This is a genomic window from Winogradskyella rapida, from assembly GCF_042675845.1.
Taxonomy (GTDB): Bacteria; Bacteroidota; Bacteroidia; order Flavobacteriales; family Flavobacteriaceae; genus Winogradskyella; species Winogradskyella rapida.
In genome coordinates this window covers 173,014-230,684 of record NZ_JBHTKM010000010.1, presented here as the reverse complement: position 1 = coordinate 230,684, position 57,671 = coordinate 173,014, and the positions used below count along the sequence as shown (strand labels likewise).

48 protein-coding genes (2 of these 48 only partly in view) are annotated in these 57,671 nt (G+C 36.0%); 24 read left to right on the top strand and 24 right to left on the bottom strand.

Going from position 1 to position 57,671, the window contains the following annotated elements; all coding sequences use genetic code 11:
- Window positions 1-1,048, bottom strand: partial view of a 3-dehydroquinate synthase gene (gene aroB, locus ACFQ13_RS02870; RefSeq protein ID WP_386113796.1) — the 5' portion only. 23 nt of this gene lie to the left of the window's left edge; 1,048 of the gene's 1,071 nt are visible here — the first part of the coding sequence; it begins with the start codon at window positions 1,046-1,048; its stop codon lies beyond the left edge, outside the window.
- A 100-nt stretch (window positions 1,049-1,148) separates the two neighbouring features.
- Between aroB and ACFQ13_RS02865 the strand changes: the two genes are divergently transcribed.
- Window positions 1,149-2,330 (top strand): proline dehydrogenase family protein, encoded by a 1,182-nt coding sequence (locus ACFQ13_RS02865; RefSeq protein ID WP_386113794.1) that lies wholly within the window; start codon window positions 1,149-1,151, stop codon window positions 2,328-2,330.
- Window positions 2,331-2,409: 79 nt separating this feature from the next.
- Here the strand turns inward: ACFQ13_RS02865 and ACFQ13_RS02860 are convergent, their stop codons facing one another.
- Genes ACFQ13_RS02860 through ACFQ13_RS02845 form a run of 4 tightly spaced genes read right to left on the bottom strand, consistent with a single transcriptional unit; the run spans window position 2,410 to window position 8,634 of the window.
- Window positions 2,410-4,779, bottom strand: coding sequence for a GumC family protein (locus tag ACFQ13_RS02860; protein ID WP_386113792.1), 2,370 nt, complete (start codon window positions 4,777-4,779; stop codon window positions 2,410-2,412).
- A gap of 25 nt (window positions 4,780-4,804) precedes the next feature.
- On the bottom strand, window positions 4,805-5,581 hold the full coding sequence (locus ACFQ13_RS02855) for a polysaccharide biosynthesis/export family protein (protein WP_386113789.1): 777 nt from the start codon (window positions 5,579-5,581) through the stop codon (window positions 4,805-4,807).
- A gap of 30 nt (window positions 5,582-5,611) precedes the next feature.
- Window positions 5,612-7,513 (bottom strand): polysaccharide biosynthesis protein, encoded by a 1,902-nt coding sequence (locus ACFQ13_RS02850; RefSeq protein ID WP_386113786.1) that lies wholly within the window; start codon window positions 7,511-7,513, stop codon window positions 5,612-5,614.
- Complete coding sequence (locus tag ACFQ13_RS02845; protein ID WP_386113785.1) at window positions 7,510-8,634, bottom strand: DegT/DnrJ/EryC1/StrS family aminotransferase; 1,125 nt, start codon at window positions 8,632-8,634, stop codon at window positions 7,510-7,512. The genes ACFQ13_RS02850 and ACFQ13_RS02845 overlap by 4 nt, the downstream gene beginning before the upstream one ends.
- 313 nt (window positions 8,635-8,947) lie before the next feature.
- On the opposite strand from ACFQ13_RS02845, the gene ACFQ13_RS02840 reads away from it, so the two are divergent.
- Together ACFQ13_RS02840 and ACFQ13_RS02835 are read left to right on the top strand one after the other, a co-directional pair.
- Window positions 8,948-9,928 (top strand): ATP-grasp domain-containing protein, encoded by a 981-nt coding sequence (locus ACFQ13_RS02840; protein WP_386113784.1) that lies wholly within the window; start codon window positions 8,948-8,950, stop codon window positions 9,926-9,928.
- The gene (locus ACFQ13_RS02835) at window positions 9,912-10,568 is read left to right on the top strand and encodes an HAD family hydrolase (protein ID WP_386113782.1); all 657 of its coding nucleotides are present in this window, start codon (window positions 9,912-9,914) and stop codon (window positions 10,566-10,568) included. Before ACFQ13_RS02840 ends, ACFQ13_RS02835 begins: the two co-directional genes overlap by 17 nt.
- 10 nt (window positions 10,569-10,578) lie before the next feature.
- Here ACFQ13_RS02835 and ACFQ13_RS02830 read toward each other — a convergent pair whose 3' ends face one another.
- The 10 genes from ACFQ13_RS02830 to asnB (ACFQ13_RS02785) all read right to left on the bottom strand — a co-directional run bounded on the left by ACFQ13_RS02830 (window position 10,579) and on the right by asnB (ACFQ13_RS02785) (window position 22,827).
- Complete coding sequence (locus tag ACFQ13_RS02830; protein ID WP_386114130.1) at window positions 10,579-11,187, bottom strand: sugar transferase; 609 nt, start codon at window positions 11,185-11,187, stop codon at window positions 10,579-10,581.
- Window positions 11,188-11,197: 10 nt separating this feature from the next.
- A complete protein-coding gene (locus tag ACFQ13_RS02825) occupies window positions 11,198-12,334 on the bottom strand; it encodes a glycosyltransferase family 4 protein (protein WP_386113780.1) in 1,137 nt (378 codons plus the stop codon).
- 6 nt (window positions 12,335-12,340) lie between these two features.
- Entirely contained in the window at window positions 12,341-14,245 is a 1,905-nt protein-coding gene (gene asnB / locus ACFQ13_RS02820; RefSeq protein ID WP_386113778.1) for an asparagine synthase (glutamine-hydrolyzing), read from the bottom strand.
- Window positions 14,246-14,266: 21 nt separating this feature from the next.
- Window positions 14,267-15,427: a glycosyltransferase gene (locus ACFQ13_RS02815; protein ID WP_386113776.1), complete on the bottom strand. Its 1,161-nt coding sequence runs from the start codon at window positions 15,425-15,427 to the stop codon at window positions 14,267-14,269.
- The gene (locus ACFQ13_RS02810) at window positions 15,420-16,496 is read right to left on the bottom strand and encodes a glycosyltransferase (RefSeq protein ID WP_386113773.1); all 1,077 of its coding nucleotides are present in this window, start codon (window positions 16,494-16,496) and stop codon (window positions 15,420-15,422) included. The genes ACFQ13_RS02815 and ACFQ13_RS02810 overlap by 8 nt, the downstream gene beginning before the upstream one ends.
- A 1-nt stretch (window position 16,497) precedes the next feature.
- Window positions 16,498-17,049, bottom strand: a complete 552-nt coding sequence (locus ACFQ13_RS02805; RefSeq protein ID WP_386113771.1) for a serine O-acetyltransferase — start codon at window positions 17,047-17,049, stop codon at window positions 16,498-16,500.
- Between the two features lie 198 nt (window positions 17,050-17,247).
- A complete protein-coding gene (locus ACFQ13_RS02800) occupies window positions 17,248-18,462 on the bottom strand; it encodes an O-antigen ligase family protein (RefSeq protein WP_386113768.1) in 1,215 nt (404 codons plus the stop codon).
- A gap of 7 nt (window positions 18,463-18,469) precedes the next feature.
- Window positions 18,470-20,008: a lipopolysaccharide biosynthesis protein gene (locus ACFQ13_RS02795; protein WP_386113765.1), complete on the bottom strand. Its 1,539-nt coding sequence runs from the start codon at window positions 20,006-20,008 to the stop codon at window positions 18,470-18,472.
- A gap of 6 nt (window positions 20,009-20,014) precedes the next feature.
- Window positions 20,015-20,953, bottom strand: coding sequence for a glycosyltransferase (locus tag ACFQ13_RS02790; RefSeq protein ID WP_386113762.1), 939 nt, complete (start codon window positions 20,951-20,953; stop codon window positions 20,015-20,017).
- Window positions 20,954-21,039: 86 nt separating this feature from the next.
- Window positions 21,040-22,827 (bottom strand): asparagine synthase (glutamine-hydrolyzing), encoded by a 1,788-nt coding sequence (gene asnB, locus ACFQ13_RS02785; RefSeq protein ID WP_386113759.1) that lies wholly within the window; start codon window positions 22,825-22,827, stop codon window positions 21,040-21,042.
- A gap of 340 nt (window positions 22,828-23,167) precedes the next feature.
- Here asnB (ACFQ13_RS02785) and ACFQ13_RS02780 point away from each other — a divergent pair, with 340 nt between their 5' ends.
- Complete coding sequence (locus ACFQ13_RS02780) at window positions 23,168-29,170, top strand: Ig-like domain-containing protein (RefSeq protein ID WP_386113756.1); 6,003 nt, start codon at window positions 23,168-23,170, stop codon at window positions 29,168-29,170.
- A gap of 74 nt (window positions 29,171-29,244) precedes the next feature.
- Here the strand turns inward: ACFQ13_RS02780 and ACFQ13_RS02775 are convergent, their stop codons facing one another.
- The 8 genes from ACFQ13_RS02775 to porX all read right to left on the bottom strand — a co-directional run bounded on the left by ACFQ13_RS02775 (window position 29,245) and on the right by porX (window position 36,701).
- Window positions 29,245-30,624 carry a nucleotide sugar dehydrogenase gene (locus ACFQ13_RS02775; protein ID WP_386113753.1) on the bottom strand — a complete coding sequence of 460 codons (1,380 nt, stop codon included), beginning with the start codon at window positions 30,622-30,624 and terminating at the stop codon, window positions 29,245-29,247.
- A gap of 139 nt (window positions 30,625-30,763) precedes the next feature.
- Window positions 30,764-31,783: an NAD-dependent epimerase gene (locus ACFQ13_RS02770; RefSeq protein WP_386113751.1), complete on the bottom strand. Its 1,020-nt coding sequence runs from the start codon at window positions 31,781-31,783 to the stop codon at window positions 30,764-30,766.
- Between the two features lie 69 nt (window positions 31,784-31,852).
- Entirely contained in the window at window positions 31,853-32,233 is a 381-nt protein-coding gene (locus ACFQ13_RS02765) for a hypothetical protein (protein WP_386113750.1), read from the bottom strand.
- 36 nt (window positions 32,234-32,269) lie between these two features.
- Complete coding sequence (locus ACFQ13_RS02760; protein ID WP_386113748.1) at window positions 32,270-33,469, bottom strand: alanine dehydrogenase; 1,200 nt, start codon at window positions 33,467-33,469, stop codon at window positions 32,270-32,272.
- Between the two features lie 194 nt (window positions 33,470-33,663).
- Window positions 33,664-34,134: a hypothetical protein gene (locus ACFQ13_RS02755; protein ID WP_386113746.1), complete on the bottom strand. Its 471-nt coding sequence runs from the start codon at window positions 34,132-34,134 to the stop codon at window positions 33,664-33,666.
- A gap of 25 nt (window positions 34,135-34,159) precedes the next feature.
- Window positions 34,160-34,306 (bottom strand): hypothetical protein, encoded by a 147-nt coding sequence (locus tag ACFQ13_RS02750; protein ID WP_181858409.1) that lies wholly within the window; start codon window positions 34,304-34,306, stop codon window positions 34,160-34,162.
- A gap of 194 nt (window positions 34,307-34,500) precedes the next feature.
- On the bottom strand, window positions 34,501-34,917 hold the full coding sequence (gene tsaE, locus ACFQ13_RS02745; protein WP_386113744.1) for a tRNA (adenosine(37)-N6)-threonylcarbamoyltransferase complex ATPase subunit type 1 TsaE: 417 nt from the start codon (window positions 34,915-34,917) through the stop codon (window positions 34,501-34,503).
- Window positions 34,918-35,153: 236 nt separating this feature from the next.
- A complete protein-coding gene (gene porX / locus ACFQ13_RS02740) occupies window positions 35,154-36,701 on the bottom strand; it encodes a T9SS response regulator signal transducer PorX (RefSeq protein ID WP_386113743.1) in 1,548 nt (515 codons plus the stop codon).
- 41 nt (window positions 36,702-36,742) lie between these two features.
- On the opposite strand from porX, the gene ACFQ13_RS02735 reads away from it, so the two are divergent.
- From ACFQ13_RS02735 to truA, 19 genes are all read left to right on the top strand, one after another.
- Window positions 36,743-37,972, top strand: coding sequence for an HD domain-containing protein (locus ACFQ13_RS02735; RefSeq protein WP_386114127.1), 1,230 nt, complete (start codon window positions 36,743-36,745; stop codon window positions 37,970-37,972).
- A 51-nt stretch (window positions 37,973-38,023) separates the two neighbouring features.
- A complete protein-coding gene (gene lpxD, locus ACFQ13_RS02730) occupies window positions 38,024-39,052 on the top strand; it encodes a UDP-3-O-(3-hydroxymyristoyl)glucosamine N-acyltransferase (protein WP_386113741.1) in 1,029 nt (342 codons plus the stop codon).
- On the top strand, window positions 39,039-40,445 hold the full coding sequence (locus ACFQ13_RS02725) for a bifunctional UDP-3-O-[3-hydroxymyristoyl] N-acetylglucosamine deacetylase/3-hydroxyacyl-ACP dehydratase (RefSeq protein ID WP_386113739.1): 1,407 nt from the start codon (window positions 39,039-39,041) through the stop codon (window positions 40,443-40,445). Before lpxD ends, ACFQ13_RS02725 begins: the two co-directional genes overlap by 14 nt.
- A 129-nt stretch (window positions 40,446-40,574) precedes the next feature.
- Entirely contained in the window at window positions 40,575-41,360 is a 786-nt protein-coding gene (gene lpxA, locus ACFQ13_RS02720; RefSeq protein WP_114310324.1) for an acyl-ACP--UDP-N-acetylglucosamine O-acyltransferase, read from the top strand.
- A 57-nt stretch (window positions 41,361-41,417) separates the two neighbouring features.
- Entirely contained in the window at window positions 41,418-41,984 is a 567-nt protein-coding gene (efp, locus tag ACFQ13_RS02715; protein WP_114310323.1) for an elongation factor P, read from the top strand.
- Between the two features lie 68 nt (window positions 41,985-42,052).
- Window positions 42,053-42,988 (top strand): UDP-3-O-(3-hydroxymyristoyl)glucosamine N-acyltransferase, encoded by a 936-nt coding sequence (locus ACFQ13_RS02710; RefSeq protein WP_386113737.1) that lies wholly within the window; start codon window positions 42,053-42,055, stop codon window positions 42,986-42,988.
- 240 nt (window positions 42,989-43,228) lie between these two features.
- Window positions 43,229-44,101, top strand: a complete 873-nt coding sequence (gene sucD, locus ACFQ13_RS02705) for a succinate--CoA ligase subunit alpha (protein WP_114310321.1) — start codon at window positions 43,229-43,231, stop codon at window positions 44,099-44,101.
- A 119-nt stretch (window positions 44,102-44,220) separates the two neighbouring features.
- Complete coding sequence (fabG, locus tag ACFQ13_RS02700) at window positions 44,221-44,967, top strand: 3-oxoacyl-[acyl-carrier-protein] reductase (RefSeq protein ID WP_114310320.1); 747 nt, start codon at window positions 44,221-44,223, stop codon at window positions 44,965-44,967.
- Between the two features lie 44 nt (window positions 44,968-45,011).
- Entirely contained in the window at window positions 45,012-47,045 is a 2,034-nt protein-coding gene (locus ACFQ13_RS02695; RefSeq protein ID WP_386113734.1) for a VWA domain-containing protein, read from the top strand.
- Between the two features lie 9 nt (window positions 47,046-47,054).
- On the top strand, window positions 47,055-47,870 hold the full coding sequence (locus tag ACFQ13_RS02690) for a prohibitin family protein (protein ID WP_114310318.1): 816 nt from the start codon (window positions 47,055-47,057) through the stop codon (window positions 47,868-47,870).
- Between the two features lie 270 nt (window positions 47,871-48,140).
- Window positions 48,141-48,998 (top strand): ATP phosphoribosyltransferase, encoded by an 858-nt coding sequence (gene hisG / locus ACFQ13_RS02685; protein WP_386113731.1) that lies wholly within the window; start codon window positions 48,141-48,143, stop codon window positions 48,996-48,998.
- 47 nt (window positions 48,999-49,045) lie between these two features.
- The gene (hisD, locus tag ACFQ13_RS02680) at window positions 49,046-50,332 is read left to right on the top strand and encodes a histidinol dehydrogenase (RefSeq protein ID WP_386113728.1); all 1,287 of its coding nucleotides are present in this window, start codon (window positions 49,046-49,048) and stop codon (window positions 50,330-50,332) included.
- Between the two features lie 58 nt (window positions 50,333-50,390).
- On the top strand, window positions 50,391-51,434 hold the full coding sequence (hisC, locus tag ACFQ13_RS02675; RefSeq protein ID WP_386113725.1) for a histidinol-phosphate transaminase: 1,044 nt from the start codon (window positions 50,391-50,393) through the stop codon (window positions 51,432-51,434).
- A 112-nt stretch (window positions 51,435-51,546) separates the two neighbouring features.
- Complete coding sequence (gene hisB / locus ACFQ13_RS02670; RefSeq protein WP_386113722.1) at window positions 51,547-52,680, top strand: bifunctional histidinol-phosphatase/imidazoleglycerol-phosphate dehydratase HisB; 1,134 nt, start codon at window positions 51,547-51,549, stop codon at window positions 52,678-52,680.
- A 42-nt stretch (window positions 52,681-52,722) separates the two neighbouring features.
- Complete coding sequence (gene hisH, locus ACFQ13_RS02665; protein ID WP_386113719.1) at window positions 52,723-53,304, top strand: imidazole glycerol phosphate synthase subunit HisH; 582 nt, start codon at window positions 52,723-52,725, stop codon at window positions 53,302-53,304.
- A 79-nt stretch (window positions 53,305-53,383) separates the two neighbouring features.
- Window positions 53,384-54,100 carry a 1-(5-phosphoribosyl)-5-[(5-phosphoribosylamino)methylideneamino]imidazole-4-carboxamide isomerase gene (gene hisA, locus ACFQ13_RS02660; protein ID WP_386113717.1) on the top strand — a complete coding sequence of 239 codons (717 nt, stop codon included), beginning with the start codon at window positions 53,384-53,386 and terminating at the stop codon, window positions 54,098-54,100.
- A 146-nt stretch (window positions 54,101-54,246) separates the two neighbouring features.
- Window positions 54,247-55,002, top strand: a complete 756-nt coding sequence (gene hisF, locus ACFQ13_RS02655; protein ID WP_386113716.1) for an imidazole glycerol phosphate synthase subunit HisF — start codon at window positions 54,247-54,249, stop codon at window positions 55,000-55,002.
- Between the two features lie 65 nt (window positions 55,003-55,067).
- Window positions 55,068-55,670, top strand: a complete 603-nt coding sequence (gene hisIE, locus ACFQ13_RS02650) for a bifunctional phosphoribosyl-AMP cyclohydrolase/phosphoribosyl-ATP diphosphatase HisIE (protein WP_386113714.1) — start codon at window positions 55,068-55,070, stop codon at window positions 55,668-55,670.
- A 43-nt stretch (window positions 55,671-55,713) separates the two neighbouring features.
- Entirely contained in the window at window positions 55,714-56,499 is a 786-nt protein-coding gene (gene truA / locus ACFQ13_RS02645) for a tRNA pseudouridine(38-40) synthase TruA (RefSeq protein WP_114310309.1), read from the top strand.
- A gap of 125 nt (window positions 56,500-56,624) precedes the next feature.
- Here truA and ACFQ13_RS02640 read toward each other — a convergent pair whose 3' ends face one another.
- Window positions 56,625-56,846: a hypothetical protein gene (locus ACFQ13_RS02640; protein ID WP_092443056.1), complete on the bottom strand. Its 222-nt coding sequence runs from the start codon at window positions 56,844-56,846 to the stop codon at window positions 56,625-56,627.
- Between the two features lie 295 nt (window positions 56,847-57,141).
- On the opposite strand from ACFQ13_RS02640, the gene ACFQ13_RS02635 reads away from it, so the two are divergent.
- Window positions 57,142-57,671, top strand: the 5' portion of a protein-coding gene (locus ACFQ13_RS02635; protein WP_386113712.1) for a mechanosensitive ion channel family protein. It continues 373 nt past the right edge of the window; the window shows 530 of its 903 coding nt (coding positions 1-530); its start codon is at window positions 57,142-57,144; its stop codon lies off the right edge, out of view.

Below are 57,671 nucleotides of genomic sequence, written 5' to 3'. Positions count from 1 at the left end.
CTTCTAGGATTAACGCATTGCTCACAACGCAGTCTATTTTAGGTTTACCAATAGCTTCTAATAATACAAATTTAACAACGCCATGGCTGTTTTTCTTATCGTGTATAAGGAGTTCTATGATGTGTTCTTGGTCTTGTTTGGTGATCTCTACCTTAGTAAAAGTCTTTAAAATGCCTTCATTGATCTCGTCTAATTCGGAAGGGTTTAAATCGCAAACTTTAGTCGATAAGTAGGATTCTAAGATCATTCCCAACGCAATAGCTTCACCGTGAAGTAACGCTGTTTTTTCAGGATGCTCTAAGAAGTAGCTTTCAATAGCGTGGCCTAAAGTATGCCCGAAATTTAAGATCTTTCTTAAGCCTTGTTCTGTAGGGTCAGAGGTGACTACCTCGTTTTTAATCACAACAGATTCATGTATTAATCGGTCTAAATCTGAAAGGTCTAAGTTTTCTAAATGGGTTAGCGTGTGCCAGTAACTTTGACTGTAAATTAAGCCGTGTTTAAGCATTTCAGCAAAGCCAGAAACCATTTCTTTTTGAGGTAAAGTATCTAAAAAAGAGGTGTCAATCCCTACCATTTCACCTTCATTAATAACGCCAACTTGGTTTTTAAGTGCGCCTAAGTCCACTCCGGTTTTTCCGCCAACAGAGGCATCAACCATCGCTAATAAGGACGTTGGGATGTTAATATAGCTTATACCACGCATGTAGGTACTTGCAACAAATCCGCCTAAATCGGTAACCACACCACCGCCTAAATTAATTAAAAGGCTTTTTCGGTCAGCATGATATTCAGATAAAGCGCCCCAAACTCCAGAGCAGATGTCTATGGTTTTGTGTTCTTCGCCATCAGGCATTTCCATAACCTCAACTGTTATATCGCCATTTTCTAGGCGTTCTAGGAATTTTGGCAAGCAATAATCGTGTGTGTTGCTGTCTACTAACACAAAGATAATTGAAGGTTGCGTGTCTTTTATATAGCCATTTAATGCTGAATAAACATCAGAATTAAAATGAACAACGGCGTTTTGAGTGGTAATTGAATCCATGGTAAAAATTATAATCAGAAATAGGATGTGAAAATACTTCCTTTTTAGAAAAAAAAGTAAAACTATAATAAATATATTTGCAGCAACATAATTTAAGCTAATGATAGATCGTTCACTTTTTGAGAACACAGGGACAGCTTTTACTCTAAAATCAGATTCTGAATTAGAGCGTGCCTACTTTTTATTTAAAATGATTTCTTCTGAGCCTTTGGTTCGTATTGGCACTGTAGCCACAAATTTTGCTTTAAAGGCGCACCTGCCGGTAGAGAAGCTTATAAGAGCAACTGTTTTCGATCATTTTTGCGGTGGCGTGAGTGAGGAAGATTGTTTGCCGGTTATAGATCGCTTGTATACGGAAGGGGTAAGTTCGGTGTTAGATTATTCTGTAGAAGGAAAAGCGGAAGAAAATCAGTTTGATAATGCTTTAGAGAAAATTCTAAAAATTATCAATTTCTGTGATGAACGTGAAGCCATGCCTATTGTGGTTTTTAAACCGACTGGATTTGGACGTTTCTTTCTGTATCAGAAAAAGACAGAAGGTGTAGCGTTTACTGCTGAAGAACAAGCGGAATGGGAGCGTATTGTAGACCGTTTTGATCAGGTTTGTAAATTAGCAAAAGCTAAGGATGTCGAGGTTTTAATTGATGGAGAGGAAAGTTGGATGCAAGATGCTGCAGACGACCTGGTTGAAGAAATGATGCGTCGTTATAATAAAGATGTAACTATCGTTTATAATACACTACAGTTGTATCGTTGGGATCGCTTTGATTACCTTAAAGGATTGCATGAACGTGCTAAGAAAGAAGGTTTCAAAATTGGAATGAAGGTGGTACGTGGTGCTTATATGGAAAAGGAGCGTGAACGTGCGCTTGAAAAAGGTTACGATTCTCCAATCTGTGAAAACAAAAAGGTTACCGATGATAATTTTAACGGTACTCTTAATTATATTTTTAACCACCTCAATGATATTTCAGTCTTTATTGGAACTCATAATGAAGCGAGTTGTTATTTGGCGATGGAGCTTATGGAGAGTTTAAAGATCTCTAAGCAAGATAATAATGTTTGGTTTGGGCAATTGTATGGTATGAGTGATCATATCAGTTTTAATCTTGCTGCTCAGGGTTATAATGTTGCAAAGTATATTCCATTTGGTCCTGTAAAAGATGTGATGCCTTATTTAATACGTCGTGCAGAGGAAAATACCTCCGTTTCAGGACAAACGAGCAGAGAACTGAATTTATTAAAAACAGAGAAGCGAAGACGAAAAGCGACTCAGAACTGAGATTAAAGTTAAATCATAATAATAAAAAGCCACTAGTATATGAGTGGCTTTTTTAGTTTTTAGTATGGGGTTCTAAGGATTAAGCCTTACCAAATTGATACCATTTTTTATTTTTGTGCGGGTTGTTTCCGTAGCCATAACCATAACCGTAGCCTTTCTTATGGAAATTAGTACCGTTTAAAAGCATGGTCATTTTAGGGAGTCTCTTGTCTTCATAGAGCGGTTTAGCCACAGCAACAAGTTGGCGTTTGTCTACATTATCAGCACCAACCACATAGACAAACAGATCGGCATAATTAGAGATAAGTAAGGTGTCGCTCACTAAGCCTACAGCCGAAGTATCTACAAGGATATAATCGTATTTATCGTCAAAATAATCGAACAGGTCTTTAACACGTTCGCTCATTAAAAGTTCCGAAGGGTTAGGAGGGATGGTTCCTGAAGGAATCACATCTAAGTACGAATTGTCTTTTATAGGGTTTATAATTTGTGAGGGCTTAATGGTAGGATCTGCAATATAGTCTGATAATCCAATTTTTGAAGTTGGTTTTTCATTGAGATACTGCATAATTTTAGGCACTCTGATGTCCATTTCTATGAGGAGCACACGTTTGTCTGAAAAAGAAATTGATTTCGCTAAGTTAGTGCTCGTGTGCGATTTCCCTTCTTGAGCCTTGGTCGAGGTAATGAATATTTTTTTAGCGCCGGTTTTAGATTCGCTCAGTAAGAAATCAATATTCGAGCGAATAATTCTAAAGGCCTCTGCTTTGGGAGAGTAATCGACTTTAGAGATTAATTTACGTTTTTTACTTGTTTTCGGAATGTCACCAAGATACGGAACGTCTAAGATGTTGGTGAGATCATCTTTATCATAGATTTTGGTGTCTAATAAATCTCTAACGTAAATAAACCCAACAGGAATAATGAGTCCAATGATAAACGCGGCCAAATAGGTAAACATTTTATTCGGGTATACCGGAATGTACGTGGAGTAAGCGGTATCCACAATTTTGGCGCTTGGCGTAAACATGCCCAGGGTTATGGCAGACTCTTCTCGTTTTTCTAGTAGATATAAGTAAAGCGATTCTTTAATACTCTGCTGGCGTTCAATGTCTCTAAGTTGTCGTTGTTTTGTTGGTGTGGAGTACAACTGACCACGTATTCTGGCATCTTCACGATTTAGATTGGCAAGCGTAATTTCATTAGAACGTTTCATGTTCTCTAATGAATTCGATAAATTTTCCTTTAAGGTATTAATCTGATTGTTCAAATTAACCACTACTGGATTGCTTTCTGAAGAATTTTTTAAAAGTTTATCGCGCTCAGCCACCAATTCATTATGGCTTCGCGTCACTTGATTTATATTGCCATCAGACAAGCCGATATTAGAAGGTAAAAGATCAGAGTTTTTGTTCTTCTCTTCAAGCTCCTGTTGCATATAATCAATGAGTTGTATGTTGTTGGTGGTGTTGTTAATTTGAGATTCATTTTGTCTCTCACTTTGTAAATAGATATCGGCTTGAGAGCCTAAAGCGGTTAAATTATTACGTTTCTGAAGTTGTTCTGCAGAGAAATCGACTTCCTCGAGTTCTTTAAACACAATTTCTAAACGGTTATTGATAAAATCTGAAGTGACTTTAACCACTTCTTCTTTATCCGTAATAACATCACGGTTATATTCTTTTACCATTTGGTTAAGAATGTCCATGGCTCTTTTAGGGATATTGTCTTCCAAGGTTAGTTTTACAACGCTAGACTCATCACTCGTGCTAACAGTTAAATTAGATTGGTATTTGCTTAAGAGTGACGATACTGATTTAATAGATATTCGGAGGTTGCTCCCTATTTTAGGTTGGTGTTTCCCGGTGTTTGGAATAATAACCATACCGCCAAAACCTGTTTTTATACGGTCTCCAAAAGCGTAAGATTTGCCTAAACTTTCATCACGGTCAATTAAAGAATTCCCGTCGTCTTCAAACATTAAAAATTTAGAAGCCGATTTTATTTTTATATAGAGTGTAGTGTCTACTTGTTGTATAACAGAATCATGTGCGAAAAAATTCAACTTAATAGGAGGGTTGTTGTAGATCTCTTGCTCTTTAATTTTTCCTTGTTCAAAATAAGTGATGTTGAGGTCTAAGTTCTTAACGATGTTAGCGATTAAGGTTCTTGAGGTTAAAACTTCAATTTCATCCTTAAGTTGATTAGAACTCCCGGAGAGTAAGCTGCTACCGCTAAGTTCGGCAAGACTAGGGAGTTTTTGAGATTCTTTATCGCCCTTTATCTTAATGGTTGCCGTCGCTTTATATTTAGACGTTGTATATCTTAAATGCGTGTATGCTAACGCCAAAGCGATAATAACGAAAAAAGAAATAAATTTCCATTTACTGAGATAGAGGTTCAGTATTTTTTTTAATTCTTTTATAGAGGTCATACTGTTTGATTGCATAGCACTTAAAATTTGTAAACAGATTTTATTTAATTAAGAATACGGCGATCACAGTGGTTAAGGTTCCTATGGCGGAGATTAAGACACTGTTGTTTTGGTTGTATGTAGACGATCTAATACGGGCATTGTTAGGTTCTACATAAATAACATCGTTTTGCTGAAGGTAGTAATGTGGCGCATTAACGGCGTTACTCGAGGTTAAATCAATAGTAGAGAATTTTTTTATACCATTAACTTCCCGTATTAGTTTTACATTTTTACGCTTTCCGAATATGGTAAGGTCATTGGCGTAGCCTAGAGCTTCTAAAAGTGTGACTCTTTCGTCTTGCATGGTAAATGTTCCAGGGGAGGCCACCTCGCCAAGTACGGTAATGGTGAAATTGGCAAGTCGGACATTCACAATAGGATCATTGGCCATTTTTTTGATTTCATCTACCAATAAATTTGTTAATTCGGTTCGGGTGAGGCCTTCAACTTTTAAAGTTCCTAGGACAGGGAACTCTATATTTCCGTTATAATCCACCAAATACGATTGCTGTTGAAGGGCGCCTTGTGCGGTGGTGACGTCTAAAGTATTGTTAGACACGACCGGTAAATTAAAAGGACGCACGGTGTTTGGGTCTAAGGCCGAAACGTTAATTGTTAAAATATCATCGGGCTTATAGGTGAGCTCTACAGGCTCTGAAGGCATTTTGAATTCAGTATAAGACTCATCTTGAAAATAGATTAACTTTTTACGCGACCCACAAGAGGAGAGTATAAAGCAAGATAGGATGGCGAGTGTGAGAAAACGTGTTTTCATATTTAGATTTGGTATTAATTAGTAGCGTGATTACTGGTTGTTATGCGGATCTAAAATTTCATAGGCCGAATTATTAGATATATATTCAGGAATAAGTCGCTTTATCGAAGATACAATATCTAGAGGCTGTGTACATGTTTTAATCGCTGAAAGTTGATTAATTTTCGATTCAATGCATTCGATATCAAATTGTTTCGTTTTTGCAATCATTATTTTGTGATGGTAAGTTTTCTTAGTGTGCTCCCCATCGGCTAATAGCTCTTCGTAGATTTTTTCTCCTGGTCTTAAACCTGTAATTTTAATGTCAATATCTTCAGGATAACGTAGGCCGGATAGCGTAATCATATTTGTAGCGAGATTGAAAATCTTGATGGGAGTTCCCATATCAAAAACAAAAATTTCTCCTCCGTCTCCCATTGCTGCAGCTTCTAAAACCAATTGGCAGGCTTCAGGAATGGTCATAAAATAACGGGTAATATCTTTGTGGGTCACGGTTAAGGGACCGCCTTTCTCAATTTGCTTTTTAAATAATGGGATTACAGAGCCGTTAGAGCCTAAAACATTACCAAATCGGGTGGTAATAAATCGGGTTTCGCCTTTGTCTTTTAAGCAACTTACATAAAGTTCAGCAATACGTTTAGTCGCGCCCATAACATTAGTTGGGTTTACAGCTTTGTCCGTAGAGATTAAAACAAATTTTTCAACCTTATGTTTTACAGCAATATCAGCTACATTTTTAGTGCCACCAATATTAACGCTCACGGCTTCAAAAGGTGTGCTTTCCATTAATGGGACGTGTTTGTAAGCGGCCGCATGGAAAATAACATTGGGCTTGTGTTCTAAAAAGATCTGATCAATGCGGTTGCGGTTTCTTACATCGGCAACTATGGCCTTTATGTTTTTTAGTCCCTGCAGTTTAAATTCCTGCTGAATGTCATAAAGTGCAGATTCTGCGTTATCAATTAATATTAAGGTGCTGTAATTGTATAAGCTTATTTTACGACAGATTTCACTTCCTATAGAGCCTGCTGCTCCGGTAATTAGGATGACTTTATTATTGTATTGTGATTCTAAATCTGGATTTTTAATGTTGATCGGATCACGGCCCAATAAGTCTTCAATCTTAACCTCCTTGATTTGCCCTACACTTAAATCGCCATTAATCCAACTCTGAACAGGAGGGACGATCTTTACTTTTAGATCTAAGGCGAAAAGCTTCTCGGTGATTTGAAGCAGGTGCGTAGAATCTATGTTCTGCATGGAAATAATCACATCTTCAACATCTAATCTAGCAACTAGCTTAGGGGTTAAAGATTCTAAGTCGTAGACGTTAAGGAGATTTATTTTTTTTCCAACTTTACGTTCGTCATCGTCAATAAATCCTACAACTTTAAGTCTGCTTTTGGTATCATTTTCTATGGCATCATAGGTAATCATTCCTGAATTTCCAGCGCCATAGATTAAAACGTTAGACCCAGAACGAATATCTTGTGTAATGTTGATGTAGACTGACTTTATAAAGAGTTTGGCGCCCATAAGACAGAGCATATTCAGCAACAAATGAATGTAAATGATGGATCCGGAGATGTTAAAGATACTATCCGATCCAAGGGTTTTTCGACTTAAAAACGTGAAACATATCAATAGGGTTGCTAAGATATTGGTACCAATAATGATGTTTAAAATATCTTTGAAGCCTGTAAAACGGACTACGCCTTTGTAAGAGCCCACCGCTAAAAAGCTAATAGCTGCAACAACAGCGACATACGGAATTTGACTCAACAAGGTGATGACGTCAAAATCGATTTGAAAATTAAAACGTATTAAATAAGCAATGAAAAACGACCCAATGACAATGCAAATGTCAAAACTGAGCACCAGCCATTTAGAGGCGTATTTTTTCGATATCTTATTTAATAGTTTATCAATCATGTTTTAAAATAAGCATGTACCGTGCTTGTAACACGGTTAAGTTCTTCTTCTGTTAAGTTAGAACCACTTGGTAGGCAAAGGCCACGTTGGAATAAAGCATCAGAAACTCCATTTAAATAATGGGGATATGCTTTAAAAACAGGTTGTTGGTGCATCGGTTTCCATAAGGGTCTCGATTCTATGTTTTCATGTTCTAAGGCTTGTCTTAAACCTTCTCTTGTGGTTTCGTTGTCTAAAAGGATACAGGTTAGCCAGCGGTTAGAGGTCATTCCTTCGGGTTCTTTTAAGAATGTTATTTGAGCGTGTGCTTTAAAAGCTTCGCGGTAATGGTTGTAATTAGCACGTCGTTGTTCTACATGCTGATCTAAAACGGTCATTTGTCCGCGACCAATTCCTGCTACGATATTGGACATTCTGTAATTATAGCCAATTTCAGAATGCAAATAATAAGGCGCCTGATCTCGGGCTTGCGTCGCCAAGAAAATAGCTTTTTCTTTTAATGCTGAAGTAGAGACCACCAATGCACCACCTCCAGAAGTGGTTATAATCTTGTTGCCGTTAAAGGATAACACTGAGAAATCCCCTAAAGTACCACAATGCTGTCCTTTGTATAGGCTTCCTAATGCTTCAGCACTGTCTTCAATAACGGGGATGTTGTATTTTGAGGCTATAGTATTAATCTCATCAGCTTTATAAGGCATACCATATAGGTGGACGGCAATGATGGCTTTTGGTGTCTTTCCTTTGGTGATTCTATCGTGTATAGCACGTTCTAGTTGTTCTGGACACATATTCCAAGTCTCTTCCTCGCTATCCACAAAAACGGGTGTTGCACCTTGATATATAATAGGATTTGCTGAGGCGGAGAAGGTTTTACTTTGGCATATGACCTCATCACCTTGTCCAACACCTAAAAGAATTAAGCTAAGATGTAGGGCGGCAGTGCCAGAAGCTAATGCGGCAACATGACGTTCTTCCTGTAAATAAGTGGTTAAATCATTTTCAAAGCCATTTACATTTGGACCTAAAGGCGCTACCCAATTCGCATCAAAAGCGTCTTGGATGTAGCTAAGCTCGTTACCGCTCATATGTGGGGAAGACAACCAAATTTTAGGTTTCATAAATGTAAAAAGTTGTAAGGTTTGTGTTTAATCTACTGTTTTGGCCTTTTAAACCAAACACCGCTAATTAGGTATGATAAATATGCGCTTTTAACTCGAATTTCACCAAATAAAACGATGAAGGGTATAAAATTACGTTCTTATTAATTTATGAATGAATTATGTTGAATTTATAAAAAATTATGGCTTAAATTATCAAATTAATAATATTTTTAGAGGATAGCTTCATAAAGATCTCTATTGTTCGTGTTTTAAAGACGGATTATATTACTTATATTTATGCTGAATAAAATCTAGTAAAACGCCAACTTCAATGAAGAATATCAATGTCTTAATCACTTCAGCCGGACGGAGAGTTTCTTTAGTAAGGTCGTTTCAGAAGGAATTAAAAAGAATAGCGCCTACAGCTAAAGTGTTTGCAGCAGATGCAAAACCAATGATGTCTGCGGCTTGCCATATAGCCGATGCGCACTTTGATGTCCCTAAACTAGATGCTCCAGACTATATTTCCGTTATTCTCTATTTATGTAAAAAAAATGATATAGGTTTAGTTATCCCGACGATTGATACCGAATTGCTTGCCCTTGCTCATAATAAAGCTATGTTTAAAGCGGAAGGGATTGAAGTGGTGATTTCTTCAGTAGACTTTGTTAATGCATGTCGCAACAAACGCGTTATTCATGATTTCTTTCGTTCTCATAATATAAAAGTGGCCAAAGAGTACAACAAGGATAATTATGTTTTACCCTTATTTATAAAACCTATTGATGGAAGTAGGAGTGTGGATACCTATGTTATAAAAACGGAAGAAGATCTTACGGATTACCATTTTCAGAATGATAAACTCATGTTTTTAGAATATATAGATCATGATAAATTTGAAGAATTTACCTGCGATTTGTATTATTCAAAAGATCATCAGTTAAGGTGTGTGGTTCCAAGAAAACGCTTATCGGTTAGGGATGGTGAAGTTTATAAAGCGTTGACGGTTAATAATGAATTGGTGGTTTACTTAAAGAAACACTTGAAGTTTGTTGAAGGGGCTGTGGGCTGTTTAACGGCACAGTTTTTTCTTCATAAAACGGATCCGTCACAAATATATGCCATTGAAATTAACCCGCGATTTGGAGGCGGATACCCCTTGTCTTATCTCTCAGGGGCCAACTATACCAAATGGCTTATTGACGAGTATTTACTCGGGAAAACTATAGAAGATAAGTTTGACGTTTGGGAGCGCGATTTGTTAATGATACGGTACGATGACGAAATTTTAGTCCATGGATTTAAAGGTTAGTAAAAATACTGCGGTTGTATTTGATTTAGATGATACTTTATATAATGAATTAGAGTATCTGAAATCGGCCTATAGGGCTATTGCACAAACGTTAGATCCCCAAAAATGGGAAATGCTCTATTCTAAGATGTTTTCGCTCTACCGTTCCAAGCATAATGTTTTTGAATTCTTATCGGAATGCTATGCTGTTGAAACGGCTGAACTCATTGATATGTATCGGAATCATATTCCGGATATTCAGTTGTTTGATGGCGTGCTGGACGTCTTTAAAGCCATAAAACAGAATCAAGGAAAAATAGGTGTCATTACAGACGGAAGATCCCTAACGCAGCGTGTAAAATTAGAACGCTTGGGGATTTATAATGATATCGATAAAATTGTTATTTCTGAAGAGATTGGCACTGAAAAACCTTGTCTAGCTAACTTTAAAGCTTTAGAGTCTGCCTTACCGCAATGTAGCTATTGCTATATTGCTGATAATTTGAAAAAAGATTTTATTGTGCCCAATGTCTTAGGGTGGACAACCATAGCTTTAGTAGATAATGGTAAAAACATCCATTATGAATCGCATCAATGTATGGAAGCCAAATACCAACCCGATCATTTTATTATCGATTTCAAGCAATTAACGGTAGTTTAAGCTCGAAGCCTTAAGTGTCACTGCCTCTAAATTCTGGCATATTTAGGTTTTCAGAACTGTTAATGTCCTTTCTATTGATGACTTTATCAATCGTTTTTAAAAGAATTTTAAAATCTAATATAAAACTTTGGTGCTCTACATAGTACACATCGTAGTCAAACTTTTGTTCCCAACTTATGGTGTTTCGTCCATTGACTTGTGCCCAACCCGTTATGCCTGGTAAAACCTCGTGTCTTCGGTTTTGCTCTTCATTATAATACTGTAAATACTGTGGTAAGAGGGGGCGTGGGCCAATAAGACTCATGTCTCTTTTTATAATGTTGATGAGTTGTGGTAATTCATCTAAGGATAATTTTCGGCAAAAATTCCCCACTTTAGTGACGCGTTTCATGGCAGGAAGTAAGTCGCCGTTGGCATCGGTTTTATCTGTCATGGTTTTAAACTTAATGATGGTGAAAATTTGTCCATTTTTTCCTGTTCGTGCTTGATAAAAAAACGGTTTACCATTATTAAGGATAAATAAACTAATCATCAAAATAAGAAAGATTGGCGCTATGAGTAAAAGGCCTAAAGTAGCGGCTAAAACATCGCCACAGGGTTTAATAAAAGATCTGTATATATTCATAATATTACACGTTTAAGACCGCTTTAATGAGTTGGACGAGGTCTTTATTTATAATGTTGACATCAAATCGTTCTTCGGCATAGATTCTACTTTCTCTTCCCATAGCCTTTAATTCCTCGGGGTGGGTAATGCAGTATTCCATAGCTTCTACCAAAGCCTCCAAGTTTTGAGGCGGAATAAGGAATCCGTTTTTACCGGGTTTTACAGCCTCTCTACAGCCCACAGAATCTGTAGTAATTATTGGGGTGCCCGTAGCACAGGCTTCTAATGTGGTTCTTGGTAAACCTTCACGGTAATAACTCGGTAAAACAAAAACATTGGTATTATGAAGGTGGGTTGCTACATTAGATTGTGGACCATGAAAAATAATTATTCCTTCTTGGTGCAATCTATTCAGTTCCTCCTCATTGATGGCAGAAGGGGAGGTTTCTACCACACCAATAAGATGAAACTCGGCCTTTGGGTAATTCTTTTTTAATTGTTTGGCGGCTTCCATATACAAAGCGATGCCTTTTTCTTCAATAAGACGGGCAACCAATAGAAAACGAATAGGATTTAAGGTTTCTTTCTCCTTAAACGTAAAGGTATTTAAGTTAACGCCAGAGCCACTGACAAAAGCAACGGTTTGCTTTTTTGAAATAACATGCCGATCTAAAAACAGTTGGTGGTCATCTTTATTTTGAAAAATTATGACTTTGTTTTTTCGGATGGAGAGCCTATACAGCATTTCGTTAAAACGCTGTAGGATTTTAGCTTTAAGGCTAAGTCCTGTAAAGGCATACCCCAAACCGGTAATGAGTGAGGTTACAGGAACATTACAACTGTTAGCGGCAAAAGAACCGTAAATGACAGGCTTAACGGTATAAGGAAATACCAGATCTATGTTATTGTTTTTAATAATGGCCCTTAATGCTTTAATGGACTTAAAGTCGTTTATAGGGTTAAGGCCAGTACGTTGCAGATTAAATTCTACCGGCGTTGCACCTAAATTGCTAAGCAATTCAATATCCTCGTCGGTATAATTAGGGGCGGCAGTAAAGACCTTAAATTGGTTAGCAATAAGGCTTTTAATAAAATCACCTCTAAACCAAATTAAGGAGCCTGCATAAGACGCAATAAGTAAGATGTTTTTCTTTTTCATATCGGCTTAGTTTTGATTGAGGTAATTGTAGTGGTACCATTTTTGAAAACAGTAATACGACCAGACTCTAAAAGTGCTGTCTTTTTTACTGCTTAAATGGTCTTTTACAAGCTTGGTGATAACGGCGATATTGAAAAACCCTTGTTTTTTTAGAAGTTCAGGTTCAATATAGTGTTCCAGTTCTGCTCTTAGACTTTGTCTTAGCCAGTCGCCAGTTGGAGATCCAAATCCGCTTTTACTTTTTTCTAAAAACCCTTCAGGAAACTGATCTTTAAAGGCTTCTTTTAAGATGTGTTTTTTATTCCAACCTTTCATTAAATAAGCTTCTGGCAGTGTGTTGGTAAATTCCCAAAGTTCTCGGTTAAGAAAAGGAGCTCTACATTCTAAAGAGGTTAACATGCTGGTACGGTCTACCTTAGCTAACATACCACCTTCTAAGCTTAAAATTTTATCTACAGCTCTAAAATCAGTCAGACTTTCAATTTTTTGTTTTCCTAAGGTGGTTTTATAGGCTTTAAAAATGTCGGCATCGAAATACTCTGGGGTAAATAGCTCTGCGAGTTGCGTTTTGGTATTGGCTAATGAGATGATATCCCAGTAGAATTCGCCATCGTAATGGATAGCGTTTAATAATTTATTAATCTGAAATTTTCTTCCTCTGGTATCGTCTTTATCGATAAGGTATTTCCCGCTTAAGTGCTTAATTTTTTCATGTAAGGTTTTAGGAACAATATTGGTGTATTTTTTATTCATTTTACCAATGTAATATTTGTTGTAGCCTCCAAAAACCTCATCGCCACCATCGCCTGTTAAGGCCACTGTAACATGGGCTCTTGTTTTTTCTGAAAGAAGATGTGTGGGTAGGGCTGCTGTATCGGAAAAAGGTTCATCAAAATTGATTAAAATTTGATGAATGTTATTCTTTAAATCGTCTTCGTCAATGATAAATTCGTGGTGCTTACTATTTAATTGTTCAGCAACAACTCTAGATTTATCAGTTTCATCATAAGACGCTTTTTTAAAACCTATAGAAAAGGTGTCTATTTTTTTAGTTGTGGTTTGTGCTAAGCATAAGGAAATAATTGAGGAATCCACGCCGCCCGATAGAAAAGTGCCCAAGCCAACATCAGCAATAGATCGGCTTTCTACACTATCGTATACCAATGCTTTTGTTTTATGTTTTGCTTGTTCAAAGGTTAAAGGAGCTGTTTCAGCCTTTGGCGCTTTATGGATTTCGTGTATGGATGTGCTTTGACTCGCAATATCATAAGTGATATAATGGTTAGCTTCTAGCTTAAAGATAGTCTCATAAATAGTATGAGGAGCAGGAATATAGGTTAGTCTGAAATATAAGTTTAAGCCTTTCTTTGAAATTTGAGGTGTAAAATCAATAGTCTTTATAATCGATTTTAATTCTGAAGCCCAAATAAAAGCCTTGTCGGTTTGGGTGTAATACAGGGGCTTTTCTCCGAAAAAGTCTCTTGCAATATAGAGTTTGTTTTTTCTTTTATCATGAATACTGAAGGCATACATACCATCGAGCCACTGAAAAGCTTCGACACCAAACCGCTCATAAGCTCTTAAAATCACCTCAGTATCACTTGTGGTTTTAAACTGAAGTCCTTCTGATTCTAATCTCGATTTTAGAGTTTTATAATTATATATTTCACCGTTAAATACAATGGTGATTTGCTTATCATCTGAATACATAGGCTGTTTTCCAGTAGATAAATCTATAATGGCTAAGCGTCTCATGCCCATGCCCACAGAATGCGTGGCATTTTCATCGGCATAAATGCCATCGTCATCTGGACCTCTATGAATAATAAGGGTATTCATCGTGTTAAGAATAGACTTGATGTCTTCTTTACTTTTTTGAGATGTGGTGATAATACCGTTAATTCCGCACATTTTAATTGCTTTAGGGTTGGGTTACTTGGTGTTAATGATAAGATCTAAATATTTTTTTAAAATATTATTTTTTTCAAATGCTAGGATGCGACGCTTCCCGTGGGTTTTACACGATTCAGCATAAGTTTTATGATCTAAAAAGTATTGAATGCCTTTTGCCATTAGATCCTTATTTTTTACCGGAACCAAAATGCCGTAATCTGTAATCATAAGGTCGTTTTTTATGGTTTTGAGTTCCATAATTTCATTAGGACCAGATTCGCAATTTGTAGTAAGAATAGGAAGTTGGCATGCCATGGCTTCTAGTAATACATTTGGAAAACCTTCATGATTAGAGCCAAACATAAAAAGGTCTGCCGCTTTGAGATACTGGTACGGATTAGGGTCAAACCCCATGAGAAATACGTGTTGGTCGACATCTAATTTTTGAATGAGGTCTTCTAGAGGCTCCTGCATATCGCCCACGCCAAAAATATAAAGTCGTACGCGTGGATGGTTTAGCTGTGCAATAGCTTCAATAAGCATTTTATGGTTTTTGCCAACATCTAACCGTCCTAAAGTAATGATATTAAAATTTTGTGGATCAAAAACATCAGGCACTGGTGCGATCGCATTTATTTTTTTTAAATCTATAGGGTTGTGCACCACACTTACAATGCCACTTGGAACTTCAAAATTGTCAATAAGATCTTTAGCATTACCTTCAGAATTACTGATAATTAAATCGGCATTTTTAAAGAGGTTTTTAATCAAGGTTTTGTTGAATTTCGATTGAAAACCAGGATAACTATACTGTAAAGACGGAAAAGCCAATTCATTCACGATGACCTTAAACGGATGTCGTGTTAACTTTTGGGCTATTAGGTTGATGTAATTAGGCCGCGTTAAAAGGCTAACACTATGTGTAATTTGAAGTTTTTTTAATAATCGTGAATATTTATAGGCCAAATACGGGATTTTTAAAGCTTTTATCGTTCCGTTTTCATCCGATTCTGATTGCTCTAAAAAATGAATAGGAATTTCCTTCGGAACCTCATATTTAATTATCGTATTCATTAAAATTAAATGCGCATCGATATTGTGGTTGTGGCAATAAGACAGGATGTATGAGGTCTGTCTTTCGGCACCACCGCCAGATAATGAATATATGAATATGGCTAATTTCATAGGGGCTTTAGGCATTTATAAGATCATTAAATAGGGTTTCGTATTGTTGTATAATTTTAGTTCTATTAAACTTACTGTATACCGATGTTCTCACCGCTTCAGGATTCCATGATTTGGAGTGGTTTAGGGCTTCTAAAAAATCGGCTTCATTAGCTACCAAATAACCGTTTACACCATCTTCAATAATTTCTTTAGTGCCTCCGGGGACGTCAAAGGCAATCACCGGAGTCCCAACAGAACAGGATTCTATGAGGCAGTTGGGAAAGCCTTCGTAATAAGAGCCTTGCAAGAAAAAATCGCTCTTGGCTAAATATTTTGAAACCTCTTTAGTAAAATGAATATGCGTAATCTTGTCTGTTAAGTTGTATTCATCTGCTAATGACAATACGGCTTCTTTTTGGTTGCCATTTCCTATAATGGTATAATGAAATGGAAATTCTACTTTAGAAAGAATTTTTAATAAGCGTTCGTATCCCTTTTCTTTACTGAGTCTTCCCACCGTAATAAACTGAACAACGCCTTCTGAAGGGGTTTCGGGTTTAAGTTGAAAATGGTCTGTAATGGGATTGTTGATTACCACAATCTTTTCAGGTTTAATGGTGTAGTTTTTTATAATATCGTCTTGCATGTCTTGAGACTGACAGATGATTTTATCAAAAAAATGAAATCTTTTTTTAATGATTAGGCTCCATGGATCGAAGCTATTCGTTTTAAAAAAATCAACATCAACGCTGAGTACAGTAACTTCTCGGGCTATAAATTTTGTCTTCGGAAAAAATAGGGACATATAAGCCACTATAGTATTTAGGTGACCTACGGCACTGAGCACAATATCGGGCTTATGTTTTAAAAGAAATTTAAATAGAGGAATCGTACCATTTAAAACACGTGATTTTTCTAAAAACACGAGATTTATACCTTCCACATCGTAAGAAGCATCTTTAGAAAACCCTATAATTAAGAGCGTAGCATTGAACTGTGTTTTATCTATATTTTGAGCGATAAAAGAAAACACACGTTCCGCGCCACCAGGGAGAAGGTTGGGTAATATAAAAACGATATCAGTTTTGGTCTTGGTCTCCATATTATATGCTTAAAATATTATTGATATATCCGTCTGTAGGATTGTCTTTGCTTACTATTTTGGCAGGATTTCCTATAACCAATGAGTTTGCAGGAACATCAAAGTTGACAAAAGAGTTAGGGGCAATGAGGACATTGTCTCCAATTGTTATTTTCCCTGTGATGACACAACCTGTACCTATCCATACAAAATTTCCGATGGTGGGACTTCCTTCAAGTCGACCTCTATTTGTTTGCCCTATAGTTGTGCAATGGGCAATATTGCAATAGTCTCCTATAATACTGTCTTTATTAATTACTATTGTCCCGAAATGACCGATGTAAAATCCTTTTCCAATGGTTGTAGTCACCGGAATTTGAAAGCCGTATTTATATCCAAGACGTTTTAGGATAAGATAATAGTAAATTCCTAAAAGTGACCTTTTTTGATGTTGTGAGGCTTTCCGGAGGTAATACATATAATGAAAACCCGGGTTGCGTTTTCCTTTGAAAATTCGCGTTAGGCCACCATATCGATATAAATCAGTTTTTATAATTTTATCTATATGTTTCATTTGCCTATTCGGTTTTACAATCTACGCTTAGAACGTTTTGCGGTCTCTAACAAATATGAAAATTAAATCTGTTTTTTGTAGTATTAATTGACAGATCAGCAATAAATTGGGTTAAAATGCAAGATTCGTTATTATTAGGGTGTGAAATTTTTATTTAATTGATAAAAAATGGTTTTTATGAGAGGTGTAAATTCTTTTTTATTCGAGATTTTCTTGCTGTCGTTTATAGATGAGGCTATCAAAAAAGGCTAAGCTTATTAAAAGTGCTCTTTCTTGATAAATGGAATGGGAGATTAGGCCTTCAAAAATAAGGAGGCTTAAGAAAATTAAATAGTAAAATTGGTCTGATTTAATAGCGATTTTAATTCCAAAACCTAAATAAATCAGATAAATAATTAGGGCTAGGATACCGTAATTAACGGCTAAAAAGAGGTAATAGTTATGCGTATTTAGAGCGTTAAAACGTTTTTCAGAAGTGTACCCTGTACCATAACCAAACGGCTGTGCTTTAAATTTTCTGAAATATTCAAACATTAGGTCACCACGACCTCCGCCAGACCCAACATCTTCAGAAATAGCCCCTTTTTCACTTTTACCAATAATAAGATCAATACGGTCTCCTGCAGCACCGCGCGTAAAGGCAGGAAAGTTGTCTTTAATAACCCCAGCTAATAAGACCAAACCTAGATATAAGGTCGAAAAAAGAAGGGCCATTTTAAAGAAGCTCTTAAAAAGGATCGGAACGCTAATTGTAAAATTGGTGTTCCAGTTATTAGCGATCCCAAAAACTAAAATTAAGATTACAGAAACAATACCGCTACGAGAAAAGGTTAGGAACACAGCAATAACCATGGCGGCAATTAGAAACATGCGTTTGGTTTTAAAACGATGTAAAAACACCAATGTGGCTAAAGCCAAAAACTTAATACCAGAAGCCGCTTGGTTGGGATTTTCGCCAAAACCACCTTTCCGAACTGCTTCAGATAGTTTAACGCTGTACTTGGGCAATCCGATAATAAAATCATACACCACACTACCGGCAAGAGTGACAAAGGCGAAAAAGATGACCGCAAAAACTAACGCCTTTTTTTCGGTTCTAAAAAAATGTACGGCAAATACATATATTAATAAGGTAATTATGTCTAAAGTAACATTAGTGGTTATTGTTGCGGTACTCACTTCAGTGATGGCAGCATAAACAATAGAGAAAATTAAAATGCTTAAGAAAAATTTAAAGGAATGCGATTTTAAAATGTCTAAATAATCTAATAGCGGGTATTTAATTAAACAAACACTTAAAAAAAGCGGAATGACAAAATACGACGGTTGCAACGGAATAATACCTATTCTAAATAAAAAGATATCAGCGTAAGACGCCAATAAGATGAGTAAAACAGCAATGAGGTATTTCATAGTTAGATTACTTAATTTTCTTTTTAATGAGTGTAAATAGTCTAGAGATTAAATCTTTAAAGCCTTTACTTAATAAGCTTAAGATAGAGAAATAAATTAAGAAAAAGAGGATGCCAAATTTCATTAGAGTTCCTAATAAAGAGAATAGGTTTGGATTCTCTTGAATTTCAAAAAATGATGCACAATACTTATAGATCATCAAAGCCATGACCACATAGAGAAGATGTAGGCTAATGCCTTTCCAATACATGAAGTGGTTAATTTTAAAGCCGTATTTAAAAACATAATAAGGTCTCCACAGCATAACGATGATAAATTGGCTAATTAAAGTTCCTAAAAACACGCCTAAAACACCATATTTTATAACAAAAATTATAGATAAAGTTAAATTGATAAGGCTCTGTATAACAGGAGACCAAATATCATCATAAAGTCCATAAGCTTGCTTAAAACTGTCTACGGGTTGTCTTATTTGAAGCATAAAAAATATCAGAATTAACACCATAAGAATAGTGTTAGAAAGCAGGTATTTTTCACCGAGCCAAATGGTGATTAAATCATTAAAACCGGTATAGAGTAAAACGGTAGAGCAGCCTGCAATAAAAAATCTCAGCGCCATAAACTCCCAAAATACTTTCAGCATATTGGTTTTATTGTTTTCAGCGACTAAATTACCAACTCCAGCGTCTGTTCCTTCAAATAATTTACTGACCAAGAGGTTAATGTTGTTCATTATCATCTGGTAATTGCCTACAAAGGCTACCATAGCCGGAGAAACCAGTGAGAAAATAATTATGTTATCCGTACTGTTACTCACAAAACTGCCTAGTTTATGGAAGCTTATCTGTTTTATTTTCCTCAGTAAGCCTTTCTGGTTTTGCCGAATGACCTTGGTGATTTTTAAATTAAAAATAAGCCATGGGTAGGTTTGTCTGACTTTCTTTCTAAGGATATAGATATAAATAAATGGCGTTAAGAGTTCTAGGGCAATCCAGAGGATTATATCATTTAGATAGACTAGGACTACACACTGTAGAAATAACCGTAATATAAATACAGATTGACCAATGGTGGTGTTAATGTAACCTTTCTGGTCGGCATGAAAAAGAAACATGTAATAGGCAAAGAAATAACTTAATAAATTGCTGACGAGCAAGGCAATGAATAAGAAAATGATAATAGGGAGTTCTATCGTGGTGTTTTTAAAGACCAAGGGAAAGAAGGCTATAAGTAAAAGCGATACGCTAAGAATAAAAAGGCCTATCCTTTTATAGAGAAAGCCCAAATACCCGATAATTTCATTTATTTTGTCTCTATTCTTATCAAACAAAGGCTTGTATAAGGCAAATCCTACCGCAGTACCAATGCCTAGTTCAGAAAGATTTAAAAATTGTAAAATACTTTTAAGAGTTTCAACTGTACCAATAAATTCATCGCCTAAATTTTCAAGGAAAATAGTCCTCGAAAAAAATTGGATGATGATATATAAAACTTGAAACACTAAGGCGATCCAAGCATTCTTAAGGGTGAAAGCGACTCTAGACATATGGCATTATCTTGAGGTTAACTTATTATAACTCGTTGAAACTAGTTCCATAACTCTTGAAGGAAATAGAATAACCATTAAAGATCTTAAATTCATAGTTTTAAACGTGAATGAATCCATGATAGCTTTTCTTAATTTTTTTCTAAAGGCTTTATCACCATCTATTTCGGTATGCCTGGACAGTGAAAAATAATGATCGGTATAATAATAGGTTACGTAATTCTTTAAGGTGTTTTTTAAGGCTGAATACTGCGCTAGATTCTTGGTTAAGTATTCCGTTGCTCTAATACCTGCCGTAATCTTTCTTAAGGAATAGGTGCTTCTAATAATACTTTCGTTATCGGAATTGTAATAGTACAAGGGAAGGTTTAAAAATCCAATTTTGTCAATTCTATTGAGCACATCGATGGTAAAGAACACATCTTGATGTATTATTTTAGGAATAAAACGTAAGTCCTCAATTACTGTTTTTCTATACAAGCGGCACCAAACATTGAAGGTGGTTTGTTCTATTATTCGCTGTAGTGCGACGACATGATCTTGAATTTCAAAATCATTGAGAAGAGGGACTTCTGACCCTTTGTAATTAGGTCTTATCTCAACAACATCTAATTGATGTTCTAAAAGATGGGTTAACATAACCCCGAACATAGTATGATGGATATAATCATCACTATCTACAAACGCAATAAAATCTCCCTTAGCGCTATCTAAGCCTACATTTCGTGCGCAACTCGATCCTTCATTTTCTTTGTGAATTACAACAATGCGTTGGTCTTTAGCGGCATAGCTGTCACAAATTTGTCCGGAGTTATCCTGCGAGCCATCATTAACCAAAATGATTTCTAAATCCTTATAGCTTTGGTTAATGACACTATCCAAACAACGTGGTAAGTAGGTCTCAACGTTATAGACGGGTATTATGACGCTAATCTTATGTTTCATAGGTTAGGGGAATTGTAGGTACTAAAGGTTCATTTATATCATGTGGTTAAATAAAGCGTTACTCTGGTTATTGGGCTCAATGCGTGTTAAAATTCAAATTCTTTATACCATTTGCTTAAAACAAAAAGTTTCCAAATGTAGGTGCGGTGATTTTCCTTTCCACTCATGTGAGCTTCAAATAATTTTTTGAACTTCTTAATATTAAGATTTGGAACTTTCTCTAAAAAGTCATCATTTAAGGCTTGAGTAAATTCATCCCGTAATTCATGACGCATCCAATGTTCTATAGGGGCGGCAAATCCTTGTTTGGGTTGATTAAAAATGGTTTCGGGAATATAGTCTTTAAGAATATCTCTTAAGATTTTTTTCTGCCTTCCTTTTTCATACTTAAAATGCATCGGTAAAGTACGCGCATACTCTATAATTCTATAATCTAAAAATGGACTTCTAACCTCAACAGAGTAGGCCATACTTGCTCTATCAACCTTTACATTGCTATCATTTTCTAACCACAGTTTTATATTTAAATCGGCAGCTTTCTGTAAAAATAATGACGACCAAGATTTATAGCCTTGATAGTGTTTCATCCAATCTTGACGGGGTTTGTTTAGTAGGAATCCTTTTCTTGAGAAAATATTTTCTATAAAATCGTTTCTCGTTTTTGTATTTAAGGCATTGTGAATGCGGTGTGTATCCATACCAAAAAGCTTCAGAATACCCGATTTTGAGACGAATTTTCTAATCGGGTAAGGGATATCCATGATGCGCTTGTTTCTTATTAAAGAATCAAAATGTTCATAGCCTATAAAGCTTTCATCTCCACCATCACCCGAGAGAGCTACGGTGACGTATTGTCGCGTTATTTTATTTAATAACAGTGATGGTAATGCGGAACTATCGGCAAAAGGTTCGTCATAAACTTGGGTGAGTTTAGGAATCAATTCCATAATATCACTGGCGCGACAGATGGTTGTGGTATGATTACTTTTTATGATTTTAGCATACTGTTCTGCAATTTTACTTTCATCGTATTTAGGATCTTCAAACCCAATAGAAAAGGTATTTATAGTCGTTGGTGAAACTTTGGCGGCAATACTAGAAACTAAAGAAGAGTCAATTCCGCCTGATAAAAAGGAACCAATAGGAACATCAGATTGTAACCTGATTTTTACAGCGTCTTTTAGTAAATCATGAAGTTCGTTTTTGGCCGCTTCATAACTTATATTTTTAAGCGTTACAGGTTTTAAGTTCCAATAGGTGTGAATGGTTTTTGTTTGACGCGTAAAGTCAATTTCCATATAGTGACCCGGCGGTAGTTTATACACATGTTCTGCAATGGTGTAGGGGCTAGGAATGTAATCCGTATCTAAGAATATGGAAATGGCTTCTTCATTAATCGTCTTCCCTTTTAATAAAGGTCGTATCTGACTGCAAATTTCTAGGGCACCTTCATGCCAATAATAATAAAAAGGCTTGACTCCAAGGCGATCTCTAGCTGAAAATAAGGTATTGGTTTCTGCATTGTAAATGCTGAACGCAAACATGCCGTTCATTTTATCGAGGACGTTTTTACCCCATTGTTTAAAGCCTATGAGCAGCACTTCGGTATCACTTTCTGTATGGAAAGAATAACCTAAAGTTTCTAATTCACTTCGGATGGTTTTATAGTTGTAAATCTCACCGTTATAAACCAAGGTTAAATGGTCGTTCACCATGGGTTGATGAGACCTGGGATCTAAATCTAAAATTGACAGCCTAAGATGCCCAAAAGTGAGTTGATCTACGGTTGTAATTCCCGTATAATCAGGACCTCTAAAAGAAATAGATTTGAGCTTCTTTTCTATGATAGGCTTTTCATAAGCTATGTTAGTCACATATATCCCACACATTAAAATTGAATTTATAACACTGTGCCAAAGTGTAGATTGTTCTACTCTAAAAATACGGAAATAAATGTAACTAAGAATTAAATGTTTCTTGTAAATATTTTCTCTAATAGGTTAAATGTCAATTTATAACGTCTAAATGTGTTCGTTCGTCGTATTTATGTAGAGTGAGAATTAATTTATTGTAAAATTCTTACAGATTGATGCAGTTTGTCGAAAATTTAAACCCTTAGTCTGGGTTTGTTTTTTTTGGTTTATACATTGCCCCTTCGTTTAAAAAACAGATAAAATTTAGTCCCTAATTCAAGTTAAAAATCCCCTTTTAAAAATGAAACAAATTATTTATCTCATCTTTATTATTCCTTTTTTATGTCTATCCCAACAAAAAGCTTTCCCTACAGCTTATGGTGGTGGTGCTTATGCAAGTGGCGGTCGTGGTGGTTACGTTTATCATGTAACTTCTTTAGCAGATGATGGTTCCGAAGGAACATTTCGTTGGGCTTTATCACAGCCTAGACCAGCAACTATTGTTTTTGATGTTTCTGGTGTCATTAATATGGAAAACTACATTGTTATTTCTGGTGAAGATTTAACTATTGCAGGTCAGACCTCTCCTGAAGGAGGGATTACTTTCACAGCTAATAACACCCAATATGTCTTTAGGCTATGGGATGTTCAAAATATGATCTTACGTTATTTGAGGTTTAGATTTCAGCGTGATAACAATAACATCGGTATTGATGTTTACGGAAACCACGGAAATGCTAGTGATCTTATGTTTGACCATTTGTCTCTTTCTTATTCCGGTTGGACAGGCTTCGGGTGTCGTGGGAGCAATAACTATAATGTTACGGTTCAAAACAGCATTTTTGCCGAGTGTAAAACGGGAGCTATTTTTGGTGATCCGGATACTTTTGAGTTTAGTTACGACAATTCTTTTTTAAACAATTTCTTTTATAATGTATCGCATAGATTTCCAAATCCTAGTGCGGTAGGTAGAGTTGATGTTATTAATAATGTCTCTCAGAATCATTACTATAGGTTAAGTCGACCTCAAGGGAGTGTTCAACTCAATCATATTAATAATTATTATGCAGCAGGGGCTCATAATAATTTACCACTAAGTGATATGAATCAAGTGAATTCAGCTCAAGATAATACCATTTATACCAGTGGGAATATTATGGATAAAGGCTTGTTTTCTGATGCCGATAATAGTCTTATTTGGGCGGAGTTTGATTCGGGGAATTCACCAAACTTAGCGCCAGCCACTGAGTTTGTGTCTACACCATACCCTTTAATTGACGATACTTTTACAATTAAAACAGCAGTAGAAGCTTATAATGCTATCATTAATAATCCTACTGTCGGAAATAGTAAATCCTTAACGGCTGCAGGGGGCACTATTGAGAATTACGATGTTAATGATGCTGAATATCTTGCCAAAACAGCAGAGGGCGAAGGGGCTTATGAAGCTTACACGGCAGGACAATACGGTGTAGATAGAAGTTTCTTTTATGAAGACCGCTATTATAACTTTTTAGCGACAATCACCGGAGTTCCGGTAAATACAAGACCTGATAATTTCTACGTGTCAAATCCTCATATCCCAGAAGTTTGGTTTCAAGCTCATGTTCCTGAAGGTGAAGATCACAATGATATTGCGCCTAGCGGGTATACTTGGTTAGAAGAGTACTTAAATCAAGTTGATGCAGAGGCTGCAATCCCATCACTTCCCGTGGAAAGTGTTTCGGTATCTCCTGAATCTGCAGAATTAAATAGCGATGATACCCTTCAACTAGAGGTGGTATATACACCTGAGAACGCTACAGACCAAACAGGAACGTGGACTACTAATGACGAGACTGTTGCAACTGTTGATGATAATGGCCTTGTTACTGCAATTGCTCCAGGAGATGCTATAATAACGTATACCGCTACGGATGGTGATTATACAGATACATCTCAGATAACGGTTTTTCCTGAAGCGCTACAAGCTAGCGCAGGTGATGACCAACAGATTTGTCCAGGCGAAAGCGCCACGCTTACCGCAAGTGGAGGGACAACTTATGTTTGGAGCACCGGTGAAACAACAGCAAGTATTACGGTTACACCTGAGGAAACTACGACGTATAATGTAACAGTTTCTGATGATTATGGGCAATCGGAAGATGTTGAAGTAAGTGTTGTACTTAACGCAGTTCCCGAAGCAGATGCAGGAGATGACCAGACCTTATGTTTAGGAAGCAGTACTACTTTAACGGCTTCAGGAGGAACGTCATATTTATGGAGTACAGGTCAAACTACGGCGTCTATTGAAGTAAGTCCAACAGAAGATACAATTTACAGTGTGGAAGTGAGTAACGGAAACTGTTCAAGCACAGCGGAAGTGAATGTTACTGTTAATCCAGCACCTGAATTAACCTTAACTGAGGATCAGCTGATTTCAGAAGGCACGTCTGTTACGTTAAACGTAAGTGGTGGAGAAACTTATCTATGGAGTACGGGTGAAACCTCTAATACAATTACAATAACGCCAAATACAACGACAACGTATACCGTCAATGCTACAGGACCTAATGGTTGTACAAGTTCCGCACAGGTAACCATTTCAGTAGCACCTGCCATAAATGCGAGTGCGGGAAGTGATTTGTCTATTTGTAATGGTGAAACCGTAACCTTAACGGCTAGTGGTGGAACTTCTTATTTATGGAGTACGGGTGATGAAGGTGCAGAAATCGACGTAAATCCTACGGAGACCACGACCTATACAGTAACTGTTGAAGATGTTTATGGTTTTTCTGAAACTGATGAGGTTGTCGTTTTTGTAAATGATGCCCCAAGTATTACGGTGAGTGAAAATACGACTATTATGCAAGGGGATTCCGTAACGCTATCTGCAAACGGAGCCTTATCTTATGTATGGAGTACTGGAGATAATACAGCTGAAATTAATGTAACACCAGAAGTTACAACGACCTATACAGTTATAGGGCAATCTGAAGAAGGTTGTTCGACAACTGCGGAAGTTACGGTTACTGTTGTAGCTGAATTAAGTGCTAATGCTGGAGACGATGAAACCATTTGCTTAGGAGAGAGTGTAACGCTTAATGCTTCAGGAGGAATAGACTATCTGTGGAGTACAGGGGACACGGGATCTACTTTAACAGTGACCCCTTCAGAAACGACAACGTACACCGTAACGGTGATGGATGAATTTGGAAATTCAGATTCTGATGCCGTTATAGTGACGGTTAGTGAGGTTCCAAATGCTAATGCAGGTGCCGATCAGACCATATGTGTGAATAGTGAAGCGGTATTAACTGCGGAAGGTGGAGAATCTTATTTATGGAGTACAGGTGAAACGACAGCAAGTATAACGGTGAGTCCTAATGAAAACACCACTTATACAGTTGAAGTTTTTGAAGGATCTTGTTCTAGTAATGATGAAGTTACCGTATGGGTTGATGCCTTACCGGAATTGGTACTAAGTAATGATGTAACAATAATTGATGGATCTTCTACGGTTCTTGAAGTTTCAGGTGCAGAAAGTTATACTTGGAGTACAGGAGCGACAACAGCTACAATTAGTGTAAGTCCAACGTCGACAACCACCTATAGTATCACAGGGATTTCTGAAGCAGGATGTGAAGCCACAGCAGAAGTGACCGTAACGGTAATTCCAGAACTTAATGCTAATGCTGGAAATGATGTTAGTATGTGTTCAGGAGAAAGTGTAACGCTTACCGCAACAGGAGGTGAAACATATACTTGGGATAATGGGGCAACAACCGCTTCTATTACTGTATCTCCATTAGATACTACAACTTACACAGTTACGGTATTTGATACTTATGGAAACTCGGATTCGGATGCGGTAACAGTAACGGTTGGCGCTTTACCAAGCTTAAGTCTTTCAGAAGACCTAACTATTATGGCTGGTGAAACAACGGAATTATCGGTTTCAGGAGGAGATAGCTATACTTGGAGTACAGGAGCGACAACAACGACGATCAGTGTGAGTCCAACGTCAACGACTACATATAGTGTCACAGGGATTTCTGAATCAGGATGTGAAGCCACAGCAGAAGTGACCGTAACGGTAATTCCTACTCTTAATGCTAATGCAGGAAATGATGTTAGTATGTGTTCAGGGGAAAGTGTAACACTTACGGCAACAGGAGGAGAAACATATACTTGGGATAATGGTGAAACAACTGCTTCCATTACGGTGTCTCCAGAAGAAACCACAATTTATACAGTTACGGTATTTGATACTTATGGGAATTCTGATTCAGATGCGGTAACAGTAACGGTAGGCGCTTTAACAAACTTAAGTCTTTCAGAAGATGTAACAATTATGGCTGGTGAAACAACGGAATTAACGGTTTCAGGAGCAGAAAGCTATACTTGGAGTACAGGCGCGACAACAGCTACAATTAGTGTAAGTCCAACATCAACGACTACTTATAATGTCACAGGGATTTCTGAATCCGGATGTGAAGCCACAGCAGAAGTGACCGTGACGGTAATTCCTGCTCTTAATGCTAATGCAGGAAATGATGTTAGTACGTGTTCAGGAGAAAGTGTAACGCTTACCGCAACAGGAGGTGAAACATATACTTGGAGCAATGGAGCAACAACCGCTTCAATTACAGTATCTCCATTAGACACGACAATTTATACAGTTACGGTATTTGATACTTATGGAAACTCGGATTCGGATGCGGTAACAGTAACGGTTGGCGCTTTACCAAGCTTAAGTCTTTCAGAAGACCTAACTATTATGGCTGGTGAAACAACGGAATTATCGGTTTCAGGAGGAGATAGCTATACTTGGAGTACAGGAGCGACAACAACGACGATCAGTGTGAGTCCATCGGAAACGACCACATATAGTGTTACAGGGACTTCTGAAGCCGGATGTGAAGCTACTGCAGAAGTAACCGTAACGGTAATTCCGGCTCTTAACGCTAATGCAGGGAATGATGTTAGTATGTGTTCAGGAGAAAGTGTAACACTTACTGCAACAGGAGGAGAAACATATGCTTGGGATAACGGTGAAACAACTGCTTCTATTACAGTATCTCCATTAGATACTACAACATACACAGTTACGGTATTTGATACTTATGGAAATTCAGATTCCGATGAGGTCACGGTGACGGTTCATGATTTACCGGTTTTATCTGTAAGTGAAGATGTAACGCTTATTGAGGGTGAAAGTGTAACGTTATTTGCTAATGGCGCAAATAGTTACGCGTGGAATACAGGTGCCACTTCAAGCGCTATAGTGGTAAGTCCGACTGAAACCACAACTTATACGGTCATTGGAATGTCTAATTCTTGTTCTAGTGAATTAGCAGAAATAACTGTGACAGTGATACCGCTATTTCATGCTTCAGCAGGAAGTGATGTCTCGGTTTGCGAAAATGATGATTATGAAGTGGAATTAACAGCTTCTGAAGGAGATAGCTATTTATGGAGTACCGGCGAAACCACGCAAAGTATTGTTGTGAGTCCTTTATCAACGACCACCTATTCAGTAACGGTTACTGAGGGAGTTCAAGAAGATTCGGATGAAGTTACAGTCTTTGTAGACCCTAGTCCAGAGGTTAGCATTACCAATGGCGCAACGGTTGAAATTTTAAGTGGTGATTTCGTTACTTTATCAGCTCAAGGGGCGAATACCTATGAATGGGATAACGGCGCTACGCAGCCTAATATTGCGGTGAGTCCATCTACGACAACAACTTATCATGTAAGAGGTTTTATAGGAAATTGTTATGATGATCAAGAAGTTACTGTAAATGTTATTGAACCTGTTGTTGCCGATGCAGGAGAAGATGTCTTAATATGTTTAGATGAATGGGTAACTTTAGAAGCGACTGGTGGCGATGACTATGTTTGGAGTACTGGAGAAACAACATCGAGTATTACCGTGTCTCCTGAAGAAACGACGGATTATACTGTGACTGTTTTTAATGCTTTAGATTTTGATGAAGCTACAGTGCAAGTTGAGGTCGATTTAAATTGTACTTCAGGTTTACCAGAAGATGAGGAAGATGAACAAGTAGATCTTACTTTTGAGATGTATCCTAATCCTGCTTCAGATTACGTTAATGTGAAAATATCGGGCTTACTGAATGTTTCTGTAATCAATATTTATGAAGTGACGGGTAAATTAGTACAGCAGGTGAGGGTGACCAATGAGCCTTTATCGCTAACGGTAACAAAACAAATTGAAGTTAGCGGATTACAATCTGGGGTCTATTTTATAAAGCTTGTAGACCAAGAAAGAAGTATGACTAAAAAACTAATTGTGGATTAAAACCTCAATCTACGGTATAAAAAAAAGCACTGAATGTTGAAATTCAGTGCTTTTTTTTATGACTTATAATTTAATTATTTTCCAATTGAAGAATATTCAAATCCAATAGCTTCCATTTCAGATTTATCTAAGATGTTTCTACCATCAAAAATAAAGGCTGGCTTTTTCATCTGATCGTAAACTTTCTGCCAATCGTAAGTTTTAAACTCATCCCATTCCGTCATAATCGCTACGGCATGTGCATCTTTAGTTGTTTCATACGGATCGTTAAACGAGGTAACTAAATCTTTGTTTTCGTCTTCCGAACGTGTATTTAGGTAGTTTAAATCATTTAAGACCTTTTGTTCATTCACTTTAGGGTCATAAACAGCAATATTGGCTTGTTCATTTAATAAATGATCCGCCACGTAAATGGCAGCTGATTCTCTAGTGTCGTTTGTGTCCTTTTTAAAGGCCCAACCTAACATTGCAATCTTTTTTCCAGACACGGTATTGTATAACGTGCTAATTAAATTGTCAGAAAAACGACGCTTTTGGTGATCGTTAAGAATAATTACTTGTTCCCAATAATCAGCAACTTCTGTAAGTCCGTAGCTACGCGCAATATAAACAAGGTTTAAAATGTCTTTTTGAAAACAAGATCCTCCAAAACCAATTGAAGCATTAAGGAATTTAGAACCGATACGAGAATCCATACCAATAGCTTTTGCAACTTCATTTACATTAGCTTCAGTATGTTCACATAGTTCAGAAATCGCATTTATAGAAGAAATACGTTGTGCTAAAAAGGCGTTTGCAGTAAGCTTTGATAATTCAGAAGACCAAACATTAGTTCTTAAAATGCGTTCTTGAGGCACCCAACTTCCGTAAACATTAGCAAGACTTTCAATAGCATCTTCAGATTCTCCACCAATTAACACACGGTCTGGATTAAGTAAATCTTCAATAGCTGTTCCTTCCGCTAAAAATTCAGGGTTAGATAGGATACTAAAGTTCACATCACTTCCTGTATTGTGTAGAATACTCTTAATTGCTTGAGCTGTTCTTACAGGTAACGTTGATTTTTCAACCACAATTTTATCTGTTGTAGCAACTTCAGCAATATTTCTAGCACAAAGTTCTACGTATTTTAAATCTGCAGCCATACCTTTTCCTTTTCCGTAGGTTTTGGTAGGGGTATTAACAGAAATGAAAATCATTTCAGACTCCTTAATAGCTTCGTCAATTGCAGTTGTGAAAAATAAATTTTTCCCTCTTGTTTCTTTTACTATTTCAGCTAGACCAGGCTCATATATAGGTAAGTTCGAAACATCTTCATCGTTCCATGCAGCAATACGCGCTTCATTGATGTCAACGATAGTTACTTTAATATTAGGATTTTTCTTTGCTATTACTGCCATTGTTGGTCCACCGACATAACCCGCGCCAATACAACAAATTTTTGTGATTTTCATGCTTTTAAGTTTATCTTATATTGTACTCAAGTATTATATATTGAGTTATTTACATTTAATGTTTAAGGGAGATGTTCTATTTAAGGAACCCGCCTCTAATACGAAGGTCAAAAATAATTTTTTTTTTTATTGTAGGGCCTTATTTGTAATATTCTTTGTACCAATCTATAAACATTTTTACACCCGCTTTAATAGATGTATTAGGTTGGTAATCGTAATCTTTAATTAGTTCGTCTACGTCGGCCCAAGTACGTTCAACATCTCCAGGTTGAATGTCCATCATGTTTTTCTCAGCAACCTTATCTAAATTCAATTCAATTTCTTGAATAAAGTCTAATAATTTTACGGAACTATTATTACCAATATTATAGAGTTTATAATACTCTTGATTGTCGATTCTAGTTTTTGGCGATTTCTCAATGACACGCACCACACCTTCCACAATATCATCTACATAAGTAAAATCGCGTTCCATTTTTCCGTGGTTAAAGACTTTAATAGGTCTGTTATTTACGATAGCATCTGTAAATAAAAACATGGCCATATCTGGTCGTCCCCAAGGGCCATAAACGGTAAAAAATCTTAATCCTGTTGTAGGGATTTTAAACAAATGACTGTAAGTATGCGCCATTAATTCATTAGATTTTTTTGTGGCCGCATAAAGACTAATAGGGTGGTCTACATTATCTGATGTAGAAAATGGAACTTTTTTGTTTGTACCATAAACACTAGAACTACTCGCGTAAACTAAATGCTTTATGTGGTAATCTCTACAGCATTCTAAAATATTTAGAAAACCAACCACGTTAGAATCTACATAAGCTTCCGGGTTCTCTAAACTATAACGAACACCGGCTTGCGCTGCAAGATTACATACAATGTCGAATTCTTCATTTTTGAATAGCTTTGGCAATTCCTCTCGATCTTCCAGATTCATTCGGATGAACTTAAAATCGCTAGTTTTACTTTGGCAAGTGTTATGAAACTTTAAGGCGTCTTCCTTAGCAATGCCCAATTCTGTTAATCGAGAAAGTTTAAGGTTTACGTCATAATAATCATTTAAATTATCTAAACCAAAAACATCATAACCTTTAGATATTAATAGTTTTGAGGTATGGTACCCAACAAAACCGGCTGCTCCTGTAACTAGAACTTTCATAATGAAATTGTATATTGTTAAGCCACTGTATTATTTAAGACCTTAGAAAGATCTATATATCAGTAATGCTTATGAGTTTGTTTTATATAAAATATTGAGAACTGTAGATACAGAGTCACAATTTTTAATCATTAATTCTAAATCCCGTTGCTTATAGCTGTTTTCTATACGGTACACTTTACAAGAATCAACGTTTGTTTGGCTATGAGAAAAATCTACTTCTCCAAATTTCACTAAATTTACAACAGTTGTAGAATCTAAAGCTTCTTTTTCAATAAAAAAAGCGGCTTTTTCAGAATATTGAAAAGGCTTAGAGCTGATGTTTTTAACGGTCCGCGCATTCGGACCATAATCACAAGAGGCATCTTTTCCATTCAAAAAAAATAACAAAAGAATTAAACCTAATGCAAAACCACCAAGATAGTAACCTAATCGATGTATAAATTTCATAGTAAATAAAATGACCTGTCTTTAAAGCAAGACCGTTTAGAAAATTAATAAATTGGCATCGCTATATTCTAAGCCAAACCATTCTGCAACGGATTTATTAGTTAAAATGCCGTGGTAAAAATACAACCCATTTTTTAAACCTCTGTCAAAACGCAAGGCATTTTCTATGCCACCATACTCACCAATCTCTAAGAGGTAAGGTGTAAAAATATTACTTATTGAAACTGAGGCTGTTCTAGAATAGCGTGCCGGAATATTAGGAACACAATAATGGATGACTCCATTATGATCAAACGTAGGATAATCATGAGAAGTCACTTCGCTGGTTTCAAAACAGCCGCCCATGTCAATACTTACATCGATAACCACGGAACCGGTTTTCATATGAGAAACCATACTTTCTGTAACCACAATCGGGGCTCTATTGGTACCGCGAACTGCACCTATAGCCACATCGCAACGCTTTAAGGCTTTTAAAATATTTTTAGGTTGCATGGTTGAGGTATAGATAGAGCGTCCTAGTTTGTTTTGCAGTCGACGTAATTTTGTGATAGAGCTATCAAATACTTTTACATTAACACCTAGACCAATAGCTGAACGTGCGGCGAATTCACCTACGGTTCCTGCGCCTAAAATAACGACTTCTGCCGGCGGAACACCGTTAATGTTCCCCATCATTAAACCATTACCACCGTTAACATTAGAGAGTAATTCCGAAGCAATTAATATGGATGCGGTTCCAGCGATTTCACTTAAGGAACTTACGGCAGGATATTGGCCGTCGTCATCTTTTATATATTCAAACGCTAAAGCGGTAATACGTTTTTTGGCTAGGGCTTCGAAATACGATTTACTTTGCGTTTTAATCTGTAATGCAGAAATTAAAAGCGTTTGTGGGTTAATCAGTTTTATTTCTTCTAAAGAAGGTGGTTCAACTTTAAGAATAATAGGGCAGGAGTAGACTTTTGCGGTGTCTTTTGTAACTTCTGCACCGGCGTCACTATAGCTTTTATCTTTAAAATTTGCCCCTTCTCCTGCGCCAGATTCAAACAATACACGGTGTCCATTAGCGGTTAATGCTGATACCGCGTCTGGAGTTAAGCAAACCCGACGTTCTTGGAATTCAGCTTCTTTAGGAATTCCGATAAAGAGTTCACCTTTCTTTTTTAAAATTTCTAAGGTTTCTTCCTGAGGTAATAACTGGGCTTTTGTAAATGGAGATAATGACATGCTCATTTGAAGTGACTGACTTTGGTTTGCTATTGCAATATAGCAAATACCATGAGATATTGATGGATTTAAATCAATTCAAATAAAAAAGGAAGTGTACTTAAGCGGTAATGGAATTATAGCTGTACCAGGAAACATAAGGCTTACCGTAATGTCATTAGAGTAAACGCCGTAGAATTTATAGCGATCTGAGACCTTGTCTAAAAATACTGTTTTATTCTACTCCAAACCCCTTTAGGTCTAATCATAAATTCCTCTTCCATTTCAGTTAGGGTTTTGTCGGCGTTATTGATTTTATTAAACATTTTGGCCCGTATTAAGTAAATGGACGGAAAAACGATAGCCATAAATGGAAGTAACCAAACAATATGTAGTTCGTCCATAAAAAGCACTTCATCATTAAAAGCACTAATGGTCTGAAACGAAAACATCACAATAGGAATTAACAAGGCATGGTACCACCAATGACGACAAGTTAGAAACCAAAGTAAGGATAACAATAACGGAACAAACTTCATCATTAGAACCCAGATCCCAACATTAGCACTTTTATAGTAATTGCTGTGGTAAGTCCCTATATAGGTGTCCCAAGTTTTTGTATCTGGTACGTACTCGTAGATATAAAACAAAAAGGGAGTTGCGGCAACTAAAGTTGCAACAATACTCCCCATAATAATTTTTCTTGTGTTGGATTTTTTATCCCCACGTTGGAATTTTAAGTTTTCTTTTGTCAACTTGCTGTGTAGTTTGTCCATCTAAGTCAATAATGTTAGTAGCTTGAGCAGTAAATAACATGCCTCCAAAGATTGCAATTGCTAATACGAGATTTTTTTTGTTTTTCATAATTTAAAGGGATTTAATTAATTAATATACTCCAAATGTAAGAAGCTTATACAGCTCTGACAAATGCGTGATTGTTAAAATCCAAGAAATCATGTACTTGTACTTACGGTTTTTCCGTAATTGGTCTTCGTTTTTGTAGGAATTTTACTAATAAAATTTTTTGCTTCAGCTTTTTTTGTTCGTTAAATGTGCGTTTATATAGTTAGTTTTATAGTTCTTTTATCCTCTTGTAAATCAGTAATAGTAAGGGTTTGGTGAGCTTCTGGAACTAAATCTTCAATGCGTTCTGACCATTCCATAAATAACCAGTGATCAGAATTTAAATAATCTTCAATTCCAAAGTTGTAAGCTTCTTCTATAGATTCAATACGATAAAAATCGAAATGATACACTTTATCGTCTGCTAAACTGTATTCATTAACTATTGAAAATGTAGGACTGCTTGCCTCATCATTACTATTCATCGCTTTTAAGAGCGCATTTATAAATGTGGTTTTTCCTGCTCCCATATCACCATTAAATAATACGGTCTTAGTGTGCAAGTGAGATAATACTGCTTCTGCAACTTTTTGAATGTCTTTAATATGGTAGGTGAATTCTAGTGTTTTCACAGTTTTTTTATGCATTTATAGAATACAATAGTAAGGATAAATTTCTTGTAAAACAAAGAGTGATTTGTATTTCGTCGGATATATTTGCGTTTTGAGGATTAATTTTGTGTTTTATTCCGTTTTTGAGCCTAAAAAAGTACGATAATTCAACACCCTAAATCTCATAAAAATAAAAATGCTTTGTCGTTGAAAGACAAAGCATTTAAAATATAGTTGTGTAAGTTCTCTTACAGTGTTTATTTCGGATCTAAGACTACAAATGGGATAATCATCTCCTCTAAAGAAACTCCGCCGTGTTGGTACGTATTTCTGTAATAACTTACATAATGATTAAAGTTATTTGGGTAGGCCAGGAATAAATCGCCCTTAGCAAAGATAAACGAACTACTCATGGTTAGGGCAGGGAGGTGAACCGATTTCGGATTTTTTATGGCAAGGACATCTTTATCTTGGTACGTAAGACTTCGACCTGTTTTGTAACGTAAATTTAAACTAGTGTCTCTATCGCCAATCACTTTTGTAGGAGCTTTTACATTTATAGTTCCATGGTCTGTGGTTAATATAAGCTTAAATCCTAATTGTTGTGAAAGCTGAATCATTTCTAATAAAGGTGAATTTTTAAACCAACTCACTGTTAAAGAACGGTAAGCTTTATCATTAGAAGCGAGCTCTTTTACAACTTCCATCTCTGTTTTAGAATGCGAAAGCATATCTACAAAGTTGTAAACTATAACGCTTAAATCATTTTCCTTTAGAGATTTGAAGTTTTCGACTAGTTTTTTTCCAGATTTTAGATTTGTAATCTTATGATACTCATGTTTAATATGGCCTAGGCCTAAACGCTTCAGTTGTTCTCTTAGAAAATCGCCTTCGTGTAAGTTTTTTCCACCATCATCGGTATCGTTTTTCCAATATTGCGGAAATAAACTTTCCATATCAGCAGGCATTAAACCTGAAAAAATAGCGTTTCGTGCATATTGGGTTGCGGTAGGTAAGATGCTATAGAATGCAAGTTCAGATGCTTTTTTGTAATAATTATTGACTATGGGCTCAAAAGCTTTCCATTGGTCGTAGCGTAAATTGTCTATAACGACTAAAACAGTGGGTTGCTTATCGCTTAACTCAGGCACCACTTTATCTTTAAATAAGGTGTGCGACATTATTGGGGCGTCTTCATTAGGCTGAAACCAATCTTCATAATTTTTTTCAATAAACTTCCCAAATTGCATATTGGCTTCCGTTTTCTGTGACTCTAGAATAGCTGTCATGCCCACATCTTCAATGTTTTCAAGCTCTAGCTCCCAATAGATAAGCTTTTGGTATAGGTCTATCCATTCTTCGTAAGAATTCACCATAGATAAATCCATAGCAATCTTTCTAAACTCCTGTTGGTAATTAGAACTGGTTTTTTCAGATATTAAACGGGAATGGTCTAAGTTCTTCTTTAAACTCAATAATATTTGATTCGGATTAACGGGCTTAATAAGGTAGTCCGCTATTTTATTTCCAATGGCTTCTTCCATTATATATTCTTCCTCACTTTTGGTAATCATAACGATAGGTAAGTTCGCACGACGTTCCTTAATTTCGTTTAGGGTTTCTAAGCCGGTGAGTCCAGGCATATTTTCGTCTAGAAACACAATATCAAAATTTGTATCGTTAATAATTTCAAGAGCTTCTGTACCACTTTGACACTTGGTCACTTGATAGCCTTTTTGCTCTAAAAAGATAATATGAGGCTTTAATAAATCTATTTCATCGTCAACCCAAAGAATATTTATCATGTTGTGGTATATTTGTTATCTAATTAGTGAATTTTTACATTTTGCCTACAAATAATAAGCTTAAAATATTTAACGATCCAATTTACGGATTTATTACGATTCCGAATACTTTAATATTCGACATCATTCAACATAAATATTTTCAACGATTACGTCGTATTAGTCAAATGGGATTATCTTATTTGGTTTATCCTGGCGCTCACCACACCCGTTTTCATCATGCTCTAGGTTGTATGCATTTAATGCAGAAAGCCGTGAATGTACTTCGTTTTAAGGGAGTTGTGATTTCTGAAGAGGAGGAAAATGGTTTGTTAATTGCAATTCTTTTACATGATATTGGACATGGACCGTTTTCACATGCCATGGAACATAGCCTTGTTGATGATATCTCTCACGAAGAAATTTCGCTGCGTTTTATGCAAGAACTCAATCATGAGTTTAACGGAAGTTTAACTTTAGCCATCTCTATTTTTAAGAAAGAATATCCGCGGCAATTTATGTGCGAACTTATTTCGAGTCAATTAGACATGGATCGTGCGGACTATTTAAAGCGAGATAGTTTTTATACGGGCGTGGCCGAAGGAAACATTAATAGCGAGCGTTTAATTACCATGCTTAATGTAAAGGAAGATCAGCTGGTCTTGGAGGAAAAAGGTATCTTAAGTGTTGAGAAATTTTTAATAGCACGCGGATTTATGTACTGGCAAGTTTACCTGCACAAAACAAGTGTGGTGGCAGAGCAGTTATTAGTACGTATTTTAAAACGTGCCAAAGAACTGGTGTCTCAAGGGGTGAACTTAAGATGTAGCGAGGCATTATTTTATTTTTTAAGTTCTGAAATTAACGCCGATAGTTTTGATGCGCATACCTTAAAGGTGTTTTCAAAATTAGACGATTATGATATTGTGGCGGCAATGAAAGATTGGCAAAGTCATGAGGATTTTGTGCTGAGTAATCTTTGTCAAATGATTTTAGATCGAAATCTTTTAAAAATAAAGGTGAAAAATAAACCAATTGCCGAAGCAAATCTCGAATCACATTCTAAAGCCTTAATTAAAAAGTATAATATTTCTGAAGCCGAAGCGGCCTATTTTGTTTTTAAAGGACGCTTAGTAAATCAGGCCTATGAGAATAAATTTCAGAAGATTAAGATCTTATTTAAGACCGGAAAAATTAAAGATATCGTTAAGGCTTCCGATCAATTAAACCTAAAAGCACTCAGTAAACCAATTACAAAATATTATATGTGCTATCCTAAAAAGAAAATGTGATCCTTTTTTTCTATTTTTGCGGAAACAAACCGTGCCATTAAAATCAATTTTTTGAAATTTACAGCAGAACAAATCGCAGGTATTTTAGAAGGAACCGTTGTTGGTGATCCTCAAATTGAAGTTTTTAAACTCTCTAAGATTGAAGAGGGAACAGAGGGATCCTTAACATTTTTATCCAACTTAAAATACACACCATATATATATAAGACTGAAGCCTCCATTACGATTGTTAATGCAGATTTTCAGCCAGAGAAACCAATTACAACAACTCTTATTAAGGTAGAAGATGCCTATGCAGGCTTCACCAAGTTGTTAGAATATTACGATCGTATTAAGTCTTTAAAAACAGGTATTGAACAACCAAGTTTTATTGATGCGTCCGTAACCATACCAGAGACCGCTTATGTTGGGGCCTTTGCTTACGTAGGAAATAATGTAAGTGTTGGTGAAAATGTAAAAATTTACCCTAATGCTTTTGTAGGTGATAATGTGGTGCTAGGAGAAAACACTACAATTTACCCAGGAGGGAAAGTCTATTCAGACTGTATTTTAGGTAAAAACTGTGTTATCAATTCAGGTGTCATTATTGGTGCCGATGGTTTTGGTTTCGCACCAGCTAAAGACGGAAGCTATTCTAAAGTACCACAAACAGGTAATGTTATTTTAGAAGATGATGTAGATGTAGGCGCTGGGACCACTATAGATCGTGCCACCTTAGGGTCTACAATTTTAAGACAAGGTGTAAAGTTAGACAACCAAATTCAAATTGCGCATAACGTAGAAATTGGTAAAAATACAGTTATTGCAGCCCAAACCGGAGTTGCAGGGTCTACCAAAATCGGAGAGCATTGCCAAATTGGAGGGCAAGTAGGGATCGCAGGACACCTCACTATTGGGAATAACGTAAAAATACAAGCGCAATCTGGTATTGCGAGAAATATAAAGGATAACGAAGTATTACAAGGATCACCAGCCTATGGTTATGGGGATTTTAATAAGTCTTATGTATATTTTAAAAATTTACCTAAACTTGCTAAAACTATTAACGAATTAGAAAAAAAAGTAGATGGCCATCATTAAAACGGAAACGAAGCAAAAAACCATTGAAAAAGAAGTAACACTAACAGGTGTAGGACTTCATACTGGTGCAAATGTAAAATTAGTATTTAAACCTGGCGTTGAGAATTCAGGATTTGTATTTCAACGTGTAGATTTAGAGGGAGAGCCTAAGATTGAAGCTGATGCCAACTATGTTACAAGTACACAACGTGGTACATGTATGGAGAAAAATGGCGTAACCATTCAAACTTGTGAGCACGTGCTTGCAGCTTTAGTGGGGATGGATATTGACAACGCTATTATTGAATTAGATGCTTCGGAACCGCCAATTATGGATGGGTCTTCTAAATTCTTTGTTGAAGCAATTGAAGCTGCTGGTATTGTAGAACAAGAAGCTTTTAGAGAAGAATATGAAATTACACAAGTGGTTTCTTATACAGATGAAGAGTCTGGAAGTGAAATTATCTTAATGCCTTCAAGTTCTTACCAAATTACAACCATGGTAGATTTTGGGACTAAGGTTTTAGGAACACAGAATGCGACACTCAATACGTTGTCGGATTTTAAGTCCGATATCGCAAACGCAAGAACCTTCAGTTTTTTACATGAAATTGAAATGCTTTTAGAGCATGGCTTAATTAAAGGTGGAGACTTGAACAACGCTATTGTCTATGTAGATAAAGAGTTGTCACCAGGAACAATGGACAAACTTAGAGTCGCCTTTAATAAGGATAACATCGCGGTGAAGCCAAACGGTATTTTAGATAACTTAACTTTACATTACCCTAATGAAGCCGCTCGCCATAAACTATTAGATGTTTTAGGAGATTTAGCACTTATTGGGACGCGTATAAGAGGTAAGGTTATCGCTAATAAACCAGGACATTTTGTAAACACACAGTTTGCAAAGAAAATGTCTAAATTGATTAAAAACGAAAGACGAAACAATGTACCTCAAATCGATTTGAATGCAACACCGATTATGGATGTTAATCAAATCATGGACATGTTACCGCACAGACAACCTTTTTTATTACTTGATAAGGTTTTTGAATTGTCAGACAGTCACGTTATCGGGATGAAAAATGTAACCATGAACGAAGAGTTCTTTAAAGGTCATTTCCCTGGAGCTCCAGTTATGCCTGGTGTTCTTATTGTTGAAGCGATGGCTCAGACGGGTGGAATTTTAGTCTTAAGTACTGTTCCAGATCCAGAAAACTACTTAACCTTTTTCATGAAAATGGATAAAGTTAAATTTAAGCAAAAAGTAGTTCCTGGAGATACCTTAATTTTCAAATGTTCGTTAATTACACCAATTAGACGTGGTATTTGTCATATGCAAGGTTATGCTTACGCCAACGGAAAATTATGTGCTGAAGCGGAGTTAATGGCTCAGATTTCAAAAGTAAAATAAAAACTAAGCCGCCATATCGCGGCTTAGTAACTCATATAAAAACGAACGTTTAGGGCTTATCCCATTGATAAGTTGCGTTCTATAAAGTGTTGCTATTTATAGCCCTTTATTAAAATAAAAATTAGAATAATGAATCAACCTTTAGCATACGTACATCCGGGAGCAAAGATTGCGAAGAATGTAGTAATAGAGCCTTTTACAACTATACATAATAATGTAAAAATTGGTGAAGGCACTTGGATAGGAAGTAACGTAACGATAATGGAAGGGGCGCGTATTGGAAAAAACTGTAATATTTTTCCTGGCGCCGTGATTTCTGCTGTACCTCAAGATTTAAAATACAACGACGAAGATACAACCGTAGAAATTGGTGATAATGTCACCATTAGAGAGTGTGTAACCATTAACCGTGGAACGACCGATAAAATGAAAACGGTTATTGGCGATAATTGTTTAATTATGGCCTACTGTCATATTGCTCACGATTGTATTGTAGGGAATAACTGTATTTTTTCTAACAACAGTACCTTAGCAGGACATATTAACGTTGGGGATTACGTGGTTTTAGCAGGGATGACAGCTGTACACCAGTTTTGTTCTATTGGTAACCACGCCTTTGTAACAGGTGGGTCTTTAGTAAGAAAAGATGTTCCTCCTTATGTAAAAGCAGCAAGAGAGCCATTGTCTTATGTCGGTATTAACTCTGTAGGCTTAAGACGTAGAGGCTATAGCACGGAGAAAATAAGAGAGATTCAGAATATTTATAGAATATTATATCAAAAGAATTATAATAACACACAAGCTTCAGATTTAATTGAAGCTGAAATGGAGGCCACTCCAGAACGCGATGAAATTTTGCAGTTTATTAAAAACTCGCATCGTGGAATTATGAAAGGTTATTTCAAATCAAACTAAAACACAGAAATAAACTTTCATTATTAAAGAATAACAAATAAACAATTAAATCATTTTATGGCAACGACATCAGATATTAGAAACGGATTATGTATCAGATACAACAACGATATTTATAAAATTGTAGAATTCTTACATGTAAAACCAGGAAAAGGTCCTGCTTTTGTAAGAACGAAAATGAAAAGTGTAACGACAGGAAAAGTTTTAGATAATACGTTTTCAGCAGGTCATAAAATTGAAGATGTACGTGTAGAAACGCATAAGTTTCAGTATTTATATAATGACGGTGAGTTCTATCATTTTATGAATGAAGCGGATTATACGCAGATTAGATTATTAGAGTCTGCTATAGACAGAACTGACCTTATGAAAGAAGGGGAAGTGGTAACCATTCAAATTAATACTGAAGACAATATGCCACTTTCTGTAGAGTTACCAGCATCGGTAATTTTAGAAGTTACAGCTACAGAACCTGGGGTAAAAGGAAATACAGCAACGAATGCCACTAAGCCTGCTACGGTAGAGTCTGGTGCAGAAGTTAACGTACCACTTTTTATCAACGAAGGGGATAAAATTAAAGTTGAAACTGAAAAAGGAACGTATAAAGAGCGTATTAAAGAATAAGGAATTTTTAATGTTGCAAGTTGCTTAACTTTAAGGAACTTGCAACAATTCCCTTGTAAATTCAAAACATGAAGTTTCCAAAACCTTATACTTTAAAAGAAATTGCCGCATTAATTGACTGTGATTTTAAAGGCGACGAGAATTTTGAAATTCTTGGCATTAATGAAATTCATGTTGTAGAACCCGGCGATATTGTTTTTGTAGATCACCCAAAGTATTACGACAAAGCCTTGCAATCTGCCGCTACTATTGTTTTAATTAATAAAGAGGTTGACTGTCCTGAGGGAAAAGCTCTTTTAATTTCAGAAGATCCTTTTAGAGATTTTAATAAAATCACGGAACATTTTAAACCATTTAAAGCGTCTCACAGTGCAATAGCTGCTGATGCCGTAATTGGTGAAGGAACGGTGATTCAACCCAATTGTTTTATAGGTCACAATGTTACTATTGGTAAAAACTGTGTCATTCATGCTAATGTTAGTATTTATGATGATGCCGTTATTGGTGATGGAGTTACCATTCACGCCGGAACAATTTTAGGGGCAAGTGCCTTTTATTATAAAAACAGACCTGAAGGCTATGATCAATTAAAATCTGGTGGTCGTGTTGTAATTAAAGACCATGTAGATATTGGTGCGCTTTGTACTATAGATCGTGGAGTTACTGGAGATACGACTATTGGTGAAGGTTCTAAATTGGATAATCAAATCCAAATTGGCCATGATACACTGATAGGAAAAAAATGTTTAATTGCATCGCAAACTGGTATTGCAGGTTGTGTTGTGGTTGAAGATAATGTTACCATTTGGGGACAAGTAGGAGTGAAAAGTGGAATTACCATTAAGAAAGGTTCCGTATTATACGCGCAATCTGGAGTAGGTAATACAACCGAAGAAGGAAAAACTTATTTTGGAAGTCCGGCACAAGAAGCCCGACTTTCGTTTAAAGAAATGGCTTACATTAAAAAGATTCCTGAAATACTTCAAAAATTAAAAAATCTATAAAGCGGTAACACTACTGTTTTGCTCTAAAAAGCAGAGTAGAAGGTGATAGAAAAATAAATATTGAAGTCAAAATTCAGACAAAAATTGAAAATTGAGATCTAAATAAGAAAGGAAGCTTTAAAGGCAGTACTTCTATCAGGTCTCACATCGAAATAAAATTAAAAAAGAGGTCGCTTTTGCGTTAGAAATCTCTTATTTTTGCACAACAAAAATTATAAAACTTTAAATACACAATAGCAAATGAGCGTTTTAGTTAATAAGAATTCTAAGATTATAGTTCAAGGGTTTACTGGTAGTGAAGGAACATTTCACGCAGAGCAAATGATTGAATACGGTACTAACGTCGTTGGAGGTGTAACTCCAGGTAAAGGTGGTCAAACACACTTAGACAAACCTGTTTTTAACACAGTTTCAGAAGCTGTTGAGAAAGTTGGTGCAGACACAACCATTATTTTTGTACCACCAGCATTTGCTGCTGATGCTATTATGGAAGCTGCTGACGCAGGTATTAAAGTGATTATTACAATTACAGAAGGAATTCCTGTTGCTGATATGATTAAAGCATCAGATTATATAAAAGGAAAAGATTGTCGTTTAGTAGGTCCTAACTGTCCTGGTGTAATTACACCTGGTGAAGCTAAAGTTGGTATTATGCCAGGTTTTGTTTTCAAAAAAGGAAATGTAGGTATTGTTTCTAAATCAGGAACATTAACATACGAAGCTGCTGACCAAGTTGTAAAACAAGGTTTAGGAATTACAACTGCAATCGGTATTGGTGGTGATCCAATTATCGGAACAACAACTAAAGAAGCTGTGGAATTATTAATCAATGATCCAGAAACAGAAGCTGTTGTTATGATCGGTGAAATTGGAGGTCAATTAGAAGCTGATGCTGCACAATGGTATAAAGCAAGTGGAAGCAACAAGCCTGTAGTAGGTTTTATTGCTGGTGAAACTGCTCCTGCTGGTCGTACAATGGGACATGCTGGTGCTATTGTAGGTGGTAGTGATGATACTGCTCAAGCTAAAAAGAAAATTATGGCAGAATGTGGAATCCACGTTGTAGATTCTCCTGCTGAAATTGGGAAAAAAGTAGCAGAAGTTTTAGGCTAATTTTACCCACATAAAACTGTTAAAAACCTTACAAAATCTTGTGAGGTTTTTTTAATTCATGCAATTTGTATTGATTATCTTTGATTACAACAACTATAAGAACTAACGATTAACACATTATGAAATTATTAGAAGGAAAAACGGCTATCATTACCGGAGCAAGTCGTGGTATCGGTAAAGGAATTGCCGAAGTTTTTGCACAACATGGTGCTAATGTTGCATTTACATACAGTTCTTCTGTAGAAGCAGCAAATGCCCTTGAAAAAGAATTGAATACCTTAGGAGTAAAAGCAAAAGGTTACCAAAGTAATGCCGCTAATTTTGAGGAGTCTCAAAAATTAGCAGAAGCGGTATTAGAAGAATTTGGTGCTATAGATATATTAGTAAACAATGCAGGGATCACTAAAGATAACTTACTTATGCGAATGGGTGAGGAGGATTTTGATAAAGTGATTGAAGTGAATTTAAAATCGGTATTTAACATGACTAAAGCGGTACAGCGTACCATGTTAAAACAACGTAAAGGCTCAATTATTAACATGAGTTCTGTGGTTGGTGTTAAAGGAAATGCCGGACAAACTAACTATGCCGCTTCAAAAGCAGGGATTATAGGATTCTCTAAATCTGTAGCCTTAGAATTAGGTTCTCGTAATATTAGATCTAATGTTATCGCTCCTGGTTTTATTGAAACGGAAATGACCGCTAAACTTGATGAAGAAACTGTAAAAGGTTGGAGAAGTGCTATTCCTTTAAAACGTGGTGGTTCTCCTGAAGATATCGCAAATGCTTGTGTCTTTTTAGCGAGTGATTTAAGTGCTTATGTTACAGGACAAACACTTAATGTAGATGGTGGAATGTTAACCTAATAAACCTTAGTTTTATTCCATAACTATTATTTAAATTGATTTTAATGAGTTCTTTAACTCTATTATACATAACAATTGCTGCCATAACAGCGCTAGTATTAGCGCTGTTTCAGTATATATATAAATCGAAATTAAAGTCCAAGTTAAAATATGTTCTTACGGGTTTAAGAGCCCTTGCTATTTTTGGGATTCTTTTAGTGCTCATCAATCCAACCTTTGAGTCGTTTACCTATTTTTATGAAAAACCCACCTTGGTTATTGCTGTAGATGACTCAGAATCTATTGCTTATCTTAATCAAGAAGAAAATGCGAAATCTGCTTTAAAGTTTATAGAACAACACAAAGGTTTACAGGAGCGCTTTAATCTTCAAACCTATCGCTTTGGTAAAGAGGTCAACACTTTTGACAGTCTTAATTTTAAAGCTTCACAAACAAATATAAGTGCAGCCTTAAAGCACTTTAATGAAATTTACAGTCAACAAACAGCTCCAGTAGTACTTTTAACCGATGGTAATCAGACCTTTGGTTCAGACTATAGTTATCAATCAAAGCTCAATATTCAAGCCATATACCCGGTAATTCTCGGGGATTCTACGGTGTATTCAGACTTAAGCTTAAAGCAAGTGAATACCAATCGGTATGTGTATTTAAAAAATAAATTTCCGGTTGAAATTATTGCCAATTATAACGGAAATGACGCTGTAGAAACGGAACTTAAAATTTGGGCTGGAAATACACTGGTCTTTAAAAAAACATTAGAGTTAAATCCTTTAAAATCTTCAGAAATTGTTTCTGCTATTTTGCCCGCTAATAGTGTAGGGGTAAAGACCTATCGTGTGGAGTTGGAGGCCTTGAAAGATGAAAAAAATACGGTTAATAACAGTAATAATTTTGCTGTAGAAGTTATTGACCAAAAAACAAATGTCGCCATCATTTATGAGCGCTTACATCCTGATTTAGGGGCGCTTAAAAAGGCTATTGAAAGTAATGAGCAGCGTAGCGCTAGCATTTTACGCCCTCAAGAGGTGTTAAGTAAATTAGATGACTATCAATTGTTTATCTTGTATCAACCTGATGCTAAATTTAGTGCGCTATTAAAAGTACTGCAAGAGCAGAACAGTAATATCTTTACGATTGCTGGGGAAACTACGGATTGGAATTTTCTAAATAACAATCAAAAATTTTTAGAACAAAAAGTCACCAATCAAACCGAGGACTTTTTAGCAACGCTAAACCAAAACTATAGCACCTTTATCGTTGAAAATTTAGATTTTGAAAGTTTTCCGCCTTTACGCTCCGAGTTTGGCGCCTTCACTGTTAAAGTCCCTTTTGAAACCTTATTGTATAAAAATGTTAATGGGATTACCACTAAATCCGTACTATTAGCAACTTTTGAAGCTGAAAACACCAAGCATGCGATCTTAAATGGAGAAGGCTTATGGCGTTGGCGAGCTCAATCTTTTTTAAATAGAAATAGCTTCAACAATTTTGATGAATTTATAAGCAAGTTGGTGCAGTATCTCAGTTCTAATAAAAAGAGGAGGCGTTTAAATGTGGATTATAAATCATTTTATAACGGGAATGATGATCTGGTCATTTCAGCACAATATTTTAATAAAAATTTTGAATTTGATGCTGAAGCGTCATTAAGTATTGTTTTAGAAAAGAAGGACGATGGTACGGTAAAAGAAATTCCAATGTTAATCCATAACGGTAATTATACAGTAGACTTAAGTGGTACCAAGGCGGGGGCTTATGATTTTAAGATTAAGCATAATTCTGAAAATGTATCAGCCAGTGGTTCGTTTAAAATCTTAGATTATAATGTAGAGCAGCAATTTTTAAATGCAGATTTAGAGAAGCTAAATACCTTGGCAGATAAGAGCAGCGGAAAAGCTTACTTTGCGACACAAACAGAGGCTTTAATAACACAATTATTAAATGATAATCGTTATCAAACCATTCAGAAAAGCACCAAAAAAATCGTACCTTTGATAGAATGGGAATATCTACTCCTTATAATTGCATTATGCTTAATTATAGAGTGGTTTATTAGGAAATATAACGGATTAATATAAAAATATAAGATGGAAAAATTACCAAAAATTGGATTACCGATTTTAATAGGCGTTGTGCTTTTAATTATTGTTTTAGCAAAATCAGCTGTAACTCTAGACTCTGGTCATGCAGGAGTATTATATGAAACCCTAAGAGGCGGTGTAGATTCTAATAAAGAACCTTTAGGTCCAGGATTTCATGTTATCGCCCCATGGAACCGAGTGATTGATTATGAAACACGTCAGCAAGAAGTACCAGAAAAAATGTCTGTGTTATCATCAAACGGTTTAGATATTAAATTAGACGCTTCGGTGTTGTACCAACCGGATTATAAAAATCTAGGACGTTTACATAACGAAAAAGGAGAAGATTATTTAAGTCGCGTGCTTCAGCCAGCAATCCGAAGTGCCGCGAGAAGTGTGGTTGGACGTTATACACCAGAGCAACTTTACTCTAGTAAAAGAGATGCGATTCAAGAAGAGATTTTTGAAGAGACAAAGAAAATTGTAGAACCTCAATTTATTCAGTTAAATGATATTTTAATTAGAGATGTCACCTTACCACCTACAATTAAACAAGCTATTGAAAGAAAGTTAAAGCAAGAGCAAGAGTCTTTAGAATATGAGTTTAGACTTGTAACTGCACAGAAAGAAGCTGAAAAAGTTATTATTGAAGCACAAGGTAAAGCAGATGCAAACCGAATCTTAAGTGCTTCTTTAACAGATAAGATCCTCCAGGATAAAGGTATTGAGGCGACTGTAAAACTTTCAGAATCACCAAATAGTAAAGTGGTTATTATAGGTTCTGGAGAAAGTGGAATGCCTATAATATTAGGAAATCAGTAATAAAATACAGGCTATAATAATATTTTGTTAAAAATTAAAACTTTATGGCCTTTCATTAGGATTTATAAATTTTAATTGAAGATATTTGTAGTATCAAATAAAAGACATGACATTTATTCAATTACATCATCATTTTCATACTAGCAATCAAGCGAGGTGAATCTGTATTGAATAAATTCAACATATATTATAAAAACCCGTTTGAGAAATCAGATGGGTTTTTTGTTTTTAAAATACGCACTGAAATCTCAGACATAACAACAACAAACCATGAGTAAATTAAAAATTGCAGTTCAAAAATCGGGTCGTCTTAATGAAGACTCAATGAAAATTTTAAAAGAGATTGGTATTTCTGTCGATAATGGAAAAGATCAGTTAAAAGCCTCAGCGCGTAATTTTCCTTTAGAGGTTTTTTACCTTAGAAATGGCGATATTCCACAATATCTAAGAGACGGCGTTGTAGATGCTGCTATTATTGGAGAGAATGTTTTAATAGAGAAAGGAAACGATCTAAAAATTGTAGAGCGTCTAGGATTTTCAAAATGTAAAGTGTCTATTGCTGTACCAAAATCTTCTGAATTAAAGAGCCTTAAGGATTTAGATGGCAAGCGTATAGCGACATCTTATCCTAATACGGTGAATCAGTTTTTGGAAAAAGCAGGCGTAAAAGCCAATTTGCACATTATAAATGGCTCTGTTGAAATTGCTCCGAATATTGGATTGGCAGATGGGATTTGTGATATCGTTTCAAGCGGAAGTACACTGTTTAAAAATGGACTTAAAGAAGTGGAGGTGCTGCTAAAATCTGAAGCGGTTTTAGCAACCTCACCTAAAATTTCAGAAGAAAATCAAGTCTTAATTGATAAATTACAATTCCGCTTAAAGTCCGTTTTAAAAGGGCGTGAAAGCAAGTATATCTTATTAAATGCTCCAAATGATAAATTAGATGATATTATTGGAATTTTACCAGGTATGAACAGTCCATCTATTTTACCATTAGCTAGAGAAGGGTGGAGCTCTATGCACTCCGTGATTGATAAAAATGATTTTTGGAATGTTATTGATGAATTAAAAGCGAATGGTGCTGAAGGAATTTTAGTTTGTCCTATTGAAAACATGGTGCTTTAAGCGAACACTGCACGAGTAAATGCCTTAACCTTGATTTTAGAAAGAAGATGAAATTATATAGCAATCCAGACCGATCAGATTGGTCAGAAATATTAAAAAGACCCACTCAAACCGTTGGAGATATTGAAGCCACGGTAAACGAGGTGTTCAATGCGGTGGCGGAAAATGGCGACCTAGCCATTGCAGACTATACGTCTAAATTTGATGGCGTAGTTTTAGAAAAACCTGTAGTTTCAGCTCAAGAAATTGAAGTCGCTAAAACGAAGGTATCTGAATCTTTAAAAAACGCCATTGCTTTAGCAAAACGTAATATTGAAGCTTTTCACAGTGCTCAAAAAACGGATAAAGTTACGGTGGATACCATGCCTGGTGTAACGTGTTGGCAAGAGAAACGGCCTATACAAAAGGTTGGTCTTTATATTCCTGGGGGAACGGCGCCTTTATTTTCAACAGTATTAATGTTAGCGGTTCCGGCGCAAATTGCGGGATGTAAAGAGATTGTATTGTGTTCACCACCGAATAAGGAGGGCAATATTGCGCCTGAAATTTTATATGCGGCTAATCTTTGTGGCGTGACTAAAATTATAAAAGTAGGAGGGATACAAGCCATTGCGGGTTTAACCTTTGGAACCAAAAGTATTCCACAGGTTTACAAAATTTTTGGTCCAGGAAATCAGTTTGTTACGGTGGCAAAGCAAATTGCAACTAAATATGGTGTAGCTATAGATATGCCAGCAGGACCAAGTGAATTATTAGTCATGGCCGATACGACGGCTAATGCGGCTTTTGTGGCTTCAGATCTTTTAAGTCAGGCGGAACACGGTAGTGATAGTCAAGTTATTTTAGTAACAACTTCGGAAGAATTTGCTAAAGCAGTATCTGAGGAAGTTGAGGAGCAATTAGCGGTCTTACCAAGAAAAGATATGGCAGAACAGGCTATTGCCAACTCAAAAACAATTGTAGTAGATACAAATACAACAGCTATAGATTTGATTAATGCATATGGTCCAGAACATTTTATCGTGGCCACAGCAGATAATGATTTTTTCGTCAACGAAATTAGTAACGCAGGGTCGGTATTTATTGGCGATTATACGCCTGAAAGTGCCGGAGATTATGCTTCAGGGACCAATCATACGCTACCTACTAATGGGTTTTCCAAAGCCTACTCCGGAGTCAATTTAGATAGTTTTCAAAAGAGTATGACATTTCAGAACATCTCGAAAGAAGGAATTCAGAATATAGGAAAAGCCATAGAGCTAATGGCGGAAGCCGAAGGTTTGCAAGCCCATAAAAATGCGGTAACTTTAAGATTAAAGGAATTAGAAAAATAATTTAACAGCACTTCGAGTGATTTCGAGGTAAAAGGCGTTGTATCGAGAAGCAATAAAAATGAAAAATTTCAACTTAAATAATCTCATTAGAGATAATATTAAATCTATAAAACCGTATTCTTCAGCACGAGATGAATACCAGGATGTTACTACGGATATGGTTTTTATTGATGCCAATGAAAATCCATTTACTACAACGGTAAATCGTTATCCTGATCCGCAGCAAACAACGGTTAAGGAACGTTTGGCAACCCTAAAAGGTTTGGGGACATCTCATATTTTATTAGGAAATGGGAGTGACGAAGTTTTAGACTTAATTTTTAGAGCCTTCTGTGAACCTAAAACAGACAAAATCATGACGTTGCCACCCACTTACGGAATGTATAATGTGTTGGCGAACCTCAATGCGGTTGAAAATATAGAAGTAGAATTAGAGGCCGATTTTCAACCTAAGGTTCAAGACATTTTGGAGTTGAGTACAGCACAAACAAAGCTATTATTTTTATGCTCGCCTAATAATCCAACCGCCAATAGTTTTGAAGCCGAGCGCATAGAAAAATTAATTCAGAATTTTCCAGGTTTAGTGGTTATAGACGAAGCCTATATCGATTTTTCAACGGAAGAAAGTTGGTTAAGTCGCTTACATGAATTTCCAAATTTAATTGTTACCCAAACCTTATCTAAAGCCTATGGATTAGCGGGAATTAGATTAGGAATCTGTTACGCTTCAACCGATATAATTTCAGTTTTAAATACAATAAAACCACCGTATAACATCAATCAGCTAAGTCAGAATAAGGCCTTAGAACGCTTAAATGCTTTAGAGGACATTGATAATGAGGTGAAAAGTATTATTTTAGAACGTGGAGTTTTAAATCAAGCCTTGCAGACTATTGATTTTGTTTCAGCCGTTTATCCATCGGATGCTAATTTTATTTTAGCGAAAGTTGATGATGCTAATAAACGCTATCAGCAACTCGTAAACCAAGGTATCGTGGTGCGCAACCGAACCAATCAGCCCTTATGCGAAAATTGTTTGCGCTTTTCAGTGGGTACCAAAGAAGAGAATGAAAAACTAATACAAACATTAAAAACATTGTAAATCATCGTTAGGATAAAGCTTGTTTTACGATTAAAATAGAATCCCTTAGGGCATTACTTTTTTTATGTGCCCCAAGAAATAAAATCAACCTAAACGATACTAATAAAAACAGATGAAGCCAGTACTATTCATAGACCGCGACGGAACTTTAATAAAAGAGCCTGCAGACGAACAAATTGATGGGTTTGAAAAATTAGAGTTTTACCCAAAAGTATTTCAATATTTAAGTAAAATCGCCAAAGAGCTTAATTTTGAAATTGTTATGATTACCAATCAAGATGGTTTAGGCACCGAGGTGTATCCTGAGGAGACGTTTTGGCCGGTTCATAATTTTGTCCTTAAAACTTTTGAAGGAGAAGGTGTTGTCTTTAAAGAACAATTTATTGACCGTACTTTTGCGAAAGATAATGCCCCAACGCGTAAACCTAATACAGGCTTGCTCACTAAGTATCTCTCGGAGGATTACGATTTAAAAAACTCCTTTGTTATTGGCGATCGTCTTACGGACGTAGAATTGGCTAAAAATCTTGGCGCCAAAGGTATTTTTATCAATGACAATACCAATTTAGGAACTGATGAAGTGACTGTGAGTCAGACGGCATTAGACGCTTTCATTGCCTTAGAAACGAATGATTGGGAAGCTATTTATAAGTTCTTAAAAACAACAGAACGTGTTGGTAGTATTGAAAGAAACACCAATGAAACAAAAATTAAAATCGATTTAAATCTCGATGGCACGGGGAAGAGTAACATTGATACAGGCATTGCGTTTTTTGATCACATGCTTGATCAAATAGCACGTCATGGTCAGCTCGATTTAGATATTAAAGTGAATGGCGATCTTGAAGTTGATGAGCACCACACTATTGAAGATACGGCCATTGCATTAGGAGAAGTGTTTGCTAGCACTTTAGGAAATAAACTAGGAATAGAACGTTACGGGTTTTCGTTACCTATGGACGACTGTTTAGCCCAAGTAGGCATTGATTTTGGAGGTCGAAATTGGTTAGTTTGGGAAGCGGAATTTAAACGCGAAATGATAGGTAAAATGCCTACTGAAATGTTCTTTCACTTCTTTAAGTCCTTCACCGATGGGGCCAAGTGTAATTTAAATATTAAAGTGGAAGGTGATAACGAACACCATAAAATTGAAGCCATTTTTAAAGCCTTTGCAAAAGCGATTAAAATGGCTGTAAAACAAGACGTAGAAAAAATGATTTTACCGTCTACTAAAGGGATGTTATAACATTTTAATAAGATGCCAAACCAAAAATAGAGGCCAGAAAAAATGAAATTATCAATTGTCAATTACGGAGCAGGAAATATTAAAAGTATTCAGTTTGCTTTTCAACGTTTAGGGTATAATGCCGTCTTAACAGAATGTCCTGAAGAAATTATAGCATCAGATAAAGTGATTTTTCCGGGAGTTGGAGAAGCGAGTTCGGCTATGGAAAAATTAAAACAAAGTGGTTTAGATCTTTTAATTCCTACGTTAAAGCAACCGGTACTAGGCATTTGCCTAGGGATGCAATTAATGTGTCAGCATAGCGAAGAAGGGGATACTAAAGGGCTTGGTATTTTTGATGTGAATGTAAAACGGTTCTCAAATAAAGTGAAAGTTCCACAGATGGGATGGAATACCATTTCAAACTTAAAATCAGGACTTTTTAAAGACATTAAAGAAAAAGAATACATGTACCTAGTGCATAGTTACTATGCTGAACCTTGTGCTGAAGCGATAGCGACCTCTGATTATGAGTTGGAATATGCTTCTGCCTTAGAAAATGATAATTTTTATGGTGTACAATTTCACCCTGAAAAAAGCAGTAAAGCCGGTGCGCAATTACTAAAAAACTTTATAGAACTTTAAGAGTTTAAGCCGATTAAAAGCTTATTCAGAGAGAAGCAAAATTTAATTTAAAAAGCAATCCAAATAGAGGATAAATATTATGAGAATCATTCCAGCTATCGATATAATTGAAGGAAAATGTGTGCGTCTTACCAAAGGTGATTATGACACAAAAAAAATATATAATGAAAACCCTTTAGAAGTGGCTAAGGCGTTTGAAGATGCCGGAATTCAATATTTACATGTTGTAGACCTCGATGGGGCAAAAGCAAAGCATATTGTAAACTATAAGGTGCTTGAAACCATAGCGACTAAAACTAATTTAAAAATTGATTTTGGTGGCGGATTAAAATCTGATGACGATTTAAAGATTGCTTTTGAGTCAGGGGCGCATCAAATTACAGGAGGAAGTATTGCCGTTAAGAATCCTGAAGTATTTGAAGGTTGGATTTCAAAATTCGGATCCGATAAAATTATTCTTGGGGCCGATTGTAATAACGAAAAGATTGCAATTAGTGGTTGGCAAGAAGAAAGTGATTTAGAGGTGATTCCGTTTATAAAAGAATATCAGTCTAAAGGAATTACCAATGTTATTTGTACTGATATTTCTAAAGACGGCATGTTAGAAGGTCCTTCTTTTGAGCTGTATAAGAGAATTTTAGAAGATGCTGAAGGGGTGAAGTTAATTGCTTCAGGAGGAATTTCTCAATTTGATGAGTTGCCAAAGCTTTTAGACTTAGGTTGTGATGGCGTTATCATAGGAAAAGCCATTTATGAGAATAGAATAAGCCTTAAAGAATTAGAGCCTTTTTTATAAATGCCAAAAGGGGTTAATTCATTTAAACACTATGGAATAATCTTAATGAAATCAGTAAGTTTTATAAGAATAAGTTGATAAACGCTTAAATGTTAAGTGATAAACTAAAACGATGTCTGCCTTGGTAGACCAAATAAAAAGAACAAATGTTAACGAAACGTATAGTCCCTTGTTTAGATATTAAAAACGGAAGAACCGTAAAAGGGGTCAATTTTGTAGACCTTAGAGATGCAGGAGATCCTGTGGTTTTAGCTAAGCAATATGCAGACTTAGGGGCTGATGAATTGGTGTTTTTAGATATCGCTGCGACTTTAGAAAATAGAAAAACCATGCACGATATGGTTTTAAAAGTTGCGGAGCAAGTCAATATTCCTTTTACCGTTGGTGGTGGGATTTCTTCTGTGGAAGATGTTGATGATTTGCTACATTGTGGTGCCGATAAGGTGTCTATTAATTCTTCAGCCGTTAAACGTCCTGATCTAATCAACGAGCTTTCAGATAAATTTGGAAGTCAGTGTGTTGTTGTGGCCATTGATGCCAAAGAAGTTGAAGGGGAGTGGTTGGTACATTTAGCAGGGGGAACAATCCCTACAGATTTAAATTTATTTGAATGGGCCAAAGAAGTAGAGCAGCGTGGTGCTGGTGAAATTTTATTCACCTCGATGAATCATGATGGTACCAAAGCCGGATTTGCCAATAAGGCACTAGCTAAATTATCAAGTCTAGTCAATATTCCTATTATCGCCTCGGGTGGCGCAGGAAGTATAGAACATTTTGTAGAGGTTTTTAAAGAAGGAAAAGCCGATGCAGCCTTGGCAGCCAGTGTATTTCATTTTGGAGAAATCCCTATTGCTGAGCTTAAGGAAGCCTTAAAGAATGAGACTATTGAGGTAAGGCTTTAAACACATAAAAAAATTAAATTGTGGCTAACAACTGATGCTTAGCCTTACAATAAGAACATAAAATTATGAATGTAGATTTCAATAAAAACGAAGACGGATTAGTACCGGCGATTATTCAGGATAATACGACTCAGCAAGTATTAATGCAGGGGTATATGAATGCTGAAGCGCTGCAGAAAACCCAAGACACCAAATTAGTGACCTTTTATAGCCGAAGCAAACAACGCCTTTGGACCAAAGGAGAAGAAAGTGGTAATGTGTTAAATTTAGTGTCTATAAAATTAGATTGCGATAAGGATTCGCTTTTAATTAAGGTTAATCCTCAGGGGCCAACCTGCCATAAAGGAACGGATACTTGTTGGGATGAAAACAACACAAGTACTTATGGTTTTCTTTCTAATTTAGAAGCCACGATTGAGTCGCGCATTAAAGCAGCGGATTCCGAAAAATCTTATGTCGCTTCTTTATTTGCAAAAGGTATTAATAAAGTAGCTCAAAAAGTTGGAGAAGAGGCTGTTGAAGTGGTTATTGAAGCTAAAGATGATAATGATGATTTGTTTTTAGAGGAAAGTGCCGACTTACTTTTTCACTACCTTATGTTGTTACAGGCAAAAGGATTTAAGTTAGACGATGTGGTTTCTGTACTACGGTCTCGCGATAAAAAGTAAGGATTGCTTTTGGAATTATTAATAATTTGGCGTTCTTGTTGGCATGTTTGATAAACGCTTTTATTACCTCATAAAAATTCAATATTTAGGCTATCGTTTTCACGGTTGGCAAAAACAGCCCGATGTGAAAACGGTACATCTAATGATTGATCGTACGTTAAAATATATTCTACCTGAAACTCGGTTTAAAACTTTGGGCGCAGGCCGTACGGATGCTATGGTGTCTGCTAATGAAGCCGCATTAGAATTGTTCATTTATAATGAACCGCTTCAGGATTTTGACGAATTTTTAGCGCTCTTTAATCATAATTTACCCCAAGATATTAGAGCCTTATCGATTAAAGAAGTCGATAAAAAGTTTAATGTTATTCAAGATTCAAAATTAAAGGAATACCATTATGTGTTTTCAGAAGGGCAGAAGAATCATCCCTTCTGTGCCCCAATTTTAACCACCATCCTAGAACCTCTAGATGTGGACTTAATGAAACGCGGTGCTAAATTATTTGAAGGCACTCACAATTTTAAAACCTATTGTTACCGTGCTACGGATAAGGGGGAGTATGTAAGAACCATCAATACATGTGAGTTGGTTGATAATACTATTTACACAGCTAATTTCTTCCCTGAAAAATCCTATGTTTTAAAAGTTGTAGGGAAAGGGTTTATGAGAAATCAGATTCGGTTGATGTTTGGTTGTTTAATAAAACTAGGTCGCGGAGATTTAACCTTAGATTATATTGAAGCCAGTCTAAAAGCAGAAAGTACCGAGGTTATGGATTATATTGCTCCAGCATCGGGATTAATTTTACACGCTGTAAATTTCGAATAAATAAAAAGGTATGAACTTGTGAGTTCATACCTTTTTATTTTAAATACACTATAGGATTCATTTTATACATTCAAAAATAAATCGCTATACTTGTTTTCTGTCTTAAATTTTGTTTAGAAAGAAAATTACTCTGCAACATGTAATTTTGGTTCTTTATCTACAAATTTTCCGTTTACAGATTCACCTAAAATAATTACCTCTTTAGAGCGCTCGTACATTTTAATAGCACGGTGCATTTGCAATTTGGTGCCACTGTAAAGTTTTACACCTGATTTTGAGCCCTTGTTTCTAATTTCAATATAGAAACCGTCTTTTAGTGCGGTTGGTCTTGTTGCTGGTCTACCCATAAATTTAATGTCTGTTTTTAAAAAGTGGTGCATAATAACAAAAAAAATGAAAACCCACAAGTTAATTTAAGAACAATTAACAATTTATAGGCTATTTCTTACTAAAATCTCAAAAAACAGCAAGAATTGATAGAATTTGGAATAAAATTAGCATCAAATTAAATATTTTTTAATTTCAACCTTAAATAATGAGGTTTTCGTAATCGTAAAAACCGCTTTAGGATTAAAATTTAGCGTAAAAGAGCCAAGTATATTGGGAATTCGGTAGCAAATTTGTAAATAAAAATTTAAATACATGAAAGACCAATTTAATACTGCTTTAGGAAATTTAATAGATAAACTTGGAGGATGGTTCAATGCTATAATTGAAAATATACCCAATTTCATCCTCGCTATTTTAGTGATGATCTGCTCTTATTTTGGAGCAAAATACGTCAGTCGACTAGTTCGGAAATTGGTGGAAAATCGCATTGAACAAGATTCTATTAAAAATGCCTTATCACGGGTCATCGCAGTATTGGTTGTAGCCCTCGGGCTTTTTATTGCTTTAGGCGTTTTAAATTTAGGGAAAGCCCTTACATCGTTATTAGCAGGTGCTGGAGTTGTTGGTTTGGCCATAGGTTTGGCCTTACAAGGAACGATAGCCAATACCTTCGCTGGTTTGGTGTTGTCTTTTAGAAAAAAGATTCAAATCGGGAATTGGGTAGAAACCACAGGGTATTCTGGAGAGGTGATGGACATTAACCTAAAAGATTTTACTCTAAAGGAAGCTGATAATAATATTGTGATCATTCCGAATAAAACCATTTTAGAAAATCCGTTAAA

Bases quoted from the DNA above. Each gene is read 5' to 3' on its own strand.
- ACFQ13_RS02865 (WP_386113794.1), top strand. From the start codon at position 1,149: ATGATAGATCGTTCACTTTTTGAGAACACAGGGACAGCTTTTACTCTA.
- ACFQ13_RS02860 (WP_386113792.1), bottom strand. From the start codon at position 4,779: ATGCAATCAAACAGTATGACCTCTATAAAAGAATTAAAAAAAATACTG.
- ACFQ13_RS02855 (WP_386113789.1), bottom strand. From the start codon at position 5,581: ATGAAAACACGTTTTCTCACACTCGCCATCCTATCTTGCTTTATACTC.
- ACFQ13_RS02850 (WP_386113786.1), bottom strand. From the start codon at position 7,513: ATGATTGATAAACTATTAAATAAGATATCGAAAAAATACGCCTCTAAA.
- ACFQ13_RS02845 (WP_386113785.1), bottom strand. From the start codon at position 8,634: ATGAAACCTAAAATTTGGTTGTCTTCCCCACATATGAGCGGTAACGAG.
- ACFQ13_RS02840 (WP_386113784.1), top strand. From the start codon at position 8,948: ATGAAGAATATCAATGTCTTAATCACTTCAGCCGGACGGAGAGTTTCT.
- ACFQ13_RS02835 (WP_386113782.1), top strand. From the start codon at position 9,912: ATGGATTTAAAGGTTAGTAAAAATACTGCGGTTGTATTTGATTTAGAT.
- ACFQ13_RS02825 (WP_386113780.1), bottom strand. From the start codon at position 12,334: ATGAAAAAGAAAAACATCTTACTTATTGCGTCTTATGCAGGCTCCTTA.
- asnB (WP_386113778.1), bottom strand. From the start codon at position 14,245: ATGTGCGGAATTAACGGTATTATCACCACATCTCAAAAAAGTAAAGAA.
- ACFQ13_RS02815 (WP_386113776.1), bottom strand. From the start codon at position 15,427: ATGCCTAAAGCCCCTATGAAATTAGCCATATTCATATATTCATTATCT.
- ACFQ13_RS02810 (WP_386113773.1), bottom strand. From the start codon at position 16,496: ATGGAGACCAAGACCAAAACTGATATCGTTTTTATATTACCCAACCTT.
- ACFQ13_RS02805 (WP_386113771.1), bottom strand. From the start codon at position 17,049: ATGAAACATATAGATAAAATTATAAAAACTGATTTATATCGATATGGT.
- ACFQ13_RS02800 (WP_386113768.1), bottom strand. From the start codon at position 18,462: ATGAAATACCTCATTGCTGTTTTACTCATCTTATTGGCGTCTTACGCT.
- ACFQ13_RS02795 (WP_386113765.1), bottom strand. From the start codon at position 20,008: ATGTCTAGAGTCGCTTTCACCCTTAAGAATGCTTGGATCGCCTTAGTG.
- ACFQ13_RS02790 (WP_386113762.1), bottom strand. From the start codon at position 20,953: ATGAAACATAAGATTAGCGTCATAATACCCGTCTATAACGTTGAGACC.
- ACFQ13_RS02780 (WP_386113756.1), top strand. From the start codon at position 23,168: ATGAAACAAATTATTTATCTCATCTTTATTATTCCTTTTTTATGTCTA.
- ACFQ13_RS02775 (WP_386113753.1), bottom strand. From the start codon at position 30,624: ATGAAAATCACAAAAATTTGTTGTATTGGCGCGGGTTATGTCGGTGGA.
- ACFQ13_RS02770 (WP_386113751.1), bottom strand. From the start codon at position 31,783: ATGAAAGTTCTAGTTACAGGAGCAGCCGGTTTTGTTGGGTACCATACC.
- ACFQ13_RS02765 (WP_386113750.1), bottom strand. From the start codon at position 32,233: ATGAAATTTATACATCGATTAGGTTACTATCTTGGTGGTTTTGCATTA.
- ACFQ13_RS02760 (WP_386113748.1), bottom strand. From the start codon at position 33,469: ATGAGCATGTCATTATCTCCATTTACAAAAGCCCAGTTATTACCTCAG.
- ACFQ13_RS02755 (WP_386113746.1), bottom strand. From the start codon at position 34,134: ATGGGGAGTATTGTTGCAACTTTAGTTGCCGCAACTCCCTTTTTGTTT.
- ACFQ13_RS02750 (WP_181858409.1), bottom strand. From the start codon at position 34,306: ATGAAAAACAAAAAAAATCTCGTATTAGCAATTGCAATCTTTGGAGGC.
- porX (WP_386113743.1), bottom strand. From the start codon at position 36,701: ATGATAAATATTCTTTGGGTTGACGATGAAATAGATTTATTAAAGCCT.
- ACFQ13_RS02725 (WP_386113739.1), top strand. From the start codon at position 39,039: ATGGCCATCATTAAAACGGAAACGAAGCAAAAAACCATTGAAAAAGAA.
- lpxA (WP_114310324.1), top strand. From the start codon at position 40,575: ATGAATCAACCTTTAGCATACGTACATCCGGGAGCAAAGATTGCGAAG.
- efp (WP_114310323.1), top strand. From the start codon at position 41,418: ATGGCAACGACATCAGATATTAGAAACGGATTATGTATCAGATACAAC.
- ACFQ13_RS02710 (WP_386113737.1), top strand. From the start codon at position 42,053: ATGAAGTTTCCAAAACCTTATACTTTAAAAGAAATTGCCGCATTAATT.
- sucD (WP_114310321.1), top strand. From the start codon at position 43,229: ATGAGCGTTTTAGTTAATAAGAATTCTAAGATTATAGTTCAAGGGTTT.
- fabG (WP_114310320.1), top strand. From the start codon at position 44,221: ATGAAATTATTAGAAGGAAAAACGGCTATCATTACCGGAGCAAGTCGT.
- ACFQ13_RS02695 (WP_386113734.1), top strand. From the start codon at position 45,012: ATGAGTTCTTTAACTCTATTATACATAACAATTGCTGCCATAACAGCG.
- ACFQ13_RS02690 (WP_114310318.1), top strand. From the start codon at position 47,055: ATGGAAAAATTACCAAAAATTGGATTACCGATTTTAATAGGCGTTGTG.
- hisG (WP_386113731.1), top strand. From the start codon at position 48,141: ATGAGTAAATTAAAAATTGCAGTTCAAAAATCGGGTCGTCTTAATGAA.
- hisD (WP_386113728.1), top strand. From the start codon at position 49,046: ATGAAATTATATAGCAATCCAGACCGATCAGATTGGTCAGAAATATTA.
- hisC (WP_386113725.1), top strand. From the start codon at position 50,391: ATGAAAAATTTCAACTTAAATAATCTCATTAGAGATAATATTAAATCT.
- hisB (WP_386113722.1), top strand. From the start codon at position 51,547: ATGAAGCCAGTACTATTCATAGACCGCGACGGAACTTTAATAAAAGAG.
- hisH (WP_386113719.1), top strand. From the start codon at position 52,723: ATGAAATTATCAATTGTCAATTACGGAGCAGGAAATATTAAAAGTATT.
- hisA (WP_386113717.1), top strand. From the start codon at position 53,384: ATGAGAATCATTCCAGCTATCGATATAATTGAAGGAAAATGTGTGCGT.
- hisF (WP_386113716.1), top strand. From the start codon at position 54,247: ATGTTAACGAAACGTATAGTCCCTTGTTTAGATATTAAAAACGGAAGA.
- hisIE (WP_386113714.1), top strand. From the start codon at position 55,068: ATGAATGTAGATTTCAATAAAAACGAAGACGGATTAGTACCGGCGATT.
- truA (WP_114310309.1), top strand. From the start codon at position 55,714: ATGTTTGATAAACGCTTTTATTACCTCATAAAAATTCAATATTTAGGC.
- ACFQ13_RS02640 (WP_092443056.1), bottom strand. From the start codon at position 56,846: ATGGGTAGACCAGCAACAAGACCAACCGCACTAAAAGACGGTTTCTAT.